49 protein-coding genes (2 of these 49 only partly in view) are annotated in these 57,671 nt (G+C 46.8%); 27 read left to right on the forward strand and 22 right to left on the reverse strand.

All coding sequences use genetic code 11. From position 1 onward, the window contains the following. The 6 genes from AC3WS5_RS04680 to AC3WS5_RS04705 all read right to left on the reverse strand — a co-directional run. Nucleotides 1–481, reverse strand: the 5' portion of a protein-coding gene (locus AC3WS5_RS04680; protein ID WP_492466092.1) for an outer membrane beta-barrel protein. It extends 386 nt beyond the left edge of the window; 481 of the gene's 867 nt are visible here — the first part of the coding sequence; it begins with the start codon at nucleotides 479–481; its stop codon lies off the left edge, out of view. A 168-nt stretch (nucleotides 482–649) separates the two neighbouring features. Beyond that, nucleotides 650–1,993 carry a rod shape-determining protein RodA gene (gene rodA, locus AC3WS5_RS04685; RefSeq protein ID WP_492466093.1) on the reverse strand — a complete coding sequence of 448 codons (1,344 nt, stop codon included), beginning with the start codon at nucleotides 1,991–1,993 and terminating at the stop codon, nucleotides 650–652. After that, nucleotides 1,990–4,140 (reverse strand): penicillin-binding protein 2, encoded by a 2,151-nt coding sequence (gene mrdA, locus AC3WS5_RS04690; RefSeq protein ID WP_492466094.1) that lies wholly within the window; start codon nucleotides 4,138–4,140, stop codon nucleotides 1,990–1,992. Before mrdA ends, rodA begins: the two co-directional genes overlap by 4 nt. 203 nt (nucleotides 4,141–4,343) lie before the next feature. Beyond that, on the reverse strand, nucleotides 4,344–4,877 hold the full coding sequence (locus tag AC3WS5_RS04695; protein ID WP_492466095.1) for a rod shape-determining protein MreD: 534 nt from the start codon (nucleotides 4,875–4,877) through the stop codon (nucleotides 4,344–4,346). Next, nucleotides 4,877–5,749, reverse strand: a complete 873-nt coding sequence (gene mreC, locus AC3WS5_RS04700; RefSeq protein ID WP_492466096.1) for a rod shape-determining protein MreC — start codon at nucleotides 5,747–5,749, stop codon at nucleotides 4,877–4,879. The genes AC3WS5_RS04695 and mreC overlap by 1 nt, the downstream gene beginning before the upstream one ends. A gap of 78 nt (nucleotides 5,750–5,827) precedes the next feature. Continuing rightward, complete coding sequence (locus AC3WS5_RS04705; protein WP_492466097.1) at nucleotides 5,828–6,853, reverse strand: rod shape-determining protein; 1,026 nt, start codon at nucleotides 6,851–6,853, stop codon at nucleotides 5,828–5,830. A gap of 233 nt (nucleotides 6,854–7,086) precedes the next feature. Between AC3WS5_RS04705 and AC3WS5_RS04710 the strand changes: the two genes are divergently transcribed. Continuing rightward, complete coding sequence (locus AC3WS5_RS04710) at nucleotides 7,087–8,046, forward strand: transketolase family protein (protein ID WP_492466098.1); 960 nt, start codon at nucleotides 7,087–7,089, stop codon at nucleotides 8,044–8,046. A 47-nt stretch (nucleotides 8,047–8,093) separates the two neighbouring features. Further along, nucleotides 8,094–8,336 carry a hypothetical protein gene (locus tag AC3WS5_RS04715; RefSeq protein WP_492466099.1) on the forward strand — a complete coding sequence of 81 codons (243 nt, stop codon included), beginning with the start codon at nucleotides 8,094–8,096 and terminating at the stop codon, nucleotides 8,334–8,336. Here the strand turns inward: AC3WS5_RS04715 and AC3WS5_RS04720 are convergent. The 4 genes from AC3WS5_RS04720 to AC3WS5_RS04735 all read right to left on the reverse strand — a co-directional run bounded on the left by AC3WS5_RS04720 (nucleotide 8,285) and on the right by AC3WS5_RS04735 (nucleotide 12,608). Continuing rightward, nucleotides 8,285–9,271 carry an ATP-grasp domain-containing protein gene (locus AC3WS5_RS04720; protein WP_492466100.1) on the reverse strand — a complete coding sequence of 329 codons (987 nt, stop codon included), beginning with the start codon at nucleotides 9,269–9,271 and terminating at the stop codon, nucleotides 8,285–8,287. The two genes, AC3WS5_RS04715 and AC3WS5_RS04720, sit on opposite strands and share 52 nt — an antisense overlap. 60 nt (nucleotides 9,272–9,331) lie before the next feature. Next, nucleotides 9,332–10,084, reverse strand: coding sequence for a hypothetical protein (locus AC3WS5_RS04725; protein WP_492466101.1), 753 nt, complete (start codon nucleotides 10,082–10,084; stop codon nucleotides 9,332–9,334). A 70-nt stretch (nucleotides 10,085–10,154) separates the two neighbouring features. Next, nucleotides 10,155–11,498, reverse strand: coding sequence for a chymotrypsin family serine protease (locus tag AC3WS5_RS04730; protein WP_492466102.1), 1,344 nt, complete (start codon nucleotides 11,496–11,498; stop codon nucleotides 10,155–10,157). A gap of 372 nt (nucleotides 11,499–11,870) precedes the next feature. Beyond that, on the reverse strand, nucleotides 11,871–12,608 hold the full coding sequence (locus tag AC3WS5_RS04735) for an MBL fold metallo-hydrolase (RefSeq protein ID WP_492466103.1): 738 nt from the start codon (nucleotides 12,606–12,608) through the stop codon (nucleotides 11,871–11,873). A 344-nt stretch (nucleotides 12,609–12,952) separates the two neighbouring features. Here AC3WS5_RS04735 and AC3WS5_RS04740 point away from each other — a divergent pair, with 344 nt between their 5' ends. Then, nucleotides 12,953–13,324 carry a thioredoxin family protein gene (locus AC3WS5_RS04740; RefSeq protein WP_492466104.1) on the forward strand — a complete coding sequence of 124 codons (372 nt, stop codon included), beginning with the start codon at nucleotides 12,953–12,955 and terminating at the stop codon, nucleotides 13,322–13,324. On the opposite strand, the gene AC3WS5_RS04745 is transcribed toward AC3WS5_RS04740, so the two are convergent. After that, entirely contained in the window at nucleotides 13,325–15,109 is a 1,785-nt protein-coding gene (locus AC3WS5_RS04745; RefSeq protein ID WP_492466105.1) for an ABC transporter ATP-binding protein, read from the reverse strand. A gap of 687 nt (nucleotides 15,110–15,796) precedes the next feature. Here AC3WS5_RS04745 and AC3WS5_RS04750 point away from each other — a divergent pair. From AC3WS5_RS04750 to AC3WS5_RS04770, 5 genes are all read left to right on the forward strand, one after another. Further along, entirely contained in the window at nucleotides 15,797–16,828 is a 1,032-nt protein-coding gene (locus AC3WS5_RS04750) for a YncE family protein (protein ID WP_492466106.1), read from the forward strand. Nucleotides 16,829–16,881: 53 nt separating this feature from the next. After that, complete coding sequence (locus AC3WS5_RS04755) at nucleotides 16,882–17,556, forward strand: response regulator transcription factor (protein ID WP_492466107.1); 675 nt, start codon at nucleotides 16,882–16,884, stop codon at nucleotides 17,554–17,556. Next, nucleotides 17,553–18,815, forward strand: a complete 1,263-nt coding sequence (locus AC3WS5_RS04760; protein ID WP_492466108.1) for a sensor histidine kinase — start codon at nucleotides 17,553–17,555, stop codon at nucleotides 18,813–18,815. Before AC3WS5_RS04755 ends, AC3WS5_RS04760 begins: the two co-directional genes overlap by 4 nt. An 83-nt stretch (nucleotides 18,816–18,898) precedes the next feature. Next, on the forward strand, nucleotides 18,899–20,770 hold the full coding sequence (locus AC3WS5_RS04765; RefSeq protein WP_492466109.1) for an efflux RND transporter periplasmic adaptor subunit: 1,872 nt from the start codon (nucleotides 18,899–18,901) through the stop codon (nucleotides 20,768–20,770). Nucleotides 20,771–20,784: 14 nt separating this feature from the next. After that, complete coding sequence (locus AC3WS5_RS04770) at nucleotides 20,785–21,753, forward strand: DUF1259 domain-containing protein (RefSeq protein WP_492466110.1); 969 nt, start codon at nucleotides 20,785–20,787, stop codon at nucleotides 21,751–21,753. Between the two features lie 248 nt (nucleotides 21,754–22,001). Here AC3WS5_RS04770 and AC3WS5_RS04775 read toward each other — a convergent pair whose 3' ends face one another. The 6 genes from AC3WS5_RS04775 to AC3WS5_RS04800 all read right to left on the reverse strand — a co-directional run bounded on the left by AC3WS5_RS04775 (nucleotide 22,002) and on the right by AC3WS5_RS04800 (nucleotide 29,256). Continuing rightward, nucleotides 22,002–23,549 carry a YifB family Mg chelatase-like AAA ATPase gene (locus AC3WS5_RS04775; RefSeq protein ID WP_492466111.1) on the reverse strand — a complete coding sequence of 516 codons (1,548 nt, stop codon included), beginning with the start codon at nucleotides 23,547–23,549 and terminating at the stop codon, nucleotides 22,002–22,004. A gap of 165 nt (nucleotides 23,550–23,714) precedes the next feature. Further along, nucleotides 23,715–24,257, reverse strand: coding sequence for a YceI family protein (locus AC3WS5_RS04780; RefSeq protein WP_492466112.1), 543 nt, complete (start codon nucleotides 24,255–24,257; stop codon nucleotides 23,715–23,717). A gap of 77 nt (nucleotides 24,258–24,334) precedes the next feature. Further along, a complete protein-coding gene (locus tag AC3WS5_RS04785; RefSeq protein WP_492466113.1) occupies nucleotides 24,335–24,697 on the reverse strand; it encodes a CoA-binding protein in 363 nt (120 codons plus the stop codon). A 202-nt stretch (nucleotides 24,698–24,899) separates the two neighbouring features. Next, a complete protein-coding gene (locus AC3WS5_RS04790; protein WP_492466114.1) occupies nucleotides 24,900–26,585 on the reverse strand; it encodes a pyruvate dehydrogenase complex dihydrolipoamide acetyltransferase in 1,686 nt (561 codons plus the stop codon). A gap of 114 nt (nucleotides 26,586–26,699) precedes the next feature. Beyond that, a complete protein-coding gene (locus AC3WS5_RS04795; RefSeq protein WP_492466115.1) occupies nucleotides 26,700–28,487 on the reverse strand; it encodes a DNA polymerase III subunit gamma/tau in 1,788 nt (595 codons plus the stop codon). 82 nt (nucleotides 28,488–28,569) lie between these two features. Beyond that, entirely contained in the window at nucleotides 28,570–29,256 is a 687-nt protein-coding gene (locus AC3WS5_RS04800; RefSeq protein ID WP_492466116.1) for a metal-dependent hydrolase, read from the reverse strand. A gap of 287 nt (nucleotides 29,257–29,543) precedes the next feature. Between AC3WS5_RS04800 and AC3WS5_RS04805 the strand changes: the two genes are divergently transcribed. Further along, nucleotides 29,544–30,863 (forward strand): aspartate kinase, encoded by a 1,320-nt coding sequence (locus AC3WS5_RS04805; RefSeq protein WP_492466117.1) that lies wholly within the window; start codon nucleotides 29,544–29,546, stop codon nucleotides 30,861–30,863. A 66-nt stretch (nucleotides 30,864–30,929) separates the two neighbouring features. Next, nucleotides 30,930–31,589 (forward strand): alpha/beta hydrolase, encoded by a 660-nt coding sequence (locus AC3WS5_RS04810; RefSeq protein ID WP_492466118.1) that lies wholly within the window; start codon nucleotides 30,930–30,932, stop codon nucleotides 31,587–31,589. Between the two features lie 26 nt (nucleotides 31,590–31,615). Here AC3WS5_RS04810 and AC3WS5_RS04815 read toward each other — a convergent pair whose 3' ends face one another. Both AC3WS5_RS04815 and mqnE read right to left on the reverse strand, forming a co-directional pair. Continuing rightward, nucleotides 31,616–32,047 carry a CBS domain-containing protein gene (locus AC3WS5_RS04815; RefSeq protein ID WP_492466119.1) on the reverse strand — a complete coding sequence of 144 codons (432 nt, stop codon included), beginning with the start codon at nucleotides 32,045–32,047 and terminating at the stop codon, nucleotides 31,616–31,618. A 93-nt stretch (nucleotides 32,048–32,140) separates the two neighbouring features. After that, entirely contained in the window at nucleotides 32,141–33,286 is a 1,146-nt protein-coding gene (gene mqnE / locus AC3WS5_RS04820) for an aminofutalosine synthase MqnE (protein ID WP_492466120.1), read from the reverse strand. Nucleotides 33,287–33,539: 253 nt separating this feature from the next. On the opposite strand from mqnE, the gene AC3WS5_RS04825 reads away from it, so the two are divergent. Together AC3WS5_RS04825 and trxA are read left to right on the forward strand one after the other, a co-directional pair. Further along, nucleotides 33,540–34,922 carry a nucleoside permease gene (locus AC3WS5_RS04825; protein WP_492466121.1) on the forward strand — a complete coding sequence of 461 codons (1,383 nt, stop codon included), beginning with the start codon at nucleotides 33,540–33,542 and terminating at the stop codon, nucleotides 34,920–34,922. Nucleotides 34,923–35,059: 137 nt separating this feature from the next. Further along, nucleotides 35,060–35,380 carry a thioredoxin gene (gene trxA, locus AC3WS5_RS04830; protein ID WP_492466122.1) on the forward strand — a complete coding sequence of 107 codons (321 nt, stop codon included), beginning with the start codon at nucleotides 35,060–35,062 and terminating at the stop codon, nucleotides 35,378–35,380. A gap of 135 nt (nucleotides 35,381–35,515) precedes the next feature. On the opposite strand, the gene AC3WS5_RS04835 is transcribed toward trxA, so the two are convergent. Then, the gene (locus AC3WS5_RS04835; RefSeq protein ID WP_492466123.1) at nucleotides 35,516–36,538 is read right to left on the reverse strand and encodes a GntR family transcriptional regulator; all 1,023 of its coding nucleotides are present in this window, start codon (nucleotides 36,536–36,538) and stop codon (nucleotides 35,516–35,518) included. A gap of 147 nt (nucleotides 36,539–36,685) precedes the next feature. Here AC3WS5_RS04835 and rhaT point away from each other — a divergent pair, with 147 nt between their 5' ends. The 11 genes from rhaT to AC3WS5_RS04890 all read left to right on the forward strand — a co-directional run bounded on the left by rhaT (nucleotide 36,686) and on the right by AC3WS5_RS04890 (nucleotide 51,604). Then, entirely contained in the window at nucleotides 36,686–37,768 is a 1,083-nt protein-coding gene (rhaT, locus tag AC3WS5_RS04840; protein WP_492466124.1) for an L-rhamnose/proton symporter RhaT, read from the forward strand. A gap of 252 nt (nucleotides 37,769–38,020) precedes the next feature. After that, nucleotides 38,021–38,848, forward strand: coding sequence for a hypothetical protein (locus AC3WS5_RS04845; protein WP_492466125.1), 828 nt, complete (start codon nucleotides 38,021–38,023; stop codon nucleotides 38,846–38,848). Nucleotides 38,849–38,892: 44 nt separating this feature from the next. Beyond that, on the forward strand, nucleotides 38,893–40,167 hold the full coding sequence (locus AC3WS5_RS04850) for a sugar isomerase (protein WP_492466126.1): 1,275 nt from the start codon (nucleotides 38,893–38,895) through the stop codon (nucleotides 40,165–40,167). Nucleotides 40,168–40,352: 185 nt separating this feature from the next. Then, nucleotides 40,353–41,684 (forward strand): FGGY-family carbohydrate kinase, encoded by a 1,332-nt coding sequence (locus AC3WS5_RS04855; RefSeq protein ID WP_492466468.1) that lies wholly within the window; start codon nucleotides 40,353–40,355, stop codon nucleotides 41,682–41,684. 418 nt (nucleotides 41,685–42,102) lie between these two features. Then, nucleotides 42,103–44,556 carry a bifunctional aspartate kinase/homoserine dehydrogenase I gene (gene thrA / locus AC3WS5_RS04860; RefSeq protein WP_492466127.1) on the forward strand — a complete coding sequence of 818 codons (2,454 nt, stop codon included), beginning with the start codon at nucleotides 42,103–42,105 and terminating at the stop codon, nucleotides 44,554–44,556. A 16-nt stretch (nucleotides 44,557–44,572) separates the two neighbouring features. Beyond that, complete coding sequence (locus tag AC3WS5_RS04865) at nucleotides 44,573–45,571, forward strand: homoserine kinase (RefSeq protein ID WP_492466128.1); 999 nt, start codon at nucleotides 44,573–44,575, stop codon at nucleotides 45,569–45,571. An 82-nt stretch (nucleotides 45,572–45,653) separates the two neighbouring features. Then, nucleotides 45,654–46,952, forward strand: a complete 1,299-nt coding sequence (thrC, locus tag AC3WS5_RS04870) for a threonine synthase (RefSeq protein WP_492466129.1) — start codon at nucleotides 45,654–45,656, stop codon at nucleotides 46,950–46,952. A gap of 223 nt (nucleotides 46,953–47,175) precedes the next feature. Continuing rightward, nucleotides 47,176–47,742, forward strand: a complete 567-nt coding sequence (locus AC3WS5_RS04875) for a hypothetical protein (protein WP_492466130.1) — start codon at nucleotides 47,176–47,178, stop codon at nucleotides 47,740–47,742. 192 nt (nucleotides 47,743–47,934) lie between these two features. Beyond that, nucleotides 47,935–48,627, forward strand: a complete 693-nt coding sequence (locus AC3WS5_RS04880) for a succinate dehydrogenase cytochrome b subunit (RefSeq protein WP_492466131.1) — start codon at nucleotides 47,935–47,937, stop codon at nucleotides 48,625–48,627. Nucleotides 48,628–48,690: 63 nt separating this feature from the next. After that, nucleotides 48,691–50,667: a fumarate reductase/succinate dehydrogenase flavoprotein subunit gene (locus AC3WS5_RS04885; protein ID WP_492466132.1), complete on the forward strand. Its 1,977-nt coding sequence runs from the start codon at nucleotides 48,691–48,693 to the stop codon at nucleotides 50,665–50,667. 166 nt (nucleotides 50,668–50,833) lie between these two features. Then, nucleotides 50,834–51,604, forward strand: a complete 771-nt coding sequence (locus tag AC3WS5_RS04890) for a succinate dehydrogenase/fumarate reductase iron-sulfur subunit (protein ID WP_492466133.1) — start codon at nucleotides 50,834–50,836, stop codon at nucleotides 51,602–51,604. Between the two features lie 123 nt (nucleotides 51,605–51,727). Here the strand turns inward: AC3WS5_RS04890 and AC3WS5_RS04895 are convergent, their stop codons facing one another. Continuing rightward, complete coding sequence (locus AC3WS5_RS04895; RefSeq protein WP_492466134.1) at nucleotides 51,728–52,255, reverse strand: gamma carbonic anhydrase family protein; 528 nt, start codon at nucleotides 52,253–52,255, stop codon at nucleotides 51,728–51,730. Between the two features lie 134 nt (nucleotides 52,256–52,389). On the opposite strand from AC3WS5_RS04895, the gene AC3WS5_RS04900 reads away from it, so the two are divergent. The 4 genes from AC3WS5_RS04900 (at nucleotide 52,390) to AC3WS5_RS04915 (ending at nucleotide 57,468) form a co-directional block, all read left to right on the forward strand. Beyond that, nucleotides 52,390–53,868, forward strand: coding sequence for a RapZ C-terminal domain-containing protein (locus AC3WS5_RS04900; protein ID WP_492466135.1), 1,479 nt, complete (start codon nucleotides 52,390–52,392; stop codon nucleotides 53,866–53,868). Nucleotides 53,869–53,937: 69 nt separating this feature from the next. Further along, entirely contained in the window at nucleotides 53,938–54,687 is a 750-nt protein-coding gene (locus tag AC3WS5_RS04905) for a nucleotidyltransferase family protein (protein ID WP_492466136.1), read from the forward strand. A gap of 108 nt (nucleotides 54,688–54,795) precedes the next feature. Continuing rightward, a complete protein-coding gene (locus tag AC3WS5_RS04910; RefSeq protein ID WP_492466137.1) occupies nucleotides 54,796–56,736 on the forward strand; it encodes a M1 family metallopeptidase in 1,941 nt (646 codons plus the stop codon). Between the two features lie 72 nt (nucleotides 56,737–56,808). Then, nucleotides 56,809–57,468 carry a phosphatidylserine decarboxylase family protein gene (locus AC3WS5_RS04915; RefSeq protein ID WP_492466138.1) on the forward strand — a complete coding sequence of 220 codons (660 nt, stop codon included), beginning with the start codon at nucleotides 56,809–56,811 and terminating at the stop codon, nucleotides 57,466–57,468. A gap of 178 nt (nucleotides 57,469–57,646) precedes the next feature. On the opposite strand, the gene AC3WS5_RS04920 is transcribed toward AC3WS5_RS04915, so the two are convergent. Further along, a protein-coding gene (locus tag AC3WS5_RS04920; protein ID WP_492466139.1) for a tyrosine phenol-lyase crosses the window boundary here: on the reverse strand, nucleotides 57,647–57,671 show its 3' portion. 1,352 nt of this gene lie beyond the right edge of the window; 25 of the gene's 1,377 nt are visible here — the last part of the coding sequence; its start codon lies off the right edge, out of view — the gene reads right to left on this strand; the stop codon is at nucleotides 57,647–57,649.

Here is a 57,671-nt window from a genome sequence, read left to right on the forward strand (position 1 = left end):
CCGTAGGCCCGCCCGCTACAGCCGAAGGTTCCGCTTTGTAACGAATGGGTTGGTTGTAAAAATAGTTATTCAGTTCAAGACCTACGCTGTATTGAAAATTTACACTGTACTGAATCAGGTTTAGGGTCTGTCTGAAGAACCAGATATTGACATTTTTAGATTTGAAGGGTCTGATATCAAACCATTCCGCGTTGCTCCCGGGCGCGTATTGCTGAGCGTTTGCGGATGTATATTTGGTCCTGTCTATGAAATTCGAAACGCCAAGATCCAGGATGCCGTATTCGGTGCGGATTGGTTTGGGCGTAATCTGGCTATTCAGTTTCTTAAAAACGCCCTTCCGTTCAGGCCCGGTTGTTTCAACTGGCGTGTTATCGCGGATAATGGTAACGCCATCAATCACCAGGGTGTCCGGATTTTTCTGTGCTGCTGCAGGCAGACTACCCAAACTAAAAATCAGGATCAAAATCCATCCGGTTTTCATATTAAGACTATTGATATTTTATTCTGCCCCGAGATAATCAGTATCAAATTCCGTATCCCAGGATATTACGCTTCATTCTTCGACCTAAAGTTAAGCAAAGTAAGCGAAGATAGCGCTTCCCACGGCTGCCGGATTCGCCCGGAATTCTATCTTTCTGTGAGGTGCGGATCAGCGAAGTATCATCTGCCGGTCTGCGTCAAGCCTAATCAAAATGGCCAGCAGTACAGTAAAGGTCAACAGCGAGGTGCCGCCATAACTGATGAGGGGTAGCGGTATCCCGATTACCGGGGCGAGCCCGATTGTCATACAAATATTAATGGTTATATGAAAGAAAAAGACTGCGGCCACCCCGTATGCATAACACCTGCTGAATGTACTCCTTTGCCTTTCTGCAATTTTAATGATCCTGAACAGCAGAATGGCATACAGACTCAGCAAAATGATGCTACCTATAAATCCAAACGATTCCCCGATCGTATCGAATATAAAATCGGTACGCTGTTCGGGTACAAAACCATAACGCGTCTGGGTGCCGCTTAATAAACCCTTGCCGAAAAGTCCGCCGCTGCCAACAGCAATCTTGGATTGTTTGACGTTATAATCTGCAGTATTATCCTTTTTCCCGGTCTTTGCATTCACTTCAATATTTACTCCTTTCAGATAATCATCGGGGATATCCCTGCCAATGGTGCTGTATATCCTTTCCACCTGGTGATTCCCAAGTATATCCCTGAAAAGAAAAGGAACTCCGAAACGTTGTATGCCCACACACATCAAACCGATCAGCAGAATTTTCACCAATAATCCTTTATCCCTTTTTATTTTTCTTCTGAAATTGAAAATAGTCAGGATGGTTAACAGGGAAATAATGATTGCCAACAGGTTCTTCTCGACCAATAACGTGGCAACGACCAGTGATGCAGTGGCAAACCCGATGAAAATATAAATAGAAGGGAGTCCTTCCCTGTACATGACCAGGAAAAAAGCAAAGAAAACCAGGGCAAGCCCAGTCTCTTTTTGGAGTATCGATAAAACGGCCGGTGTCAGGGTGATGGCAGCAGCTATGATCTGAGACCTTGATTTGCTGAAGTCCAGTTCCGGCTGGGAAAGATATTTCGCCAGCGCTAATGCTACACTGATCTTACAGAACTCCGCGGGCTGAAACTGGAATGCGCCGAGCCTGATGATTGACTCGGTTCCTTTAACAGACGAATGAAAGGGAAAAACCAGCAGCATTAGAAAAATTCCGGCAGCATACCATAAGTTGGCAGTAGCCGGAAAAAACTTACTGTCGGTCAACAAAATAAAAAGGCCAATGATCAGCGCCACCAACGCATAATAAAACTGGCGGCTATAATCTGTTTTAAAACTGAAGAAACTCTGCAGTACCGGGTCGTCCTGCTTGTAAGTGACCCCAAAAATAGCAATGAGCCCGATCGTGACCAGCACAAAGTAAAGAACAATAAGCAGGCTATCCGTGCCTTTGGATATTTCAGACTTTCGTTGGCTCATGCGGTTTCGTCCATGTTTTCAGCAGGTTTACGAAAATATTTCCTCTCGTCTAACAGGGCAATATTTTTTTCCCCTATCGGTGATTTTCTTTTTCCTTCTTTTTTCGTTGCCGGGCTTGGTTCTGGCAATGTCACCTTTGCAACCTTGCGGGTACTGCTGTCTGTTGCAGGTCGCAGAAATTTTCTTAAGTATCTCTTCAAACGGGTGCTGTCGCCGGTCATGTCAGCCCATTGTTCAGCCCTGACAGAATCTGTGAAATACTGGAGCCTCACAAAATAAGAGGGCAGGAGGTTGGCCTTCGAAATTCTTTCAAAATCGGCTTTGCTCTTTGGAGTCAGGCTATCGAGGAGATACTTTTCCATTAGCATCCTGGCTATGGGACCGCCCCATGTTGCACCGAAACCAGCATTCTGTACCGCTACAGCGATCGCGATTTTTGGGTTGTCCTTTGGTGCAAAGCAGACGAACATCGAGTTATCTTTTAGCTTAATCCGACGGCGATCCAGGATCGTATAGTTTTCGGCCGTACCTGTCTTTGCGCAAACATCAATGCCTGGAATCATCGCCACACGCGCGGTGCCGTGGGTGACCACATCGTTCATCCCGTTTATAACCGCTCTGAAAGCGGTATCCGAAATGTGGGTCAGCACATTGTGTTTATTCCGGAACCTCGCCAAAATAGCGGTATCCGCCTGCGTTTCACCATCTATGCTGTCCACAAAATGCGGCGTGTAGTAGTATCCCTTGTTTGCTATGATGCACATCGCGTTGGCAAGTTGTAAGGGAGTGGCGGTCATCTTATCCTGTCCAATACCTAGTGTCAGGTTCGTGCAGGAAGTCCAGGACCCCCGGTATTCTTTATCATAATCTTTTACGGAAGGAATATTGCCCCTGTCTTCACTGGGCAGGTCCACGCCCAGCTTTACGCCCAGGCCAAACTTATGCATGTAATCGGCCCAGGTTTCGAAGCCTTTGCGCATATTCCCGATTTTCGGATTATCCACAGCCATCCGGTAGACATGTACAAAATAAGAGTTGCAGGAATTTGCAATAGCCAGTCTCAGGTTCGCGGCATGTCCCCCTCCCGAATGTGTGCAGGCCACTCTCCTGCCGCAGAGATAATAACCGCCAAAGCAACTTAATCCGAAGGCAGGGGTAATAACGCCTTCGTCAAGTGCAACCAGACCACCCAGCGGTTTGAACGTTGAGCCCGGGGGATATTGACCTTTAATAGCCCGGTTTAGCAGGGGCGCCTTTACATCAAGGGCCAGCTTCCCGAAATTCATGGTCTTTTCCGGACCGGTGAGGTCGTTCGGATTGAAAAGCGGCCCCGATGCCATGGCCAGGATACCACCGGTTTTTGGGTCAATGGCCACGATGGCCCCCAGTTTGTTAGCCATCAGTTTTTCAGCCATTACCTGGAGATCCACATCCAGGTATGTTTTAAGCCCCCTGCCGGCAATGGCGGTCGTGTCAAAAGCTCCATTCCCGTACCTGGCAACAAGCCGGTTCTTATTGTCTTTAATCATATATTGAACCCCACGCTGGCCCATCAATACCTTTTCGTATTCAGCTTCCAAACCACTTTTGCCTATATAATCACCCATCCTGTAAAATCCACCGGAATTTTCTATATCACGCGGGCTAACTTCGTTAATATATCCCAGGAAATGAGCCCCCACATTAAAAGGGTAGGTCCGTACCGGCCGCTCTACCAGGGCAAAGCCCGGAAACCTCCAGCTATTTTCTTCAAAACGGGCCTGTAACTGCGGTGACAGAAGGGACTGAAACGGGGAAGGCCTTACCCGCGAATTCTTCAGGATAGCATTCACCACGCGGGCCCTGAATTCTGCGGTGTCAATTTCCATCAGCCTACAAAAAGCGGCAGTATCAAATCTCTTAATTTCTGCTGGTGTTACCATTAAATCAAACATGATGGTATTATTCAGGATAGCCCGTCCTTTGCGGTCGTAAATAATACCCCTTTCCGGATAAACGATCTTTGGAAAGACCGCGTTATCCTGCGCCAGCTTATCATATTTGTTACTGAAAAGCTGGAGATTCATCAACTGTAGCGTGATCAGGATAAAAACTGAAAGGAAAATGATGCGAATGATATAACTTCTGGACTGATTGAAAACAGACATAGAGCTTAAAGCGAGATTTTCAAATATACGTACTTTGTATTTATTGCCGTTAACTCACTGAATACAGGATTTTCAGTGTTGATTGGGATAAAAACAAATATTAAATTATTGGAATTTTATGAAATTGCCTGAGAATCTGCTGTAAAAGTACAAAGACGCGGGATTCGAGGCAGACAATTCAGAAAAATAATTGTGAATTTTAATCAGGCCACGTTCGTCCTGAATTTCAGTTTACGGGGAACCAGCAGTTCTGCCAGGAAAATCATCAGCATGCTGACGGCGGTTGTTGTCAACACCTTCATCAGGAAATCGATGAAGTGCCCGAAAGAAAGCCATTCCAGAAACAAAAGATAAAAATTATGGATAAAGGTGAGCATCAGGGCATAGAGGCTGTAGGCGCTCCAGCCCATCGCCTTGGGCGACGGTTCGCGGTAGTTGAATTCGGTTGCTTCTTTTGGCGCAAACAAATGAATGATGAATGGCCGTAAATAGGCAACCAGTACACTCGCCGCGGCATGAAGGCCAGGTGTCATGGCAAAATAATCTACCGACAATCCCAATAGAAAACCGAGAACAAGCAGCCATCCCCTTTTAATGTGGAAGGGGAGCCACAGGAGAAACAGAAAATATAAGTAAGGAGTGATAAGGTCGTGGAGCAGTGGCATTACATTTAAGATGTACACCTGTACAAAGACGAAGAAAGCAAATCTTAATATATTTTTTACCAGGTCGCTCATTACTTTACCGCTTTGGTTTCCAGTCTCTTTTGAGTATCTTCATTCAGGGATTTCTGCTCGGTATAATTCAGGTTCTCCACAATGAACACCTGTTGCAGGCTTGCAAAATTTGCGGTTGGCTTCACTTTCAGGATCAGGAAGTTTGTAGACTCTTCTTTCCTGACCGAAGAAACAACACCAACCATTCTTCCAGCGGGAAAACTCAGCGAGTAATTTCCCGTGAGGATGGTGTCGCCCTTGCGAACAGAGTCCGTTTTCGGAATTCCGGCAATGGTCAGTTGATTGGGATCTGCGCCATCCCACGACAGGATACCCGCGTTACCCGTACGTTTCAATTGTACACTGAGTTTATTCAGCACGTGGAGCAGGGTCATAGCTTCGCTGAAATGATCTCCTGTGTTGATCACTTTTCCGACGAGGCCGCCATTGGAACTGAACACGCCCATATCTTCAGTGATTCCTTCCAGTTTTCCACGATTAATCTGAAGATAATTTTTGTCGCTGTTGACCGTTGTATATAGTACCTGAGCCGAAGTCCAACGGTATAGCCTTTTTGCTGAGGTTGAATCGGCCGGCAAATCTTCCGTAATTTTTGCCTTTGCCGTGTCGGTCACTGCAAAATTGCTTTGGAGTAGGTTCATTAGGGAATCATTCATGGCGTGCACCCGCTTGTTTTCTTCCCTCAACCGGAAAAAATCCTCAATATTATTATATTTTGAATTGAAGAAACGAGTGAAAGTGCCCGCAAATTCCAACCCCCGGATTCGGTGAAACCTGTTGAAACTGAATAGCAAATACAGACTGATGCCTTGTAGGATCAGAAAGGCGATAAACACCCAAAACCGCCTTATGAAATAGAAAATATTTTGCACTGTCCTCTGGTATTTTGGTTAGGACCCCTGGACTGGTAGGGAATTATTCGCGCCGGTATCCGTATAAATAATATTCGCTCAGCGCATTACAAATGGATACTTGTCGAGATTTTTTAACGCTATACCGGTGCCTCTTACCACACTTTTTAAAGGATCGTCGGCTATGTGCACCGGAAGTTTGATTTTCTGACCTAGTCTTTTATCCAAACCACGCAACAGGGCGCCGCCTCCCGTCAGGTACAACCCACGACGGTAAATATCACTGGCTAGTTCCGGTGGTGTTTGTTCCAGGGCCTTTAATATAGCTTCTTCAATCTTGAAAATACTTTTATCCAGCGCTTCAGCCACTTCCTGGTAGCTCACCATGATCTGCTTGGGAATACCGGTTACCAGATCACGCCCGTTTACGGGAATATCGTCCGGGGGATTTTCAAGATCCTTCAGGGCAGCGCCAATCTGAATCTTAATTTGTTCGGCTGTACGCTCCCCGATCAACAAACTGTGGTACCTTCTGAGTGCTTCCATGATATCTGCCGTGAATTCATCGCCGGCAATACGGATACTCTGGTCGCAGACAATTCCGGCCAGCGCGATCACCGTGATGCCGGTTGTTCCACCCCCGATATCGATGATCATGTTGCCCACGGGTTCTTCCACATCTATGCCGATACCCAGTGCCGATGCCATCGGTTCGTGGATCAGATAAACTTCTTTGGCACCTGCCTGCTCCGCGCTGTCACGAACAGCACGTTTTTCCACTTCGGTGATCGAAGAAGGAATACAGATCATCATTCGCCAGCTGGGAGGGAAAAGTGGTTTCTTGGGGTAGACGAGTTTAATAAGTTCCCGGATCATTAGCTCTGCGGCATTAAAATCGGCAATTACACCGTCTTTAAGCGGCCTTACAGTCCGGATACTCTCATGCGTCTTTTCGTGCATCATCAGCGCACGTTTTCCCACAGCGAGCACTTCTTTTGGATTGTTCCGGTTGAGCGCCACAATACTCGGCTCATTTACCGTCACTTCGTCATTATGTATAATTAGGGTGTTTGCCGTACCCAGATCCATCGCAATTTCCTGCGTAAACCAGTTGAAAAGTCCCATTCTTTAGAAGGATAAATAAATAGTATTAAATAATGTGAAGGCAAAGGTGCTGCAATTTGTCCAAATTAACAAAGCAAATAAGCCCCGTTTGGCAGGTTTTTTAGGCTTATTAATTTGTTAACAAAATCTTGGCGGGGATGGTTGTGTGAATCGGACCAGCCAGTTAAAAAACTACCTCCAAAAGCAGATATAAGCGCTTAAAAGCGTTACTTTTGCCTCCTAACTTTATACAAATGGCATTAAAGGACATTCAATCTACCGGAACTAAAGATACCCGCAGTGGATTTGGTGATGGAATTGTGGAAGCCGCGAGGGCAAACGACAAGATTGTCGCGCTTACCGCGGATCTGGCGGGATCCATGAAGTTAAATCAGTTTATAAAAGAATTTCCCGAACGTTTCGTTCAGTGCGGAATTGGTGAAGCCAATATGATGGGCGTCGGATCCGGTCTGGCTATCGGCGGGATGATTCCTTATACAACAACTTTTGCTAATTTCAGTACCGGAAGGGTTTATGACCAGATCAGACAGTCCATTGCCTATAGCGGCAAAAATGTAAAGATTTGTGCCTCCCACGCCGGCGTTACCCTAGGCGAAGACGGCGCCACACACCAGATCCTGGAAGACATCGGACTGATGAAGATGCTGCCGGGCATGACTGTCGTAGTTCCCTGCGATTACACGCAAACTAAAGCCGCTACCAAAGCCATTGCGAATTTTCAAGGCCCCGTTTACCTGAGATTCGGCCGTCCGGCATGGCCTATTTTTACCAAAGAAGAAGATTTCCAGATTGGTAAGGCCCAGTTCTTTTCTGAAGGAACAGACGTGTCCATTTTCGCTTGCGGACACCTGGTGTGGAACGCGATCCAGGCAGGTGTTATCCTCGAAGAAAAGGGAATTAGTGTGGAACTGATCAACATTCATACGGTCAAACCGTTGGATGAAGAAGCGGTTATCAATTCGCTGAAAAAGACAAAATGCGCTGTTACTGCAGAAGAACATAATATTTATGGAGGAATGGGAGATGTTATTGCGCAGTGTGCCGCTAAACATTTTCCGGTTCCCATCGAATATGTTGGAACCAAGGATACTTTCGGGGAAAGTGGCAAACCGCTGGAACTGTTGAAGAAATATGGCATGGATGTGCCGGATATTGTAGCCGCCGCGGAAAAAGTCATTGCCCGGAAAGCCTAGACCCCCGAAGGAGCTTTGATGGATTTGTTAACTTTCAATTCTGATATATGGAAAATAATCAACCGGAAGTAGACAAAGCTTTAAAAATCCAGGGAGAGCTTGAAAAAAAGATCCTTGAGAAAAAGGACGTTCAGGGACTTGCTGTATCCACGATGCCTCACGAACATTCTAAAATCTGCATCAAGATCATCACCGATAACAAGCAGCTGACCCTCCGTGATCTTGGTGTTCAGGAAAGCTATGAAGGGATACCGATCGTAATTTCTTTTGAAGAAGTCAAACCCCTGTAATTGCTTTCCCGGGTCTTAAGTTCACAAGCCAGGGTGTAGGCAATAGGTTGTGATGTGCTTTCTTCATAGTAACTATAACCCGGCATTGGGTTGGCTTCAAAACAAACCAGTGAGCCGTCATCCCGCCTCCTGAAATCAAGGCCACTGAAATATAAACCTATGGAGCGGCTGAACCGGATACAACTGTTTTGCTCCTGCGCCGGCAGTTCCGTATGCTTCAACACCGCCGACTGCTTTTTTTCCCGCGCCGCATACCTGTAATCAATCGCATCTGCCAGAATTTCTGTGGCGATGACCCTTCGGTCAATGACATGTACCCTCAGATTATTACCTGCCACAAATTCCTGAAACTGGGTAGGGCAGAAGTGCAGCTTATCCAGGTTGCTGAGCTCTTCTTCCTTCATTTTTTGTACCACGGAACGGACTCCGCTGATCGACTTATAAATCACATGCTGCCGATGGATCCTGTAAAAATCTCTGGCAGCCCCGGGGTCAGTGGTGACCAGGGTATCAGGTATCTTCAGCCCGTTGTCCCTGGCCAGGAATAGTTGATAGGGTTTGCTGCCATTACTCGCCATCGCATCTGAAGGATTGATCACGAGCGCTTCCGTATTGTCTATGAATAACTGCATCAGAAAGTGAATCCGCTCGCACCTGGCCCTCAACGCCTTGTTATCCGGCTCCTGTTCAATTTCTGGTAGTGTTGTCCAGTCGGTCATACGCGAGTAAATGCTGGAAAAGACACGAAGGTCATAGCTTGTTTCTTCGTAGAAGAGAGTGCCTCCGAATTTTCCTTGCGCGTCTAATTCAGTGCTGATACGGGTCTTCGCAAATTTTCGCGGATTCCATAACAGATAAGAGGTACCGGTAATTTCGAGTTCATTAACCAGCAACTCAATCGGAGGTTCAGTGGGTATGCCACATACCAATACCATAGTAACAAGTTTAAAAAAAATTAAAATATTCAGGAGTTCGGAGATAAAGGCTGAATAAATTCACGTGAGACAAGCCTCTCCGGTAACTCCCATGAGATCCATTTTGAAAGACTCAACGAATTTGTAGCTGTGCCGGCTGAAAGCAGGCATGGGACTGGCAGTTACAAAAAGTAGCTGTCGATCCGTCGTTCTCTCAAAAACCACTTCCAGCAATGGGCAGCCCACTGTTTTCGACAGCCGCAGGCAGGCTTCTGCAAACCGCCCAAGTTCAGCAGGGGCATAGAGCTTGTTTTTGTAAACGAGTGCAGAAACCAACGAGTCTTTATTTTCAGATTGTGAAAGCAGTGACACCAGGTCCGTTTCGCTGTCCAGATGCATAGGCTTAACTGCCAGTCCCGCTTTGGCGGCCAGCACCCGCCATCTGAGCGGCCAGGCATCATATCCCGCGAGCATCCCCGGAGCTACCGGGTTGACCAGGGCGGGCTCAAAGGCTTTTAGCCATCCAGTTAAAAAGGAATTCCATTCCTGGTGAAAATATTCTTTTTCAATCTTATCCAACCGGTTCCAAAAGGGATGTGTAAGGCTTTGTACACGGTTCAGGAACAATTTTACCTGGCTATTATCAATATGGGTGCCATCGGGCAGGGTCACTGATGCGTGACATTGATTGTCGTTCAAACGCAAGGTCCAGTCGCTGGTATCGTACAGATCTTCGCTGAAAAGAATACTGGCAGGGATTCGGTTCCCTGAAATTACCTGGTTATGCAGCCAGATCGCCTCCTGATCATATTTTGAACAAAAAAGGAAAAACATTTTTGTAGAAATAAGGGTCTTGCAGTATTAGTGTCTGCAAGACCTTAGGATGAAATAAATCTGTATGCGGCTATTCTTCTCCGGTATAAGCGCCATGTGAAAGATCGGGGCGGAGTTGTTGGGAGATAAACGCGCTCATTTGTCCGAATGCCTGTTCAAGCGCGGCAATTCTTTGTTCCAGATCCGTAGCGGGACCCGTTTCTTCAAACTGAATACCTTGGCCAGGACCTGGGTTGGTAACTTCGGCAATTCCTTTGGGGTCATATTCCCGGATGGGTTTGCCCTCCAGCCGTTCATTCTTTTCCAGTTTGAATTCTTTGAAATCCTTGTGTTCCTTATGCTCAATTTTTTCAAGCTTATGCTCCTTCAACTCATTTTTCTCCAGCTTTACTTCTTTGATTTCCTTTCTTTCAATCTTCTCGATTTTCTCCAGCTTTACTTCCTTCACTTCCTTAATCGTGGATTTTGAACTGCAGAGTTTAATATTCAGCTCACTGAATACAAAATTGATCGGGTTGATGTAGGTGTATCCTGTGTTGTTACCGGCAAACAACAAACCAACAATCTTGTTATTCGCGTCGACAACCACACTGCCACTATCTCCATGATCACTGAATTTGGGGTTATGAGTCACATCCGGCCGGATACCGATCTGGTTGCTCAAAGTTTTTACACCAATGCCGTTCCCATAATCCACATTCAACGTGGCATTGATGGCATCTACGAATCCGTAGGTTAACAGGGTGGTACGCCCTCTCTTCCTGACAGGTGCGTTGAGTACGGCTGTAGCTGTCCCATTGATTGTTCCGATGTCCACGATTTCGCACTTCGTGGTTTTCCCCGCATCCAGTGCGCTGACGGCTCCATCTACGTGGCTGCTCAGTACGCCCCGGCTGAGCGTTGCTACACGGTTTGCGATGCTTCCGCCATCCACCCTTCCGGGTTGATCCATCACATCGCCGGCGTGCCATCCGTTATCAACACACATGACATGGAAATTACTCAGGAGCGCTGTTTTGTTGGTGGTCAGATCAACAACCGGTGCACCCAGCGTGCCTACAAATACATAGCCTCCTATAACCCGGTCGGGACCGATGCTGATACCACCAACAAGCGGGGAGTATGAAGCTACATCGGCATAGGCCATGACTTCGTCTACCGGGACCCGCAACCATTGGGGTTCAAAAACTCCCTGAATCACATCCGTGCTTATCCCTTCAATTTCCGAAGGGATTGCTTCGCCCTTGGGTATCGTTTTCAGTTTTTTTGCAACGTGAACCCGAATGGCTATTTCAGGGGTTCGCTTGCCTTTGACGTATTTGAAACCCACGTCAACGCCCGTCACGCCTTTCTGACCAAGTAATTTTTTTTCAACAGATTGTTTAATCTCAACAATCTCTTCCAGTGTTTTCATTTTGTTTTTTTTAGAGGTTAAAAAAGTTAGTCATACAAAATTATAACGGTAAACCGCCGAAAAAATTTCAGAGCCATCACTAATATGTGTTAACCGGGAAAAATACCCTCACCGGGCAAGTAGTATTATCGTGTTATGATAGTGCGAAAATCACGTGAAAAATTGAGGCAAAAGACCGTGCAAATTCAATAAAACAGGCCTGATTACTGGCAAAAAATGACTTTTATCAGGTTTTCAAATTTGGGGAAAAAAAAATTTGTTTTAATTGAAAAAATAGTACATTTGCCTTGGTGTTTTTCATAGGTTAGCAACGGCCAGCTCTTTTTAGGGCAGGCCTTTTGTTTTTAATGGGACCACTAACGTCTCCAATACTCAGGAAACTTTGAGAACGGGCGTTTCGGTATCGTGATAAAACAGGAAAGTCCAATGCCCGGTTTTACCCTCCTTTCTCCATTGTTCTCTTAGTGACATCGCTTTCTGTCCATCAAAATCATATTTGGCCACAAAACGTCTTTTCATCTGATCTTTTTTGGGAGCGTCATCCGCGCCAAAGAAGACGGTTTCGTTTTCTGAGGTGATCCAGAAGACCTGGTGGAATTTTGAATGGGCTGCGGTGACCTGGTAGTGGATATAACCGTCAATGTCGCCCTCATCTTCGTCCAGCAAAACCAGGTTGGCCGTGGATTCAATGTTTTCAAAATCCTGTGGGTTGTAGGAGGGAGCGCCTTTTTCAAGGGCGTACATTAACTCTCTTCTTTGCAGGTAATAGACGGCATTTTCGAATTGCGGGGTATGTGTATATGGATTGACCATGCCTCCGCTATGGTCTTTATGAAGATGGCTCATCAGCACTTTAGTCACAGCTTCAGGTTCGATGCCGGTATCGCGCAGGTTTTTGATGAGTGGAATTTGCCCGGCGCCTCCGTTCAGACCCAGTCCTGAATCCAATAGGATAATATCCCTGCCCGTGATCAAAACAAAGGGTTGGATCTGCACGATCATGCCACCTCTGACTCTTGGCTCCGGGTCATTTGAACCTGGGTGATAGGGTACAAAACGTTTCGTGCCATCTACGATAAAACTTCCTTCCGAGAGGGGAATTATTTTCATAATACTTGATTTTGAGTCCGCAGCGCGCAACTGCCTGAGGGGCAATTTAAGCAAATCCACAGCAACGCCATCAAACGGTAGCGAGAGATCGGAAAATCTTCAAATTTCTCCCTGGTTGGCAACGCTAAGACGTCTATGAAGAGAAACCGGTTTTCAAAAGGCTGCAAATCATTCTTAAATAGCTGCCTGGGACCAAAGCCCGAAGGGCGGAACTCGTACCGGAAGCCAATTAAGGAAAATTTCGTATCTTTATGTATTGGAGCTTTTCGTTAAAAACCATGTAACATTTATCACGAAACGAACCCGTTAAAATAGGGAACTTTGCACCTCAAAAAATAGTGAATATGGCGACAATTAAATTAACGACCCAGGGTTTTAAAGAGCATATTTTTGATTATGACAACGAAACGGAGTGGAAGTACCGCGGGACTTTGCCGGCGATTATTGATTTTTATGCCGACTGGTGCGGTCCCTGTAAAATGGTAGCCCCCGCCCTGGAGGAGCTGTCGAATGAGTATGAAGGAAAATTGCTGATCTATAAAATTGATACGGAGGTGGAAAGGGATCTGTCTGGTGCGTTTGGTATTCAAAGCATCCCGACCTTCCTGTTTATTCCCGCAGATGGAGATCCTTCTCTGCAGCCGGGAGCGTTGGCCAAGCATGTTTTCAAACAAATTATTGACGAGCACCTGTTGCCAAAGGCAGCAGTAGAATAATCAATTTTCTTCTGTCAGCGGAATCCGCTGCCTTCTTTCACCAATTTGCTGACGCCACATCGCGTAGTAAAGCCCTTTGCGTTCCAGCAATTCCTCATGGTCGCCGGTCTCCACCACATCGCCCTGCTCAAGAACATAGATGCGGTCGGCATGCATCACCGTGCTCAGCCGGTGAGCAATCAAAATGGTGATTTGGTTCTGCTGTGAGGAAACATACCGGATGGTCTTGGTTATCTCTTCTTCCGTCAGTGAATCCAGTGCGGACGTAGCTTCGTCAAAGATCAGAACCCTTGGGTTCCGGATCAGAGCGCGGGCAATGGAAAGCCTTTGACGCTCACCACCCGAAAGTTTTAACCCTCCTTCGCCAATGGGTGTGTCCAGTCCTTTTTCAGCCCTGGCCAGCAGATGAGTTACCGATGCCTTTTGAATCACGCTGTTTAATTCCTCTTCGGTGGCATGGGGATTGACAAATAATAAATTTTCCCGAATCGTTCCGGAAAATAGTTGGGTATCCTGGGTCACAAAACCGATTTGCTTACGGAGATCGTCAAAATTGATTTCTTTTTCGTCCAGGCCGTTGTAAAGGATGGCGCCATGCCTGGGCCGGTAAAGGCCCACCAGCAGTTTCATCAGGGTAGTTTTTCCGCTACCTGAGGGTCCCACAAATGCAATGGTATCGCCTTTTTTGACGCTGAAGCTGATCCCCTGGATTGCATTACGAGATGCCGTCTGGTGCCTGAATTCCACGTCTTTGAATTCCAAAGACCTGATGTCGCCTAAATGTTTGACATGCTCCGGAGGGCGTTCAGGTTTTTTCTGCATCAGGTTTTCAAAATTGTTCAGGGATGCTTCCGCTTCGCGATAGGACAGGATGATATTTCCGATCTCCTGCAGGGGGCCAAATATGAAAAAAGAAAATATTTGCATCGTCGTCAGTTGCCCCGCGTCCATTTCATGCCGATAGACGGAATACATGAGGATAAATAAGATCACCTGCCGCAGGGTATTGACAAAAGTGCCCTGTACAAAACTGATACTCCGGATCCTCTTTACTTTGTTCAGTTCCAGCCCGAGGATCTTGTAGGTGTTTTTGTTAAGACGATCCACCTCCTGGCCGGTTAGCCCGAGGCTTTTTACCAGTTCGATATTGCGGAGCGATTCAGTGGTGGCGCCTGCCAGCGCTGCGGTCTGGGTTACGATTTGCTTTTGTACTTCTTTTATTTTTTTACTCAGCAGGTTACTCATGAGGATCAGCAGGATGATGCCGCCGAAATATATGATCGGCAGACTCCAATGGATCCTGAAAGCATATACACTGACGAAGATGATCCCTATCACGATGGGAAACAATACGTTGATGAATGCATTGATGAATTTCTCTGTATCTGTTCTCACTTTTTGGAGGATGCCAAGGGTTTCACCGCTGCGCTGGTCCTCAAATTCCTGGTAGGGCAGTTTCATCGCATGTTTCAGCCCTTTGGTAAAAAGCCCGGCACCGAATTTCTGAACGATGGTATTCAGAAAATAATCCTGGAAGGCTTTGGCGATACGACTGACCATCGCCACACCTATCGACAAGAGTAGAAGGTTGATCACCGGGCCGGCAAATTTCCAGAGAAAAGGACTGTACGGAGCCGGGTTATGGGTGTAACCGGCCGCCAGGTTGATCAGCTTCCCCAGGATGATGGGGTCAATGAGCGAAAACCCGATATTGATACCCGCCAGGACCAGCGTGACGACTACCAGCCATTTCAGAGGTCTGAGGTAATGGACCAATATTTTCATGTGTTCTTTTTCGTGTTTTTGATCGTCACCTGCCGACCGGTTTACCTGCCGCAGGCAGGCAGGCAGGCATGGAATACGCCAAATAATCTTTACGGGATTGTAAGCAATTTCTTGCTCATGGCTATCTCATGTGTCCTTGTTGCTTTCTTCCCTGCCACATTTCTTTCAATTATTCTAAGTTAAAGTGCTTTTCCGGGTTTTGTACGTTTTTGAATAGAGAGTAAGTATTAAATAACCCTGATTTGAGGGAAAAGGTTCAAATGGAATGGGAATATTCTCCGTCTTTCATGCTGAGATCGGTGTTTCTTTCTGGAAGTTAGGCCTTTGTTTTACCAGATTGAACGCCATAAAGTGACAACCCCTGGACAGAATAAATTGTTGGTCTGAGACGTGGTGACAATTTTTAATCCACCGCTGCTCCCGAACCAGGTATAGGGGAATTTCGCGGAACGATCTTCTCGTCAAAACAGTGGGTTTTACGAATCACAAGATCGGAAAGGGACTCCCCGGAAATTCTAGGCGGAAGATTTGCCGGAATTTCCTGGGAAGTCGTTATCTCTATTCTAGTGCAAGCAATTATCGGGCCCGACTGAAACGTTTTTGCCAACCAGTAGGTCACAAAATTTCTCCAGATTTTGCCAATAGCTTTGCAGTAATGATAGCCGCTAGTAATAAAAAACTACGTGTATGAATAAACTATACACTAATTTTCTGGTCATGCTGATCATTTGCGGCAGCTTAGTCTCAAGCTGCAATGGTCAGCGATCTTTTGGCGCCGACGCGCTGAAACTGGAAAAAACGATCCCTTTGCCGGGAGTGAAGGGCCGGATCGATCACATGGATATCAATCCCAAGGACCAGGTGATCTACGTCGCTGCCCTGGGTAATAATACGCTGGAAGTGGTTGACTTAAAGAATGGCAAGATTATCCATAGCATCATGGGCCTGAATGAGCCCCAGGGGGTGGCGTACATTCCACAAAACGAGGAGATATTTGTGGCCAATGGGGGTAATGGCGACTGTTATTTCTTTAACGCCCGGAGCTTTGAAAAAACAAGGACGGTCCACCTTTCCTCTGATGCAGATGATGTCCGGTATGATTCAATAGAAAAGAAGATCTATGTCGGTTATGGAGCCGGCGGCATCGCTATCATTGACGCCAATAGTCATGAGCAGACCGGGGATGTTAAGTTGCCTGCCCACCCCGAGTCCTTCCAGATAGACAAAAAGCTGGATCGGCTATTTGTAAATATACCTGATTCCAGGATGGTCGGGGCTATCAGTCTCTCCCGGATGAAGCTTGTGAACAAGTGGTCCAGAGATGCACCCACTGCGAATTTTCCTATGACGATAGATCCTGCTACCTGTCGGGTGTTTGTCGGTTACCGAAATCCTGCAAGGCTATTGGTCCTGGATGGCCGAACAGGTAAAGAGATAAGTTTAAATCCAATGACAGGTGACGCAGATGATCTTTACTATGATAGCCAGACGGGGAATATTATCGTCAGCGGCGGGGCGGGTGCCATTAGCATATTCCGGGATCATGGACAAGACGGGTATAAGCAGGTAGCGAATATTCCCACCCGTAGCGGCGCCAGGACATCTCTGCTGATCCCCGAACTGCGTTTATTTATAGTGGCAGCCCGGGAAGGATCGGGTAAAAGCGCAGCGCTGCTGATATATAGCATGGCCGGAGAACGAAAAGACAACCTAAAATGAGCCGACAAAATTTCTCCAAATTTTGAGGGTAGCTTTGCGCTAAATATAGGCGTATGAAACTGTTGATAGTGGAAGACGAGCCTGACTTGCTGCAAAGTATCCTGGAATATTTTACCGACGAAGACTTTCTTTGTGAGGGTGCGGCTACCTATCATGAGGCGATTACAAAAATGGAGGATTTTGATTACGACTGTATTGTGCTGGACATCAACCTGCCAGGCGGAAGCGGCCTCCAGTTGCTGAAATACCTGCGGCAAGATCAGAAACGGGATGGCGTGATCATTATTTCTGCCCGTAATTCAATTGATGATAAAATTGAAGGGTTGAACCTGGGCGCCGATGACTATGTAACCAAACCCTTCCATCTTTCCGAACTGAACGCGCGGGTGAAAGCATTAATTCGCAGAAAATACAGCCAGGGCGCCAATTTGCTGGAGTCCGGGAATCTCCGGCTCAACCTTTCCTCCAGGTCCGCGACTTGTAATCAAGAGCCACTTGTGCTAACCCGGAATGAATTTGATTTGCTGGCCTTCCTGTTAAACAATCAAAACAGGGTAGTGAGCAGGCAGGCAATTGCTGAACACATATACGGCGACCGGACCGATAAAATGCCTTCTTTTGATTTTGTCTATTCCCAAATGAAAAACCTGAAACGCAAGCTGAAGGAATGCGGCTGCGATGATCTCATTCAGACCATTTACGGATTAGGGTATAAAGTTACAATATGAGCAGGCCGCTTCTACAACGAAATACAAGAACATTGTTAATCTGGCTACCGGTTGTTTTGCTGATCAGCTCGGGATTATTCTATGCCATGCTTAATAAGCATGCCCGCCACGCACAGGAAAAACTTCTGCTGTTAAAACAACAAAATACCTGGAATGCTTTTGTATCAACTTCCGGCGCCTTGGAGAAGCATATCACCGGGGAGTATAACATTATGGAGGCTGATGCTATACCATCTGCCAATTTAGGTGAGCCGAGGGATACGGCCATTTATTATCCGGACAAGAAGAAGGCGCTTCCGTTCCAGGTACTTACCAGCCGCTTTCAATGGAACGGGCATAGTTATTATGTTTCAACCTTTATTTCCTCCACGGAGATCAAACATTTGATCATCAAGGTATTTGCCACAGAAGCGGTTATCCTGCTTTTGTTACTGTTGGCTATAATCCTATTAAACCGGAAGAGTTCTGGTAGATTGTGGCGGCCATTTTTTTCAACCATTCATGCTGCGGAAGATTTTGATTTAACAGGAAGCAACCACTTACAACTACCAGAGGAAACAGGCACTACCGAATTTGACCGGTTGAATGCGATGCTTACCGGACTTACTCGTCGGGTAAATACAGCTTACCTGAACCAGAAACAATTTGTGGAGAATGCCTCTCACGAGATACAAACACCACTTGCTGTTATCCGCGCCAAGCTGGAGTTGCTGATAAATCAACCCGATATCACGGAGAAAGAAGCGTTGCTATTGGGCGATATTACCAATGCAACCAATCGTCTCAGCGAACTGAACAAAACATTGCTATTACTGGCCAAGATTGAAAACAACCAGTTCCCTGATGTGGAGCTTGTAAATGTAAGTGAGGTGGTCCGGGACGTGTTAGATGACTGTAGGAATTATACGGATGATTGCCCTGATATCACCAACAAGATCGAAAATGATATTATGGTAACAGCTAATCGGTCATTAATCGAAATTTTGGTTTCCAACCTGGTCAATAACGCTATCGTCCATAATAACGGAGATAGAAAAATAAAGGTTTCGATCAGTGATCGCCGGTTAATCATTGAGAATACCGGGGATGCACTTAAGATACCGCCGGAAGAACTATTTGAGCGCTTTAAAAAAGCATCGCACAACAGAAAGACTACCGGCCTTGGCCTCTCGCTGGTAAAGCAAATTGGCCAGCTTTATCGTTACAAGATTGATTACGTATATAAAGAAGGCTGGCATATCATTGACGTAACCTTTTGACAATAGTACCGCCAAAATTTCTCCAAAATCGGCTTTTAGTTTTGCCCTGATAATGATCTTAAAAACGGATCAATCAGGATAATATGATAAAATGGTTCCAGGTTCTAGGTATCGCTTTAACAGGCGCTTGCACCGCTACACAAGCCCAAAACTCTTTGGATACCGTGATCGGGTTAAAAGACGCGGTTACATTAGCCCAACAACAATATCATCTGTTGAAGGCCCGAAAATATGAATCAGATGCTGCGGCAAAAAATGTGGATGTTGTCAAATACAGCAGGCTACCGAGTATAGATGCTACCTACCAGGCTGGTCTTGCTACGGCTAATAATCTAACGGGCATGTTTTATCCCAATGGCATTTTGCCTATCACAGGACCTCCATCTGTTACTAATTCCTATGCCCCGGCGAGCGGAAGCGCTGCGAGCCTTTTGTTAAACTGGCAGGCATCTACTTTTGGCGAACGTCAAGCGCGAATCAACCAGGCAGTGGCAGCAGCCAGTTCGCAAAAATCATATTATCAGAATGAATTATTTATTCATTCCGTCAAAGTTATCAGTAGCTACCTGGATGTGCTGCTGACTTATGACCTGGTAAACATTCACCGGCACAATGTAGAAAGGGTGCAGACTAATTTGAGGCAAAGCCGGGTACTTGCCCGCACTGGTATAAAGGCGGGTGTAGATACAGCTTTGTTTTTGTCCGAACTTTCAAAAGCAAAAGTTGAACTGCTGAACACACAAGAAAAATTGGAAATAGATCAATGGCAACTGGCCCATCTGGTTGTGGTGGATGCTTTGCCGGTGCCTGCCGATACCTCGTTCTTAGACAGGCTGCCTGCAATTGCAGAAAACACGGATACTTCCTTTTCAAAGCATCCATTTGTATTGTATCAGCAAAGCAGAGTGGATGAAAGCAAGTCCAAAGAACTGGTGCTGAGGAAATCATTTTTACCAAAACTAAACGCGTGGGGGACTACGTTTGCACGCGGGTCTGGTTTTGAAGCCAGTGGCGCACGTAATACCTGGGATGGGCTTGCATTAAAACGTTTCAATTATGGGGCAGGTTTACAACTGGTTTTCCCGATCATGAAATATGGTGAAGTAAAACGCCAATTGCAGCAACAAAGTCTATTGTCAAAGGGAGCCGAAGAAAATACAGCGGATAGTAGGGCAGCCCTTACCACGCAGCAACGGATCGCCAATGCGACATTTAAGAATAGCGTAACGGTGGCTAAGGAAACACAACAACAATTAAAATCCGGCAACTATGCTTTCAGTGCGATGCAGGACAGATATAAAACCGGACTGGTGAACCTGGCGGACCTGATCCAGGCACAGTCTGCTGTTTTATCTTACAAACAAATCGGAAACTATCTGGCGGTCATAGCTCCTTACAGCGGCATTATTACGAAAAGAAATATCAATGTTGGTTCCCTGGTTGGCAATAACAGTGATAAGCCTCTGTTTGAAATTGAAGACAATAGAGTATTACGACTGAGGGTCGCCGTTCCTGAAGTATTTACAAACGCTGAACTGATCGGGAATAGCGGAGAGCTAACCACCCGCTCGCTTCCAGATAAAAAGTTTATGGCCACGCTGGCCCGCAAAACTGGGAGCATCGATAATGAAACCCGGAGCGAAATGTGGGAATTTGAAATACCTAATCTATCCGGTGAGCTAAAAGCAGGAAGTTATGCCGATGTAAAGCTCCGGTTCTTCAGGAAAGGGCAATCGCTTGTAGTGCCCGTGTCAGCGGTGGTTACAACGCTCGAGAAACGATTTGTGATAAAAGTATCAAATGGCAGCACCAAATGGGTTGATGTAAGGCCAGGTTTTAATATGGGGGATAAGCAGGAGATATTCGGAGACCTTGAAAACGGAGACACCCTTGTCCAGAAAGGAAATGAAGAATTAAAACCTGATACACACGTAAAAGTATCATTCGCTAAATAGTAAAATTATAAAACATGAAAGGTTATATTGATCTGTTATTGATGGCAGCACTTCCGGTTGCCGTTAGTATTGCCGGTTGTAATAGCCGGGCACAATCCAATAAAGAAATTAGAACGGTTAAAAACACCCGGGTAATCCGCTGCGCCCCGGGCAGTAAGCTGGATATTGCTAAAATAGAATCCATTACCGGAATGAAAGGTGTGGAGAAAAATGGCGAATACAAAATCACGGTGCCGCAGAATGATCTTAAAGTAGTGGTAGACGGTTTCAAAATCATCCCCGCTATGGGGCTGAGTAGCTGGGCCGCATTTACACCCTGCGGAGACAGCGCTATGGTAATGGGTGATATTATCCTCAGTGAAGCAGATGTGAAGCCTGTGCAACAGGAAGTTATCCGGCAAGGGTTCTCCATTTCAGCTATCCATAACCATTTTGTACGGAACCATCCTAATGTTGTGTTTATGCATATCGACAGGTCTGCCGATCTTGCAACTTTGGCAAAAGGTGTAAAAGCTATTTTTGGAAAAGTAGCTGAAGTACGCGGGGCAGACCCGAAAGCCGCAAATACCGATAGCGTGATTAACACGTTGGATATTTCAGCGCTGGATGCTGTCGTTGGATATAAAGGCGAGCTGAGCAAAGGTGTGTATAAGTACACTATTGGTCGAAATGATGTACAGCTTACAGAGCACGGCATTCCGGTAAGCAGTTTTATGGGATTTAATACCTGGGCTGCATGGCAGGGAACACCGGGTAAAGCTGCCGTTGCCGGAGATTTTGCTATGTTAGAAAATGAAGTAGCCCCGGTTATTAAAGCGTTGGTAGAAAATGGAATTGAAGTAGTAGCAGTGCATAATCATATGGTTCACGAGACGCCGAAAGTGTTCTTTCTTCACTATTGGGGTATCGGAAATGCTTTACATCTGGCAAAGGGGTTGAGAGCAGCTTTGGATCAAACCGGTAGTAGGATGGTGAAGCGATGAATCTCTTAGGTATGGATTTTTCTTACTATGATTACAGATGGCGGTGGAAAAATTGACAGAAGAAGAGTATGGCAGTATGATAATTTGTTGTGAAAGATTTTAGACTTGTAACATAGAAGAAAAAAGACCAGATGACGGGGATGCCTTTGAAAAAAATAAAAAATTCTATTACACTATCGCTTTATTGTTACGAATATTTGGTTGAAAAAAGGATGTGTTCAGTGTCAGCAAAGTTCTTGAATGCCGCCTCACCCCGACCAGTTTTCCCGGTCCAGGTTACGGTAGTGAATGGCTTCGGCCAGGAATTCGGGCAGGATGGCGTCGCTGCCTTCAAGATCAGCAATGGTGCGGCTGACTTTCAGAATCCGGTCGTAGGCGCGGGCAGAGAGGTTTATTTTTTCCATAGCTGTTTTCAGCAGGTTCCGGCCTACCGTGTCGATCTCACAGATCTCTTTCAGCTTGCTGCTGCTCATTTGGGCATTGCAATAGATTTGCTGGTCTTTAAACCTTTCCAGCTGACGATTCCGGGCGCTGATTACCCGGTCCCGGATGCTTGCCGAGTTCTCGCCCTGGCGTTGGTGGGCCAGTTCGGCAAAAGGAACCGGCGTTACTTCCACGTGCAGGTCGATACGATCCAGCAATGGCCCGGAGATTTTGTTGAGGTATTTCTGCACCGCCCCCGGAGGGCAAGTACATTCCTTTTCGGGATGGTTGTGAAACCCGCATGGGCAGGGGTTCATAGACGCTATCAGCATAAAGCTTGCCGGGAAATCCATCACTTGTTTAGCACGGGAAATGGTTACCCTCCGCTCTTCCATCGGCTGGCGCATCACTTCCAGGACGCTGCGTTTGAATTCGGGTAGCTCATCGAGGAACAGGACTCCGTGGTGCGCCAGGGAGATCTCTCCCGGTTGGGGGATGCCACCGCCTCCCACCAGGGCTATATCGGAAATAGTATGATGTGGAGATCTGAAGGGTCTGCGGGAGATGAGCGTTGCATTCTCGGGAAGCTTTCCCGCCACCGAATGGATTTGGGTGGTCTCCAGCGCTTCCTGGAGTGTAAGGGGAGGCAGGATAGATGGGAGCCTTCTGGCGAGCATGGTCTTGCCCGCACCGGGCGGCCCGATCAGGATGGCGTTGTGTCCGCCGGCCGCGGTGATCTCTAATGCCCTTTTGATGTTTTCCTGTCCCTTGACATCCGAAAAATCCATTTCATATTCATACTGCGAGTAAAAAAATTCATCTCTTGTGTTGACTTTCACCTGGTTGAGTCCGGTTTCGCCCTTCTCGAAAAAATCGATCACCTCCCGGATATTCGAGGCGCCATAAACCCGCAGGTTATTGACCATTGCAGCCTCGCGGGCATTGACCTTCGGAACAATCAATCCCTTGAAGCCTTGTTTGCGCGCCTGTATCGCGATGGGTAGGGAACCTTTGATGGGCCTCAACTCCCCATCGAGACTGAGTTCACCCATGATCACGTATTCGGGGAGCGACTGAATCTTCCTGACCTGTACCGATGCGGCCAATATGCCTAGTGCAATAGGAAGATCGAAGGCGGTGCCGCTTTTCTTAATGTCTGCCGGGGCGAGATTCACCAAAACCTTGGTACGCGGCATTTCAAAATGGTTGGTTTTAAACGTGCTTTCAATGCGCTGCATACTCTCTTTGACAGCATTGTCGGCAAGGCCCACAATCGACGAACCTTTACCGGATGAGGATATCCAGTTGACTTCAATGGTTATAGGGAGCGCGTCAACGCCATAAACGGCGCTGCCATTTATTTTTACAAGCATCTATGAAGATAACAATTTGATTTCGGGAGGACAAGCTTATGCAAATAGCGCATAAATGAGGTCTGCATCTCTATGCTTGCAGATTACCTGATGTCGGGTGCAGGCTCGGTTGGAGACAGTGAACGGAGATTAAGCATTAAATAATAAATATATTAGATGGGATTTTTATTGATTCCTGGCAACGACATGCAGATTGACATTTACATTATCTCCCATGACCATGCTGCTGCCCCCAATGCCGTAGTCTTTGCGGTTAAGGGAAAAGCTTCCGCTGAACAGGTACCCCGTCGGTTTGGGTTCAGCCAAAAAATTCAAGTCAATGGCCCTGCTGGTGCCCTTCATCGTCAGCATGGCTTTAGCCTGATACCGGTTATTCCCCAGAAATTGTAACCGGATGGTTTTAATTTGGATAACGGGGTATTTGCTAACGTTGAAGAAAGTTTCAGACTTCAGGTGGCTGTCCCTGTTTCCGATGCCGGTGTTTATAGTGTTTACATCTACGGTCATATCAAACCCGCTGCCAGACAGATTCTTAGAGTCGAAATACATTTGACCTTTTAATCCTGAAAGCGCCCCGTTTACGTCCATCCCGATATTTTTAATCACAAAAGAGATCTTACTCTCAGCTTCGATGGCAGATAGTTTTTGCGCAAAGATGGTATTGTGATTGAATAAGAAAATCAGAAAGAAGAGTGATAGAAACTTCATATTGCAGGATTAATGATAAATATAATGATCATTTTGCATAAGAAATATAGATATCGCTCCAATTGCTTTTGCGGGAGCTAGTACATTCCAATGGTCAGCATGACAAGCGTACAGGCCTCCATGGTTTCGATATTGTTTGCGGCCGCTTTTTTTGCCAGATCGGGATTTTCAGCCCCCGGATTAAAAATGATCCTTCGCGGTTTCAGTCCCAGGATATAAGATTCGAATTCTGGTTGGTTGACGGGATTTAAATAGATAGTAACCGTGTCGAGATCTTGGATTTGGGGTCTGTCCGTTCTGATCTTCACATCTTCCACCTGGCCGTTCGTCCTGCCGATGGCTATCACATCATGACCCTTGTCTCGCAGCCGTTTTATAGCCATGTTGCTATACCTTGCGGGATTTTCTGATGCCCCCAGTAAAAGTGTTTTTTTGTTCACTAATTAAGCTTTAAAGGTTAATCTATTACTTATAAAAACCAGTTCACTTTACAAATTGGCGTTCAGTTTTTCAGTTCCGGGACTTATTTCGATGGCTCAATGTCAACACTGTTTTGTCTGAGCACCGGAAACAGAAAACAAAACAAGCCACAACGTTGAATGTTGCAGCCTGCTTTGGTTATCTGAATGAATTATTGTTTTATTAAACCAGCATCCTTAAAGGTTCTTCCAGCAATTCCTTCAGAGTTTGCAGGAAGGCCGACCCTTTTGCGCCGTCCACCACGCGGTGGTCGCAGCTCAGGGTCACTTTCATGACATTACCAGGCACGATCTGTCCGTTTTTCACGACCGGGACCTTTGCGATGCCGCCAATAGCCAGAATACAGGCATCGGGCGGGTTGATGATCGCGGTGAACTCATCGATGCCAAACATGCCCAGGTTTGAAATAGTGAAGGTGCTACCCTCCCAGTCCTGGGGTTGAAGTTTTTTATCTCTGGCCTTTTGAGCAAAAGTTTTTACTTCGGTGGCGATCTGCGACAGGGATTTATTGTCGGCAAAACGTACCACGGGTACGAGAAGTCCCTCTTCTACTGCAACAGCTACACCAATATTAATATGATGATTAATTCTAATTTTATCACCCAGCCAACTGCTGTTCACCGCGGGGTGCTGCCTCAATGCGATAGCGCAGGCTTTCAGCACAAAATCATTGAAGGAAATTTTCACCGGACTGGTTTCGTTGATCCTTGCCCTACTGGCCACTGCCGCATCCATATCAATAGCCATGGTGAGGTAGAAATGAGGCGCTGAAAATTTGCTTTCTGCCAGTCGTTTTGCGATGACTTTCCGCATTTGGGAAACATTCACCTCGTCATAACTTACTTCACCCACCGGCGCCTGAGGTACCCAACCCGGAGCTTGCGGCGGTGCAAGTGCAGGCGTCTGCGCCGGAGCAGGTGCTTCTGCGGCCGGTCTGGCTGCTGATGGAACGAAGCTATCCACATCGGCTTTCACAATCCTGCCTCCATCGCCGCTACCCTGAACCTGTGACAGGTCGATCCCTTTATCGGCGGCGAGTCTCTTAGCCAGCGGTGAGGCTTTGATGCGGCCGTCCGCGGTGGTGGAGCTTGCCCCGGTTGCTGGGGTTGTAGTTGCCTGCGCTGGCTGACCAGCGGATTCGGCTTGTGCTGCGGAGGATAAAACGGTGCCGCCTTTAGAGGCTGCGACGATAGCATCAACATCCACTTTTCCCTTTTCGCCGATGATGGCCAGCAGGTCATTTACCTGGATTGGTTCGCCTTTTTTGGCGCCCTGATAGAGAAGTGTACCATTTTTATAGCTTTCAAGCTCCATCGTGGCTTTGTCGGTTTCGATTTCAGCCAGGAGATCACCTTTTTTCACTTCGCTTCCCACTTCCTTGGCCCAGGAGGCGATCACACCTTCAGTCATGGTATCGCTGAGACGAGGCATTAGTACTACTTCGTCAAGGGTACTGATATCCAGTGGTGCGCCTTGCGCAGTAGCCGGAGCAGCCGCAGGAGCGCTGGCCGGGGGTTCCGGTTTGGCAGGAGCAGGCGAAGGCGCAGCGGGGGCAGGTGTTGTAGCCGGGGTTGAGGACTTCCCGCCAATCAGGCCGGAAATATCTTCGCCGGGTTCACCAACGATCACCATCAGGTCATCTACTTGTAATGTGCCTCCTTTCTCCGCTCCCAGATATAATATTGTGCCATCCTTATAACTTTCCAGTTCCATGGTGGCCTTATCGGTTTCGATTTCAGCCAGCAAATCACCCTTTTTAACCGGGTCGCCGACTTTTTTATGCCATGCGGCAATCACCCCTTCAGTCATCGTGTCACTTAAGCGGGGCATGAGGATCTTTTCAGCCATTAATCAATTATTTTGGCCGAAATTAAGGTAAATTGATGAAAACTGAGAGGATCTGGTGCACACCGAAGTATTAATTTGTGCACTGGGCTATGATTGGAGGCTGTATCTCTCACTTTATCTGTCTACATCAAGCTTCAGCTTTTCTTTTAGCTCTTTCAACAGGGGGTATTTTTCAATCATTCGCTGGTATTGCTGAAGGGCGGAGAGTGGCTGCTGTCCGGGCTCTTCTTCTTCTTTATTCTCCATCTTTATAATGAAGAATTGCAACTGATAATTTTTCAGTTCCTGCTGCAAAAACTCCGAAGCCTGCGTCTTGCAGCTTTCTACGAACATGTACTCCACGGAATTGGAGGCATACACATAAAAAGTATTATCGTCAATAATTTTCAGTGTGGCCAGCTCATAGCTTTGTGCGGCCGAGTTCTTAGCCTCCCGCAACTGATTGGAAAACGCATCCCATCCTTTTTTGAGGTTTTCAACAGTCAGTGGTAAATCTTTTTCCCTGGGGGTATGTCCCTTGAATTTTTCACGGATCTTTTCAATTCCGCTGATTTTTGTGGTCCGGGTGATTGGTGCTGTCGAAACAGGGGCTTGTGTCCCGTTAGCCGCAGGAACTTTTGCGGGCTTTTCGTGCTGAACCGTCAGCCTGGCTTCAGGCCGTGATTCGGCAGAAGGGGTCGCAGGCTTCGGTAAGGCTGTTTTTTTCCTTGATGCAACTACCGGCTGAATTTGCCTGAACGCAAGCGCGCCGGTTGATTCAATCAATTTTTTTTTTACAGTGGTATTCCCTTCTTCGCTCAGCGTAATCGCTTGTTTCAGGTAGCAAAGCCGGATCAGGGTCAGCTCCACATGCAGCCGTTTATTGCGCGCCATCCGGAAATTTATTTCAGCCTCATTCAGGATATTCAGGGCGCTGATGAGGAGGGGAGTAGGGATCTCTTTAGCAGTCTCTGCATATTTTGCTCTAAAATCTTCCACGACATCCAGCAGCACCGCCGCTTTTTCATCTTTGCTGACCAGCAGATTACGGATAAAGGAGGCAAATCCGTTCAGTACCAGGTCACCTTCAAATCCTTTGCGGTTAATATCGTCATACAGCAGCATGGCGCCTGTCAGGTCCTGGTTGAGCATCTGCCCCATCAGTTTGAAATAATAATCTTCATCCAGGATATTCAGGTGCTCCAGCGTATTTGCATAGGTGAGTTCACCATTGGTAAAACTTACGATCTTATCCATCAGGCTGAGTGCATCCCGCAGGCAACCCTCGCTTTTTTGCGCAATCATCTGCAGAGCCGGCATTTCTGCTTTTATCGCTTCTTTTTCACAGATGCCGGAAAGGTGCCGGGCTGTGTCGGCTGTGCTGATCCGCTTAAAGTCGAAGATCTGGCATCGGCTTAAGATGGTGGGGATAATCTTGTGCTTCTCGGTGGTCGCCAGGATAAAAATCGCGTAATGCGGCGGCTCCTCCAGTGTTTTCAGAAAAGCATTAAATGCCTGGGCGCTCAACATATGCACCTCATCAATAATATAAACCTTATAACGGCCTGCCTGTGGGGCGAATCGGACTTTTTCAGTCAGCGCTCGGATATCATCCACAGAATTATTGCTGGCAGCATCCAGTTCATGGATGTTGAGGGAAGTGCCCTGGTTAAAGGAAACGCAGGAATTACAGGTATTGCAGGCCTCGCCTTCGGGTGTAAGATTCTCGCAATTGATGGTCTTGGCCAGGATCCGGGCGCAGGTTGTTTTGCCAACCCCGCGCGGTCCACAAAACAGGAAGGCGTGCGCCAATTGATTCTGCTGGATAGCATTTTTAAGGGTCGTGGTAATGTGCGCCTGCCCCACTACCGTGTCGAAGGTCTGGGGTCGGTATTTTCTTGCCGAGACAATAAATTTTTCCATGCGAGAGGCCCTTGTTTTGGAACAAATGTAACGGAAAATGGGTCAGCAATTAAGCAGGATAATGGAAAGGCATAGATCCGGGTCAGGCTCCTGTCAGATCGTAGGTCTTTCCGATCTCGGGAAGCAGCAGTTTTTTTCCCGCATCTGCAAAGAGTTTCAGCGATTTCTCGTGATCGATCTTAATATAGCCGAAAGTGTCGAAGTGAACGCCAACCACGTTGTCGCAACCGATGAATTCAGTCGCTTTTAGGGCGTCCTGCACATTCATCGTGAAATTGCCGCCAACCGGCAGAATCGCTACATCAGGTTTGGCATAGTAAGGAACCAGTTGCATGTCCAGCATCAGGCTGGTATCGCCGCTGTAATAAAAGTTTCCATGGGGTGATTTCAAGATAAATCCACCCGGGTTCCCACCGCAGGTTCCGTCGGGCAGACAACTACTGTGTTGCGCCTGAAAATAGGTCAGGGTACCGAACTCAAAATCGCGGCTGCCAAAATTCATTGGATGTACATTGCTGATTCCCTGCTTTTGCACCCAGGTAATGATCTCAAAATTACTGATCACCAAAGCGCCGGTCCTTTTAGCAATCTGAATCACATCACCAACGTGGTCGCCGTGCCCGTGACTCACCAGGATGTAGTCGGCTTGAATGCTGCTGATATTGATATGCTTTGCCAGTTCATTTCCGGTAATAAACGGGTCTGCCAGAAAAGTCTTTCCGCCCAGCTCAAGTGCGAAGCATGATTGTCCGTAATACGTAAATTTCATATAAGGAGGTTTCCTACAAATTTATTCAATTTTTGACTTGAACATTCGGCCCCCTGGGTTTTTAAGAGAAAGGATTCGGGGTGTATTTCGGCGTTTTTGTTTCAAGCGATCTAAAATAAATTGAAAAGCTGAGAAAAATCAGTGCTTCCGACAGCAGGACAAATAAAGGAAAATGCTTTTGGATTATCTTTGTCCGCCTGGACTGGTAGAGTCAAAGTCCGGCAGAGCCAGATCCCTGAACCCGGGGACGGCCGATTTAGCGCAATGGGGTTGTAAAACGAATCATAATGAAAGTAATGAAATTTGGAGGTACCAGTGTTGGCAAGCCCGAGAGGATGCAGCATATTGCCTCATTATTGCAAGAACAGAAAGAGCCTGCCATCGTAGTGCTGTCGGCGTTGTCCGGAACAACGAACGCTTTAGTGGAAATCGGAAATAATATTGCCAAAGCTGACCGCCACACGGCGTTACAGGTCATCAACAGCCTGCAAACTCATTATGACCAGTTTATCAGGGAGCTTTTTAAAAAGGACGAAACATACAATAAGGCCAGGAATATTCTGGAAGAGCATTTTGATTTTCTGCATGTAATCCTGAAGATCTCATTCAGTGAGGCTTTGAGCAAGGATATACTTGCTCAGGGGGAGCTCTTATCCACCAAATTATTTTCAACTTACCTGGAAGAGATCGGTGCGTCCTACGCGTTATTGCCCGCGCTTGAATTTATGAGCATCGATGAGAATGAGGAACCCCAGATAGGAAGTATCCGCACCAGGCTATCACACCTGCTGGACAGTGTCCGGGATAAGAAGATCCTCGTCACACAGGGATATATTTGCCGCAATGCGAAAGGCGAGGTAGATAACCTGAAGCGTGGGGGTAGCGATTATTCAGCCTCACTGATCGCTGCTGCCGTCAATGCAACAGTTTGTGAAATATGGACCGATATTGATGGTATGCACAACAATGATCCGCGAATCGTGGATAAGACGGTGCCCGTTGAACAACTGAGTTTTGAAGAAGCTGCAGAGTTGGCTTACTTTGGCGCCAAGATACTTCATCCGGCTTCCATCTGGCCCGCGCAGCAGTATAAGATCCCCGTGCGATTGCTGAATACCATGCAGCCTGACGCGAAGGGTACGCTCATCACCCAGGAAGCCTCCGGTTCCGGCGTAAAAGCTGTAGCTGCGAAAGATAATATCATCGCTATAAAAATCAAGAGTGGCAGGATGTTACTGGCTTACGGTTTCCTGAGGAAGCTTTTTGAAGTTTTTGAAAAATACAAAACGCCGATCGATATGATTACAACATCAGAGGTGGCGGTTTCACTGACGATCGACAGCCACGATCATTTGGATCAGATCATAAAGGAACTTGGGGTGTTGGGAAAGGTGGAAGTTGACGAAGGCCAGACGATCATTTGCGTAGTAGGTCATAAAATCAACGAAACGGAGGAAATTGTAAAGAAACTTTTCGGTTCTATCCGGAACGTTCCAATTAGAATGGTATCTTACGGCGGCAGTAGCGATAATATTTCATTGCTGGTGGCAGCAGAAAATAAGAATCAGTTGCTGAAACAATTAAACAGAGGTATGTTCGGGTTATAAATGTTTCAACCGGGTGATTCACCTGGTGACGTTATGGTCCGGCCTCCTTCAAAATTTTATCCTCGTATGAATGTCTATTGTATTCCCGGTTTTGGGATAGATGGTAAGATATTCTCTAATCTGAAGATAAGCGGCGTTGATTTGCAACCGATCAACTGGCTGGACCCGGCGCCCCACGAGCCTCTTTCATCCTATGCACAGAGAATGGCCGAACCAATTAACGATCCCAGTCCGGTAATTATCGGTTTGTCGTTCGGCGGGATGATTGCTATCGAATTGGCAAAGATCAGGGATGTAAAAAAAACGATCCTGATCTCCAGTGTAAAAACCAGATCAGAACTGCCGTTGAGCGTAAGGCTTGCAGGATTTCTAAAATTAAACCGGCTGTTTCCCGTCAGAAAGATCCCGCAATGGGATACCTTGTATGCGTTAGCAAACCGCCGCCTGGGCGCCCACACCAGCGATGAAAAACAGTTTGTGAATGGCTACCGCAGAACGGCTAAACTGAATTATATCAATTGGTCATTTGATCAGATTGTGAACTGGCAGAACACCGAATATCCCGCGGATATTGTACATATTCACGGCGACAAAGACCGGATCTTCCCCATAAGGTATGTGAAGCCTACCCATCGTATCCATGGAGGGACACATATGATGATCTGGAACAGGGCAGATGAAATCAGCGGCCTGATCAGTGGAGTGCTGGCCGGCCTTGAAAGGTAAAGTCTTGTAATGTAGCCACGGTCAGGTCATTGCCCGTACATGTAACTTTTCAGATGGGTGATCGTTTCTTTTTGTTGCAGAATAGTTTCTGTAACAACATCGCTCATGGAAATGATACCTGCAAGCTGATCGTTATCAAATACCGGAAGGTAGCGGATATTCTTGTCACTCATAATGGCCATACACTGCTCAACCGTTTCGTTAGGCGTAATACTCGGCAGGTCGGTGGACATAATTTCATCAACCGTGGTATCGCTGGAATGTTTGCCCTTCAGGATTACTTTTCTTGAATAATCCCGTTCCGTCATAATACCCACATATTTTCCGCCGTCAAGTATGACCAGCGATCCAATATTATTTTCTGCCATAAGCTCAAGCGCTCTGTACACAGTGGTACCAATGGGGATACTGAAAGTTCTGGACCCTTTCCTGGCCAGGATGGAGGAAACTTTACTCATAGTAGATCTGATTAGAGGAAGCTAATTTATCAAAAAAAATCTTAAAATAAAAATAATTCTCCTCTTTGGCGTCTGGTGTAAAACCGCTCCCGGTTACGCAGATATTTCGGTGTCGCTGTAGTCTCTGATAACGTTATATAATGTACCTCTCTCCACTGGTCTGCGTTTAGCCTGTCTGATCAGTGCCACCAGTTCTTCCGTAGTCATAGACGGAGATTGCTCCTCGGCGCCGGCCATTGAATATATTTTAGTCGTGTCGTCAATGGTTCCGTCGATATCGTTAACACCAAATGACATCGATAACTGGGCATTATTGCGGCCAAGCATGGGCCAGTAGGCTTTCAGGTGCGGGAAATTATCCATATAGATCCTGGCAATGGCATACATGCGCATGTCTTCGGTCAGGCTGCTTTCCGGCACATGGCTCATATCATTGTTTTCGTTCCTGAATTTGAGGGGAATGAAAGTGTTGAAGCCGCCTGTGTTGTCCTGAAGCTCGCGCAGACGCCGCATATGATCAATCCGGTGTTCAAATTTTTCAACATGGCCGTACAGCATGGTGGCGTTGGTCTGCATACCCAGCCGGTGGGCAGTTTCATGAATTTTAAGCCAGCCTTCGGCACCCACTTTGTCCGCACAGATCTGCTGCCTGATCTCATGGTCAAAGATCTCGGCTCCTCCGCCAGGGAGACTTTCCAGACCAGCATCCTTCATGTACTGTAGTCCTTCCTCCACTGATTTTCCTGCCTTGCGGAACATGTAGTCCAGTTCCACCGCGGTAAAACCTTTGATATGCAGGTCGGGACGGTGCGCTTTGATCTTCCTCAGAAAATCAGCAAAATATTCCAGGTTCATTTTGGGATGCACGCCGCCTACGATATGCACTTCAGTCACCGGTTGGTTGTCGTAGCTCCTAACGATATCCATCATTTGATCCACTGAAAGTTCCCAGGCTTCCTCGCGATGAGCATAGAGCCTGCTGTAGCTGCAGAAATTACAACTGAAAACGCATGCATTCGTGGGTTCAATATGGAAATTCCTGTTGAAATAGGTAATATCGCCATGCAATTTTTCCCGGATGTAATTGGCAAGCGTACCTGTAAATCCGAGACTTCCTTTTTCAAATAAAACCAATCCATCTTCATCACTAATCCTTTGACCCTCATATACTTTGGAGGCAATTTCCTGTAGTCTGCTATCCTGGGACCTGAAAATGCCGTTCGTTAAAACATCAGCCATCTTTATAGAAATTTCTGCAAATATAACCTGATTTCGGCGTTTTGTGCGAGGGTTCCGGCAATAGGAGGATAGCTGTGCGCGTCATGGAAAATAATTGTATTCCGGAAAAATAATTCAGTGTACCTTCAACGCTTGTATATTATTTAGATGAATAGGGGGTATAAAGCCTGCTGCTGCGGCGTTTTTTGGGAGGGGGCTTTGGAGGCCACAGTTTTTCCCTTGTTTTTGTCATCTAAAAACCGAAAAGTGCTTTATGAATTTTAAATTCCGATTGACTATCCTGAGTTTTTTCCAGTTTTTTGTCTGGGGAGCCTGGCTAATTACGCTGGGAAACTATTGGTTTGGCAACAAGCACTGGGATGGAACCCAGTTTGGCGCGGTTTTCAGCACGATGGGTTTCGCTTCTATTGTGATGCCAACCCTTACAGGAATTATTGCGGACAAGTGGATGCGTGCAGAACGATTGTACGGCCTGCTTCAGATTTTTTATGGGTTGGTATTGATTTACATTCCGCAGGTCAATAACCCTGGCATTTTTTTTTGGGTGATGCTGGCAGCGATGGCATTTTACATGCCGACGATCGCGCTGGCCAACTCGATATCCTATGCGATATTGAAACGGGAGGGAAGGGACGTGATCAGAGAGTTCCCGCCAATCCGCGTCTGGGGTACTATTGGATTTATAGCAGCTATGTGGGTTACAAACCTGAGCGGGAGCAAAGGCAATGCTAATCAGTTTTATATTGCCGGCACGGTTGCTCTTCTGTTGGGCCTTTACGCGTTTACTTTGCCAAAATGCCCGCCTGAAAAGCGTTTGGAGAAAAATCCCGGTTTGGTTCGTCTTTTGGGTCTGGATGCGTTCAAACTTTTTGCGAATTATAAGATTGCAGTATTCTTTATTTTTTCTATGTTCCTGGGGGGTGCTTTGCAGTTGACAAATGCCTACGGCGATGTGTTCCTGGATGAGTTCAAACATTTTCCGCGCTATTTGAATTCTTTCGTGATCAGGTATTCCACCCTGATCATGTCTATTTCGCAGATCTCAGAGACTTTGTTTATCCTGGTGATTCCTTTTTTTCTAAAGCGGTTTGGCATTAAAAAAGTGATGCTGATATCGATGTTTGCCTGGGTACTCCGTTTTGGGTTTTTTGGCCTGGGAGATCCGGGGGCGGGACTGTGGATGATCCTGTTGTCCTGCGTCGTGTATGGGATGGCTTTTGATTTTTTCAATATTTCGGGATCGCTGTTTATCGAAACCAATACCGTGCCCGGCACGAGGTCATCGGCGCAGGGTCTGTTTATGATGATGACCAATGGCTTTGGTGCGATTTTTGGCAGCCTGGTCTCGGGGTGGATGATCGACCGGTTTTTTACAAGATCGTTCACCGGCGCTTCCGGGCTGGCCGGATATCTGGGTACGGAAGCCGGAGATCCGGTTTTTCTTTCGATTCTGAGGGATCAGTTTAATACCTCTGTTATGACTGATGGCAGTCTTTCCAGCCCGGTTTTCATTAAAGACTGGCCAGGTATCTGGTTTGTTTTCGCCGGTTATGCTCTGGTAGTGGCAATCCTTTTTGCCATATTGTTCCGGCACAAGCACACGATGGGGTCAGTGGCCATGGAATTCTCACACTAACGCTAGTAAGCGGTATCCTGGCAGGGGTATTGACAATTTCTACACAACATTCTGACAGTATTGCGTGTTATTAGTTTGGGCTTTAATTTTGCAGGTTTCCCGCAGAATCTGGATTAAATAAATATAAAAACAAACAAATGGCAAAAGAATTTAATGATGCAAACTTTCAGACGGAAGTAATCAATTCCGATAAGCTGACTGTGATTGATTTTTGGGCAGAGTGGTGTGGTCCGTGCCGCGCCATTGGGCCGGTTATCGAAGAGCTTTCCAAAGAGTATGAGGGCAAAGTGAATATTGGTAAGGTAAACGTAGATGTGAATCCCCAGGTTTCTATGAATTACGGGATTACTTCTATTCCTTCTGTTCTTTTCATTAAGAATGGGCAGGTTGTGGATAAGCTGGTCGGCGCACAGCCAAAGGGAAATTTCGTCAAGAAGATCGAATCGCACCTGAACTAAAGAGGTCCCGATATGTATTTGTGAGCTCCCTGCCCTAAAAGGCGGGGAGTTTTGTTTTCTGTGGTTCCCTGGGTGTTTTTCCTGATCATCGGGAGTTTTGCAGACTCAATGATTGCCCGAAGAAAAGGTCTCCGGCTAAAGTGAGTTCCTGACAAACAACTGAAATGGGATCCTGATCCGATCATGTCTGCGGTGCAGGATCATTTCAGCAGTTTCTTTTCCCATCAGTGAAAAATCAGTTGAAATGGTCGTAATACCATTCAGAACAACCTTCTTGAGTGGGTTTTCATTGTATGAAATGATACCGATATCCTTGCCTACTTTCAGCCGCGTACATAATATTTTTTCAACCAGTTGTACCAGGTCTTCATCTGTAACGACCACATAAACCTGGCCCCCGGTGATAGGTTCGTCCAGGATAGAATTAATGACTTTGTGGCGGAAGTTGTACTGTTTGCAGAAGAGTTGAAATCCTTCTGTAATGCTCTCTGGGTAGTAGTTATAACGCGGAATAATGAGTTTAAGGAACGAATATTTGGATAGTAGATTCAGCGCCTTTTCCATTGAATGGAAAATATCTTTTTCAAAATCTTCATAGACCGCCCCGAAATTCCCTTCGATGTCTTCAACCAGGTGATCCATCATGATCAGTTTGTCCTTCGGGATTCCGTCAATCAACTGGTATGCCTTCTCGCGGTTTGTTTTGAAATGAGGCAGGATGACATAATGGGTGTAATGCGTACCCGCGTTCTGAAGGATTTTTTTAAACAGGTGAAAGTCATTGTTGTAAATATACAGATCTACCGATCCTGCATTTCCCAGCGCCGTGACAAATGCATCGTAGATCGTTTTCTTATGCGGGCTGAGTTTGTTGAATAGTAGCAGTATTTGATATTCCTGCTCCAGACTCGTCTGTTTTATGTAGTAACCTTTCCCGGGTACCGAACCCAGGATACCCTTGTTTTTCAAATATTTGTATCCTTTTTCTGCGGTATCCCTGGAAATCTCAAACTGAAAACTCAGTTCATTGATGGATGGCAATATGATATTCTCTGTCAAAACCTTTTCCTGGATGGCCCGGGTAATGCTGTTGGCCAGTTGCAGGTATTTGGGAGTGGCAGAATAGGGATCAAAGGATATGTAGTGTAGGGGGTCCAATATGCGCCGTTTGTACAGCAAACTTAAATATTAATTCACAAACGGGTCTGTCGGATCTGAGTCATGACAGTACATGACAGTTTACTCGGGACTTTCTGCTACTTTCGGGAACGGATTGAATTGCTTGATCGGTTTTAATACTTGGCTATGAATGCGATTTTTGGTGTCATTTTTCACTTTATCGGTGGGTTTGCTTCGGGGAGTTTTTATATTCCTTTCAAAAGAGTAAAGGGGTGGGCCTGGGAATCCTATTGGCTGGTAGGCGGTCTGTTTTCCTGGCTTATAGTGCCTCCGCTGGCGGCTTGGCTGACGATCCCGAATTTTGGAGCAATCATCAGCCAGGCAAGCGCTTCCACCCTTGGGTTCTCTTATCTTTTTGGCGTGCTTTGGGGCGCAGGCGGCCTTACTTACGGCTTGGGTGTGAGATATTTGGGGGTTTCACTTGGAAGCAGCATTATCCTGGGCCTTTGTATGGTTTTTGGGGCGCTGATTCCAGCTATTTATTACCAGTTCGACGTCACGGCCGGCAAGGATACAATCGGCATGCTTACCGGGACCTTGTGGGGGAGAATTGTGCTTCTTGGCCTGTTGGTCTGCATTGTGGGCATCATTATTTCCGGGAGGGCCGGGATGAGGAAAGAAAAGGAGCTGGCGAACAAGCAACATGATCATCTGTCCGGTACCGACGAATATAAATTCGGATTGGGATTACTGGTGGCCATTATTTCAGGTGTTCTCAGTGCCTGTTTTAATTTTGGTATTGAAGCGGCCAAACCCATGGCAGAGGTGGCCAATGAATTGTGGAAAGCCGCTAATCCGGGCAAGGGAGAATTTCTGTTTCAGAACAATGTTTCTTATATTATTATTTTATGGGGTGGACTCACCACCAACCTGATCTGGTGTTTAATTCTTAATTACCGCAACAAGACCTTTGGGGATTATGTGAATAGGAAAACCCCCATTTTATCAAATATTATATTTTCTGCCCTTGCAGGGACCACCTGGTTTTTGCAGTTTTTCTTTTATGGGATGGGTGAAAGCCGCCTGGGAAACGGTCCCAGTTCCTGGATCCTGCATATGGCCTTCATTATCCTGGTTGCCAATCTTTGGGGACTGGTACTCCGGGAATGGAAGGGTGTAAGCCGCCGAACAATGGTAACTGTGGTGCTGGGGATCATTGTGATACTGGTCTCCGTTCTGCTGGTTGGATGGGGCAACTCATTGAAATAGGGCCGGAAAATAATATAAGAAGGTCATCATTTGGTGATAATTAGTTCTTTGATGGGTTTGAGATTTGTGATGTGCCTGTTAACCGGGAAGTTCGGTCCGGCGTTCTCTATTCGGATACCTTAAAGGAGTATATAAGTTATTTTCTTTATAGCAAGCAACAAGTGGGTTGATGATTGTCTAATCGGTCAACCCCATTTTTTGCATAAACGCCAATGCTTGAAATCACTATCTTTAGGATTAAAATATTAAGATATGGGCGAATATGGAAATCTTAAAGGTAATGAGAAGCTAAGAGCTGAGAACCAGTTTCTTAAAATGAAACTCGCGCTGGAACGGGGAATGGTAACTTTTAATGTTGAACAAGCAGATCTGTCGCCCAATATTGAGAATATGTTCCTGAAAAAAATTATCGAATTTGAAAAGCAGTTTGACCAGCGGAAAACGATACGGCTTTATGATAAGATCGGGCGCCCGCAGCAATTTCCAGAAGCGGCGCTGATGAGCGATGACAGCATTGGAGATGCTTATTTTAAACTACAGGAATACCTGGCAGCCAACGGCGTTCATTTTTCTGTCTACAATCCCAGGATCACGATCCGTGAACTTTATCGTTTTGTAACGGAAGAACTCTTCGAACTTGAAACGGAGGATATTAATATTCCCGGAATGATCGTCGGGTATGTTTATGATGATTTTTACCCCGATCCGGTTTTCGAAAATGGAACGATCGCAAGGGATGAGATCCTGGCAGAAATATTCAGTAAAGACGAAATATCAGAGGGGTGGAATATCAGCAGCATGTACTTTAGATTCAACGGGGTGAATATGACCCCGGAGATTCTAACGAAAAAGATCCACCATTTTAAATCCCGGTTTACTACCATCACGCTGAAGAACTGCGAAATAGAAGAAGGCGCCATCAACGGAGATGAATGTATGATCAGTGGCAGGTTCCAGGCGGTGGCGCGTGCCGATCAGCAGATTTTCAGGTACAATAACATTTTTAGGGTACAGTTCACACTGGAAGAATCGGGCTTCTGGATGATTACAGGCCTGTGGCTGGAAGGTTTGGATCTTTAGGTGGATGGATGAGATAACTACGTAACAATAATAACAAAATACTGATGCGATTAACTAAAACACAAATTGAAGAACATAACGGGAAGTACCTGGCTGCTCATAAGAAGCAGATAGATTTTATTACCGGAAGCATTGACCGGACCGGAGAGATTATCCGGAAGCTGACAGACTTCCAGATCGCTATCCCGTCCTGGGCGCTGGGCAGCGGAGGTACCCGTTTTGGAAGATTCAGTGGCGGTGGCGAACCCGGGACCCTGGAAGAAAAAATGGAGGACATCGGTCTTTTGCATCAACTCAACCGGAGCAGCGGGGCCATTTCCCTTCATATTCCCTGGGATATTCCTTCAGATCCGAAAGCCACCCGGGAGTTAGCCAGGCAATATGACATCACATTCGACGCCATGAACTCGAATACCTTTCAGGATCAGAAAGGACAGCCCCTCAGTTACAAGTTTGGTTCGATGCAGCATACGGATAAAGCAGTCCGGCAGCAGGCTATCGACCATAACCTCGAGGTGATCAGGTATGGCGAGGAGCTGGGATCCACGTCGTTGACCGTATGGCTGGCAGATGGCAGTTGCTTCCCGGGCCAATTGAACTTCAGAAATGCATTCAACAACACCCTCGAAAGCCTGCAAGCGGTATATGCCGGCCTCCCTGACAATTGGAAAATGTTTGTGGAGTACAAAGCTTTTGAACCTAATTTCTACTCGATGGCAGTGGGTGACTGGGGACAATCGCTCCTCTACGCAAACAAATTGGGTGATAAGGCCTATACACTGGTCGATCTTGGGCATCATCTGCCCAATGCAAATATCGAGCAGATTGTAGCATTACTGCTGAACGAAAAAAAGCTGGGCGGATTTCATTTTAACGACAGCAAATATGGCGACGACGACCTCACCGTAGGAAGTGTGAAGCCATACCAGTTATTTCTGATCTTCAAAGAACTGGTAGAAGGAATGGATGCCCGGGGAATGAACCATGCCACCGGCCTGGGCTGGATGATCGATGCCAGTCACAATGTCAAGGACCCGCTGGAGGACCTGCTGCAAAGCGTGGAAGCCATCAAACTGGCCTATGCGCAGGCCCTGCTGGTCGATGAAAAGGCACTGTCAGAAGCACAGGTGCAAAACGATGTGGCGGCAGCCCAGGAAATCATGCAGCATGCGTTCCGTACGGACCTTCGCCCACTCCTGGCGGAAGCCAGGTTGAGGGCAGGAGCAGCGCTGCATCCATTGACGCTGTACCGCGAAGCTGGCGTTCGAAAACAATTGATCAGTGAAAGGGGAGAAAAGTCAGTCGCTACCGGCCTGTAAATAAAAATTTACGTTCTTTGCCAATCAGTCATCTTGTCGTTTCAGGATGCAAGGGCCAATCCAGGCGTCAGGCTACGGTACCTTTGTAGCTGCCCGCTTATAGGTTAGGCACCGTGCCTCAATCCTCACTTGATAAATTAATGAATATTTTAATGTATTAAAACTAACAGAAACTGATTCCTGTAATAGCTATATTCGATGTGGGTAAGACCAACAAAAAATTCTTCCTGTTTGATGAAGATTACCGGATCGTGATGGAGTCCTCCCAAAAACCTGAAGAAATTTCTGATAATGAAGGTTTCCAATGCGATGATCTGGATGGTTTGACCCAATGGGTGCGACAAACCCTGGACGACGCGCTGCACGATGAAAGGTACGATATACGTGCACTTAATTTCTCTACGTATGGTGCAAGTTTTGTGCATTTGAACGAAAGCGGGGAGCCGGTTGCTCCACTGTACAATTATCTCAAACCCTTTCCCGAACCGGTAGAAAAAAGTTTCTACAGCCATTTCGGGAGCAAGGAAACCGTAGCATTGGAAACGGCATCGCCTGCTTTGGGCATGCTGAATTCCGGCCTTCAGTTGTATTGGTTGAAAAAAGAGTATCCTGCTGTTTTCGAAAAAACAAAAACCAGCCTGCATCTTCCCCAATACCTGGCGTTTTTGTTTCATGGGCAGTATTTTTCAGATATTACTAGTATTGGCTGTCACACCGCTTTGTGGGACTTTCAAAAGAATGGCTATCATCACTGGGTGTCTGCAGAGTCGATCAACCAGAAACTGGCGCCAATCCTTGGGTCTGATAAATATGTGGAAACTGAGTATCATGGGAAAGTTCTGAAGATCGGAGTGGGGCTGCATGATAGCTCTGCCGCGTTTATCCCGTATATAAAAAGTATACCGGAATCTTTTGTGCTGATCTCTACCGGGACCTGGTGTATATCCATGAATCCGTTTAATACCAGTCCGCTCACGGAGGATGAACTAAAGCAGGACTGTCTCTGCTATATGAGCTACAAGGGCACGCCTGTAAAGGCTTCCCGCCTTTTCGCCGGTTATGAACACGAGCAGGCGATTAGACACCTTGCAGTAACTTTTGAAAAACCCCTGGATTATTATAGGACTGTTCGTTTCAATGCCGACCTGCTGCCTGAACTGAATTTTGAATGGCCCGAATACGCCCATCCGGCGCCGGATGAGCTTCCGGATTATGAAACGGCTTATCATCACCTGGTTTATAAATTGGTCCGTGATCAGGTGAGGTCCACAAAGTTGGTTCTCCAGGGCAACCCTGAGCGACAGGTTGTAAGGCAGATTTATGTCGATGGCGGATTTGCGAGGAACGAGATCTATATGAATCTCATGGCACTTGCATTTGCAGATTTCGAAGTCTTTGCATCATCGGTTTCTCAGGCTTCTGCGCTTGGAGCTGCCTTGTCTATCCACGGGTCCTGGAACAGAAAGCCGATCCCGAACAGCTTGCTGACGCTGAAAAGGTATTTGCCGGGAATTTAAAGCTAATTTTCTCTATTGGCACCTGGCTGAGAAGGTTCACTGGACGGAGGGTTTTATAGTGATTTTGGACGAACCATTGAAGTTTTGAAAAGTAGTGAATCGCCTGATACTTTCTCTTGTTGATCGCGACCCAATTGTGTTGCCACCAGTAGCAGGTTTTGGATTCAGTAAAAATTATTTTACAGTTTTCAAAAAAACTGCCTTACTTTGCAAACATATCTACCTGAATGGCGTGTAATTTTCAAAATATCAATTCTTCCGTTTTAGTCACCGGAGTTACTGCTACCACGACCACCACGACCCGTTAAGGGTTGTACTTTTGCATATCATCCAATTGGGCCACGCCCCTGTATTCAGCAGTAAGCCTACGCTACGCTGACGTTCCAATCAACATTCATTCATTTTCAAGAATTTTTTCATGCAGATCTTAAAATTTGGCGGAAGCTCCATTGCAAATGCCAATCTGATTATTCATGTCTCTGGTATCATCGCCAAAGCAAAAGAAAACGACAGAACGGTGGTGGTGGTATCTGCCCTGGAAGGCATCACTGACCAATTGCTGCAGTGTGCAGAAGAGGCTGCTGCCGGCGATGAAACTTATAAAGCCAGCCTGAAAGAGATCGAGTTGCGCCACTTTGAGGTGGTCAGGCTGCTTATGCCTGTTGCGCAGCAAAGCCAGCTTTTGAGCCTGGTAAAAAAGACCGTCAATGATATGGAAGATATTTGCAACGGTATATTCCTGTTGCGCGAAGTAACACCCCGCAACCTGGACCGGATGGCTGGTTTTGGGGAATGGCTTTCATCCCATATTCTCGAAGCCCGCCTGGCGATAGACGGTCTGGAACCGGTTTGGAAAGACGCGAGAGAGCTCATCATCACGGACAGTCATTATACGCAGGCCGCAGTGGATTATGAGACCACCAACGGGAGGATCCGGGATTATTTCAAAAACGATCCGGGCAATCTGTATGTGATACCCGGTTATATTGCGTCGAATGCATCAGGTGTAACGACCACCCTGGGCAGGGGTGGGTCAGATTATACGGCTTCAATCATTGCCGCGGCAACCAATGCCAGTCTGCTGGAAATTTGGAAAGATGTCAGCGGATTGATGACAGCGGATCCCAGGCTCATTCCCCATGCAAGGGTCATCCATCATATATCATATGGCGAGGCTATGGAGCTTTCACATTTTGGGGCTAAGGTCATCTATCCTCCAACGCTCCAGCCCGTCATGAAAAAAGGAATTCCAGTATGGATCAGGAACACTTATGCGCCCGACGAATATGGTACGCTAATAACAGCCAATCCCAGGAAAGTGGCAGCGGGAGATGCCGACATGGTTCGGGGTATTTCAAGTATCAACAATATCACTTTACTCAGCCTCGAAGGCGGTGGAATGGTGGGGATCCCCGGGTTTTCAAAACGACTCTTCGAAGCGCTTAGCCAGGAGCGGATCAACGTAATTCTCATTACCCAAAGTTCATCTGAACATTCGATCTGCGTAGCAGTGGACAGCAAGTTTGCTGAAGTGGCCAAAAGCAGCGTGGACAAGGCATTTGAAAGTGAAATTCTCACAGGAAAACTGGATCCGCTGAAAGTGGAGCCCGGGCATTCCATTATTGCCCTGGTGGGTGAAAGCATGAAGAGTCACTCAGGAGTAAGCGGCAGAATGTTTGGGGCCCTTGGCCGGAATGGCATCAATGTGCGTGCGATAGCACAGGGGTCTTCCGAGAAAAATATCAGCGCCGTCATTTCTACCAAAGACGTCCAAAAAGCGGTGAATGTATTGCATGAAGAATTTTTCGAAACAACCTACCGCCAGATCAATCTGTTTATCATAGGTACCGGGAATGTGGGTTCCAAACTGCTGGATCAGCTTCATAAGCAGGTTGCGATTCTTCATGAACACCTGAGACTGAACATTAACCTGATCGGGTTGAGTAATTCCAGGAAAATGATCTTTAATTCCAGCGGAGTGAAGTTGGGGGACTGGAAAGAAGAACTGGCCAAGGGGCAGGACGCAGCATTAACGGGTTTTGTAAACGAAGCCATCGCAAGTAATCTCCGGAATACAATTTTTGTAGATGTGACGGCCAACAAGCAGGTCGCAGACCTCTACGAGCGGCTGCTGCAAAAAAGTATTTCTGTGGTGGCCTGTAATAAAATAGCCGCTTCATCCGCGTTTGAAAACTATAAACACCTGAAAGAAACAGCCCGTGAATTCAACTGCAGGTTTCTTTATGAGACGAATGTAGGTGCGGCTTTGCCAGTCATCGGTACGCTGAACGACCTGATCCGCAGCGGTGATGAAGTCACAAAAATAGAAGCCGTCTTATCCGGCACGCTAAATTTTGTCTTCAATCATTATGACGGGAACCGGAAATTTGCTGATGTTGTCCGTCAGGCACAGGAGGAGGGTTATACCGAACCCGATCCAAGGTTGGATCTGGGCGGTACGGATGTGATGAGAAAGATTTTGATTCTTGCCCGTGAAGCAGGAAACATGCTGGAAATGGAGGATATTTCAAATAAATCATTTATGCCGGAAGCCTGCATGCAAGGCACCGTAGCGGAATTTTATGACTGTATGGCCGAACACGAATCACATTTCCGGAAACTACTGGACGATGCAAAGGCGAATAATGCTAAGCTTAAATTTGTGGCTACATTTAACAATGGCAAAGCAACAGTGGGTCTGCAGCATATTCCGCCTGAGCACAATTTTTATCATTTGTACGGGAAAGACAATATCGTGCTGTTTTATACCAAGCGTTATGCCGACAATCCACTGGTCATCAAAGGCGCGGGTGCGGGTGCGGATGTGACCGCGGGAGGTGTGTTTGCTGATATTGTGCGGGCAGCTTCCTGAAATTCAAAAAGATCATATGGATATAAAGATTAATAAGCTTTCATCAGGGGCATCTGCTTCAAATCGGGCGGAGGCACGTGAGTTTGGAAAGAGTCCGGAGACGGTCAGGTTGCGTTGTCCGGGGACTATTGCCAACCTGGTTTGTGGTTTTGACATCCTGGGCCTTGCCCTGAATGAACCCTTCGATATCATGGAGTTCAGGCTGACCAGCAGGCCGGGTGTCAGCATCCGGAGTCTTGACAGTTATAACCTGCCTGCAGAACCGGAAAAGAACGTGGCTGGCGTTGTTTTATTAGCTGCGCTTGAAAAAGCAGGGGTCAGCCAGGGGATCGAGCTGATTATGGAAAAGAGAATTAAGCCCGGCAGTGGCCTGGGTTCCAGTGCCGCCAGTGCCGCAGGGGCTGCTATGGGCGCTAACAAGTTATTAGGCAATATTTTTTCAAACGATGAGGTCATTCAATTGGCGATGCTGGGAGAAAAACTCGCATCTGGTGTCAAACATGCTGATAATATCACCCCCTGCATTCTGGGTGGTGTGACCCTGATCCGGTCGATCCGTCCCCTGGATATTATTCCGATTCCGGCACCCGATTTGTTCGTAACCGTTGTCCACCCACAGATCGAAGTCCGCACCTCGGATGCGCGGCAGATATTGCGCCAGCAGGTCTACCTGAAAGACGCGATCCGTCAATGGGGAAATATCGCGGGGTTAGTGGCCGGGTTCATGAGTGGCGATACGGCGTTGATAGGCCGTTCGCTGGAAGACGTGATCATTGAACCGGTCCGGAGTATATTGATCCCCGGTTTTGACGAAATAAAGAAAAAGTGTAAAGAAGCCGGCGCATTGGGTGGGGGTATTTCAGGTTCCGGCCCTTCGATTTTTATGCTCAGTACCAACCGGGAGACCGCCGCTGCCATTGGGGACATCATGCAGCGTATTTATAGCAGGATCGGCGTTGAACATTATATCTACCTCACCACGATCAGCAAGCATGGTGTGGAAAGCATAGCATAATTATATATTTCAATAATATTAATATTAAAAACCTCCTGATCCTGAAAGACATTCAGAGTGGTGCTAATACGAAAATGTTATCATGAATTTTTATTCAATCCAGAACAAATCTCACCGTGTAAATTTCGAAACGGCAACCCTTCGGGGTCAGGCGCCGGATAAGGGGTTGTATTTTCCCCAGAGTCTTCCTGTGGTCTCAAAGGAATTGATAGCTGATTTGAAAAACCTGAGTGAAGCTGAAATCGCGTTCAGGGTAATGGCGCCTTATACAGGCGCCAGCCTGCCGGATGAAAAGTTATTTGAAATTGTTAGTGATACCGTGAATTTTCCGATTCCCCTGGTTCCTGTTACAGAGAGCATTTCGTCGCTGGAACTGTATCACGGACCCACATTGGCATTTAAAGATGTGGGTGCCAGGTTTATGAGTCGTTGCCTGGGTTATTTTTTACGGAATGAAGACAGACATGTGACGGTCCTGGTAGCAACTTCAGGCGATACAGGCGGTGCGGTGGCCAACGGTTTCTATGGCGTACCCGGCGTGGATGTCGTGATCCTGTACCCAAAAGACCGCGTAAGCCCCGTGCAGGAAAAACAGTTGACAACGCTGGGCCGGAATATCACTGCACTCGAAATAAAAGGCAGTTTTGACGATTGCCAGCGAATGGTGAAACAGGCATTTATCGACCCGGAGATCAACCGTAAAAGGTTTCTGACTTCAGCGAATTCGATCAATGTGGCCAGATGGCTGCCTCAGCAGATCTACTATTTCCTGGCCTACCGCCAATGGCTGGGAGAGCAGGAGTCGCCAGTTGTTTGCGTTCCCAGCGGTAATTTTGGGAATATTTGCGCGGGTATTCTGGCGAAGATCACAGGGTTGCCCCTTGGCCATTTCATCGCAGCCTGCAATATTAACGATATAGTCAGTAGTTACCTGCAGGATCAGAAATGGGAGCCCAGAGATGCGGTCGCTACATTGTCGAATGCGATGGACGTAGGTAATCCGAGTAATTTCATCAGGATTATTGAACTTTTTCATCATGAATTTCCCGCCCTGAAAAACAATCTGTCGGCTTACACGGTTACAGATAAGGAAACCGTTGAAACCATCCGTAATGTATTCGGAACTCATCAATACCTGCTGGATCCACACGGGGCGGTGGCTTATTTTGCTATGGAAAAGTACCTTCAGACCAACCCCGGGAAGAAGGGATTTATATTAGAGACCGCACATCCAGTAAAGTTTCCCGAGGCAGTGGAAAAGGCCATCAACCGGAAAGTTCGGGTTCCGGACGAATTAGCGGGGATGATGAAGAAAGAAAAAAGCACCCTGGAAATGGAACCCGTTTTTTCGGATCTCAAAGATTTCCTGCTGGCTGTGTAGAGTGCCTGAAATTTGTAAAGGATAGAGGCTCCATCCCGCCCCCGATTTCCGGGATGTTCCGCATACGCTTGACCCCGGGGCGTTTCGGAGAACTCTCTGAGCGCGGGGGTGAACAATCATATTTCAGCGTATATTGCAAGCACGTGAGGAAAACAGGGATTGAGTCGGCCTCGCTGGCATTTAAAAACTTGTTACCATTCCTCTAAAATTTTGAGGAGCTTTTATGCATAACCTGGAACCATATTACAACTGGCAACATATTTATGTGAGTGAGGAAGATGAGCGGTCTCCGTTTTATGGAATCGAGCATTCTCAATTCGAATATAAGGATGCTGTCTACGATCATTATATACATCCGCAATGGGATAATTTTGGAAGTCGCACGCTCTACGCCAAGGCGCTGATGGCAGAGTACGAAGACGGATTCGCGATCATCGAATTTATTGGAGAATGGAATGATGCGGTGGAAGATGATATTATGACGCTTAAGCGGAATGTATTGGAGGCCTTTATGGATGAAGGGATTAATAAGTTTATCCTGATCGTTGAAAATGTACTCAATTTTCACAGTGGAGATAAGGACTACTATGAAGAATTACATGAAGAATTGATGGACGCAAATGGATGGATAGTCTGCCTGAATATGCCCGAGCACGCTTGTTATGAATTCCGGAAGGCCCGGCTGAACCAGTACATCGAACCGATGAATATTGAGAACTGGCGGGGCTACAAACCTTACCACTTGTTCCGCAAAATCGATGCTGAATTATCAGCGAGGCTTCCGCAATAATTGTTTTTTCAAATTTTATCATACCTTGTGACCCGGTAAGAACGGCGTTGCTTCTCACATGATGGACTGAAATAGCCATAAGATCAACTTTGTAGCAGAAGCATATGATATATATCAGCGCTTTTTTTACCGGTGTTTCGGAATTCGGTATTACATTTGTCTTCATTCAATCACCTTAGTTTTTTAGCAAATATGAAATGGTCTCAATTTTTTACTTCGTCGGTTGGAAAGAAAATCACCATGTCGCTATCCGGCCTTTTCCTGATTGCATTTCTATTGGTGCACGCCGGTCTTAATGCCTGTATATGGGCTAACGATGGTGGTCAGATGTTCAATAAAGCAGCCCGCTGGATGGGGTCCAATGTAGTCCCCCGGGTTTTGGAAATTGGCCTGTTCCTGTTCTTCCTGATCCATATTATCCAGGGACTGACGCTGGAAGTTCAGAACCGCCAAAAGAGGGGCAAGGGATATGCTGTAAGACTGGGCAACCGTGGCAGCCGGTGGTACAGCCGGGCAATGGGAATCCTGGGCGCGCTGATTCTGATTTTTTTGGTTTCGCACTTAATCGACTTCTGGATACCTTCCAGGTTCGGAGGCCTTTCAGAGATTCAATACCCTGGTGATCCGACTGTTTATCATAATTTATATGGAGAGATGCAGTATAAGTTTACCACGTTCCCGGTCATACCCTTTGTTTATATCGCGGGTGTGATCGCCTTATTTTGGCACCTGATGCACGGTTTCCAGAGCAGTTTCAGGACCCTGGGTCTTTCCAATCACCGGTATATCTTTATTATTCAGGCGCTGGGCGTGGCATTTTCAGTGATTGTTTGTGCGGCTTTTATAATGATGCCCCTCAGCTTTATGTTGGGATGGCTTGAATAAGGAGCAGAGGAGCAAAAGCCCTACCGGTCAATTTTTAATCATAAACGAGAAACGTTTTGTAATATGTTAGACGCTAAAATACCTGACGGAAAATTAGAGGAAAAATGGTACAATTACAAAGGCCATTGTAAACTGGTAAACCCCGCCAACAAACGGAAACTTGAAGTCATTGTTGTGGGAACAGGTCTGGCCGGGGCTTCGGCCGCAGCGTCCCTGGGGGAGCTGGGCTATAAAGTCAAAGCATTCTGTTTTCAGGACTCGCCACGACGCGCGCACTCGATCGCAGCGCAGGGAGGTATCAACGCCGCAAAAAATTACCAGAACGACGGCGATTCTGTGTTCCGTTTGTTTTATGACACCATTAAAGGCGGGGATTACAGGTCACGCGAGTCTAACGTGCACCGCCTGGCTGAAGTAAGCGTAAATATTATCGACCAATGCGTAGCTCAGGGCGTACCATTTGCCCGGGAATACGGCGGATTATTGAATAACCGCTCATTCGGCGGGACCCAGGTTAAACGAACTTTCTATGCTGCCGGGCAAACAGGGCAGCAATTGCTGATTGGCGCCTACCAGGCGCTGGAAAGGCAGGTAGCCCAGGGGAGTGTGGAGATGTACAGCAGACATGAAATGCTGGATATTGTAATGATCGATGGAAAAGCCAGGGGCATCATCGCCCGTAACCTGGTAACCGGGCAACTTGAACGCTATTTTGGGCATGCGGTAGTATTGTGCTCAGGTGGGTATGGAAACGTGTTTTATCTGTCCACCAATGCAATGGGCAGCAATGCCACTGCCATCTGGAAGGCCCATAAAAAAGGAGCTTTTTTTGGAAACCCTTGTATGACGCAGATCCACCCGACCTGTATCCCGGTTTCCGGAGATCATCAGAGCAAACTGACCCTGATGTCCGAATCGCTGAGAAACGACGGCAGAATCTGGGTTCCGAAAAAGAAAGACGAGACCCGGAAAGCTAACGACATACCTGAAGAAGATCGTGATTACTACCTGGAAAGAAGATATCCCGCTTATGGAAACCTCGTACCCCGCGACGTTGCTTCCCGCGCTGCGAAAGAAAGATGCGACGCCGGCTATGGCGTAGGGACAACCAAACAGGCTGTGTACCTGGATTTCAAGTATAACCTCATAAACAAATACGGCAGGGCGGAAGCCAATAAACACGGAATTCATAACCCCAGTACTGAAACCCTGATCAAACTGGGAAAAGAAGTGGTGAAAGAGGAATACGGGAACCTGTTTGACATGTACGAAAAAATCACAGGCGAGAATCCATACGAAGTGCCCATGCGAATTTATCCCGCGGTTCACTATACCATGGGGGGGCTTTGGGTAGATTATGAGCTGATGACAACCGTCAAAGGCCTGTATTGCCTGGGTGAGGCTAATTTCAGCGATCACGGGGCAAACCGGCTGGGCGCATCAGCCCTGATGCAGGGGCTTGCAGATGGATATTTCGTAGTTCCCTATACCATTGGAAATTACCTGGCAGATGAGATCAGCGTTAGACCGATTCCTGTCACCGATCCTGCTTTTGTTGAAGCTGAGTCAAAGGTGAATGAGAGAATTCAGAAGCTGATGAATGTCAAAGGCACACAATCTGTGGAAAGTTTCCATAAGAAGCTTGGTAAGATCATGTGGGAAAAATGCGGGATGTCGCGCAATGAACAGGGCCTGAAAGAAGCTGTAGAAGAGATCAGAAAATTACGTGCGGACTTTTGGAAGAACGTCAGGGTTCCGGGAGGTATATACGAAATTAACCCCGAGTTGGACAAGGCCAGCCGCGTTGCCGATTTCTTGGAGCTTGGCGAACTGATGTGCCTGGATGCGCTGGAGCGGAAAGAGAGCTGCGGCGGTCACTTCAGGGAAGAAAGCCAGACCGAAGAAGGTGAAGCGCTTAGGCATGATGACGAATTCATGTTTGTTTCTGCCTGGGAATTCAAGGGACCCGAGAACTGGGAACTGCATAAAGAGGAACTGAAATATGAGGTGATTCATCCCAGTCAGAGAAATTATAAATAAACCCGGAGTCGCGTGCGGCAGGCATTTCAATAACTAATGGCCGTCGGGGCCGGGTCGAAATATCGGTCCGTAAGGGGAGGAAAAATGACAAAAAAATATTTTCATCAAACAAAAAGTGATCAATTGGCAAATTCTAAAAATTGGCTGATTATCTGATTTTATCCGTATGGAACATTACAATATGAACCTCACACTGAAAGTGTGGAAGCAAAAGGACGCAAAGAGTAAAGGCAGTTTCGAAACCTTCAACGTAAGGGATATTTCTTCGGAAATGTCGTTCCTGGAAATGTTTGACGTGCTGAATGAACAATTGATCAGGGAAGGCAAAGAACCCATCGCATTTGATCATGATTGCCGGGAAGGTATCTGCGGTACCTGCTCTATGTATATCAACGGCCGGCCTCACGGACCATGGCACGCTACCACTACCTGCCAATTGCACATGCGCGCATTCAAGGACGGTGACACGATCGTAGTGGAACCCTGGAGGGCAAAGGCTTTCCCGGTTATCAAAGACCTGATGGTTGACAGAAGCGCATTTGACAGGATCATTCAGGCAGGAGGATACGTTTCTGTGAATACAGGTGTCACTATTGACGGCAATACGATCCCGATAAACCGGGAAGATTCAGAAAAAGCTTTTGCTGCAGCAGCCTGTATCGGCTGCGGAGCCTGCGTCGCTGCCTGCAAGAACTCTTCGGCTATGCTGTTTCTTTCGGCAAAAATTTCGCACCTCGCACTATTACCGCAGGGTGGGCCCGAAAGACACAACCGGGCGCTGGCGATGGTAGCCCAGATGGACAAAGAGGGATTTGGTTCCTGCACCAACACCGGCGCTTGCGAAGCCGTTTGCCCCAAAGAAATCGGCATCACCAATATTGCGAGGGCAAACCTTGAATTTACGAACGCGGGACTTGTCGCAGATCAAAAAGCCTGATACATCAACCCAAATAGATTTGATGCCCGGAAAGCCTGGGAGCAGGAAGGTCCCTGCCAGTGTTTTCCTCACCCGGGTGATCAGCGGACCGGTGCTGGCTTCCGGATAGGCGAATGAGTCCGCCTAGTCGCCTGCGCGGTGTTTGTACCAGCCCGAATACTTCACGTAGTTGTTGGCAATACGATCAATTTCCCCATGGATCAATTCCTGGGAGATATCTTTCACCTTTTTTGCCGGAACCCCGGCGTAAATACTCCCTGCCTCACATATAGTATTTTCTAACACCACAGCGCCGGCCGCAATGATCGTGTTGCTGTGGACTACACAATTATCCATAACGATGGCTCCCATGCCAACGAGTACATTATCATGCAATGTGCAGCCATGAACAATAGCATTATGTCCTATGGATACATTATTTCCGATATGTGTCGGGTATTTCAGGTAGGTGCAGTGAATACACACGCCGTCCTGAACATTCACTTTGTTACCCATCCGGATAGTATTCACATCACCACGGATCACGGTGTTGAACCAAATGCTGCATTGGTTACCCATCACCACATCCCCCACAACCGTTGCATTGGGCGCCACAAAACAATCCTCCCCAAACTGAGGCAATTTCCCTTCTACCGGTAAGATAACAGGCATACCAGACATATTTAATGAACGGCTAAGTTAAGAAAATGGCAGCTATGTAATAAATAGGATTTCGCTTTGAGCAGCGATGATTTTAGCCAGCATATAGACCCAGGCACCTCCACCCAAAACTTTATCTTTGCGGGATGCAGGATAAAATAGATAAGATCAGGAAGCTATACCAAACATGGAGTGGCAGGGAGCCCACCTCAGTCGATGTGTTGCAGCAAGCCGGAAGCGAACGCAGATATTTCCGTATCTGGGATAAGGACAAAACCGTCATTGGTACTTATGGAGCAAATGTTAAGGAGAATGAATCTTTTTTTTATTTTTCGGAGCATTTTATTGAGAAACACCTGCCTGTCGCTAATATCTACATTGTAAGTGATGACCGGATGTATTACCTGCAAGAGGATTATGGCAATGTTTCTCTAATGAACCGGCTGGAATCAGAAGGGTATACTGAAGAAATTTATGCTCTTTTCAAACTGAGCCTGGATTCGCTTGCCCGATTGCAGGTAATGGGGGATATGGAGCTGGATTATACCAAATGCCTTACCAATATGGAATTCGGTAAGCAGGCGATACTGGCAGACCTGCTCTATTTCAAGTACTATTTTCTGGATGCATTGCGCCGACCCTATGACAAACAAAAACTAATTGACGATTTTGAAGCACTCAGTAATTATCTGACACATGTAGATCATAAGTTTTTTATGTTCCGGGATTTTCAGAGCCGGAACATCCAGGTGTGTGACAACAAGAGCCTGCATTTTATCGACTACCAGGGTGGCATGAAAGGAGCACCACAGTACGATGTAGCTTCCCTGCTCTGGCAGGCCAGGGCTAAGCTTCCGGAAGACTGGAAGCAAGGGCTTTTGGAAGATTATATGAATAGTCTGGAGCCCCTGTTGGATAAACCGTTGAACCGGCTGAGCTTTATTGGTCAATATAACGGCTATGTCCTCATCCGCCTGCTTCAGGTACTTGGCGCCTATGGTTTCCGCGGGCTATTTGAACGCAAGGCACATTTTCTTACCAGCATCCCGATGGCGTTGCAAAACCTGAAGGCATTTCTGTCCAGGAACTCGATGGGCATAGCGCTTCCTGAATTTGAGAAAGTCCTTCAAATATGTGTCGACGAAAATGTCATCAGGGAGTTCACGCCTATTCAGGCAACAGAAGATACACCGCTGGTGGTAAGAATCTCAAGTTTTTCTTATAAAAAGGGTTTGCCGCAACTGGACGACGAGTCGGCTGTGAGGGATGGTGGCGGTTTTGTCTTTGATTGCAGGGGGATCCTTAACCCGGGAAGGCTGGACAATTTCAAAACCAGGACGGGCAGGGACAAGGATGTAATTGATTTCCTGGAGCAACAGACTAAGATGCCTCAGTTTCTATATGGTGTTTATGATGTCGTAGGGATTACGGTAGAAGATTTTCTGCAGCGCGGGTTCAACAGCCTGCAGGTTAGCTTTGGATGCACCGGCGGTCAGCATCGGAGCGTTTATGCTGCGGATGCATTGGCCCGGCATCTCAAAAATAAATACAAGGTTAAGGTGGAATTGAATCACTGGGTTCAGGACGCCATCAACTGGAAACCATCACCTGCCATCAATTCCTGATTCAAGCAGGAAGGATAAAATTTTATTTTCAGGAACAATGATTTATTTTTTCCGTAACCGATAATCAAAGTGGAATCTCAAACAGCAACGCTCAGCGATCTAGACGGGATGATTTTTTGCGCAGGTCTGGGTACCCGCTTCAAACCCTGGACAGACCACCATCCTAAGGCGCTGGCACAGGTGAACGGCAAGAGCCTGCTGCAAAGAAACCTGGAGTATTTACAACAGTATGGTATATCTGATGTCGTAATCAATGTACATCATTTCGCCGGCCAGGTTGTGGAAGCGATTAAAGAAAATAAAGGTTGGGGTAGTCAGGTCAGGATCAGCGATGAAACAGGCGAACTGCTGGAAACAGGTGGTGGGTTGCTGAAAGCAAAACCACTGTTCAAACCTGGTAAAACATTCATTACCTGTAATGCCGATATTCTAACCGATATCAATCTGGCTAAAATGTACCGCTATCACCAGCAAAATAATGCCCTCATCACTTTGGCAGTGAGCAACAGAAAGACAAGCCGGAATCTGCTGTTTGACCTATCGGGCAGGTTATGCGGATGGGTTAACCGGAAGACAGGTGAGGAGAAGATATCCGTACTGTTGCCAAATTACCAGGCCAACGCCTATGATGGGATAGCTATTTTTAATTATGAAGTTTTCGATCTGATACCATTTACGAGTAAATTTTCGCTGATTGATCTTTACCTGGCACTTTGTTCTTCTCATCCAGTTCTCGCATATCATCATGAGGGCAGCAAATGGCTGGATGTTGGGAAACCAGAAAGCCTGGAGGCTGCGCTGAAAATGTTCCCTGACTGAGTCGGGTGTTATAACGACCGAGGATTAACTTCAGCTAAATGAAACATTATTTGTAACTTCAATCTGTCCTTTAGGACCTATTAATAACTTATCTAAAACGATCACTACATGCTACGGCAGTTTTTTCTCACGCTGATAACAGTAACTTCACTTCTGCAGATTTCGGCCCAATCCGTTTACAATCACCTCGAAGCTTTTGCCCCTCAGTTTTATCCGTACCCCGGAAATGAATTCCGGAGTGCGGGAGGAAGTCCCGGTCCTAGATATTGGCAGAACCACGCGGGGTACAAGATCGCATGTACACTGGATACCGTTGCCAAAACTGTGACAGGCAGGTCCGAAATGACCTATACGAACAACAGTCCGGATAACCTCAAATTCCTGTGGCTTCAGATGGACCAGAATATTTACCGGCAGGACTCAAGGGCTTCGGCCACCACGACGGCCAGCGGAGGGCGGTGGGCAAACACCAAGTTTACAGAAGGATTTATTATTAAATCGATTGCAGTTGAAGCGGGTGGGAAAAAATATGTACCTGAATACCTGGTGAATGACACGAGGATGCAGGTTATGCTTCAAAATGTTTTGAAAGCGGCGGGGGGGAAGCTCCGGCTTATTATTGAATATTCTTTTAGCATCCCCGAATATGGGACCGACAGAATGGGTAGGATGAACACAAAGAATGGCTGGTTGTATGAAATTGCACAATGGTACCCGAGAGCTTGCGTCTATGATGATCTGCAAGGATGGAATGTATTGCCTTATCTTGGCCAGGGGGAGTTTTATCTTGAATACGGCGACCTGGAATATTCGATCACAGCACCCAGGGGCATGATGATCGTGGGATCGGGAGAGTTATTGAACCCTTCTGAATGCCTCACCGCAACGGAACTCCAGCGCTACAACCGGGCAAAAGGAAGCGATGCCACGGTGATGATCAGAACGGTGGATGAAGTAAATGCAGATACCCGGAAAGGGGGTCATCTCACCTGGAAGTTCCGGATACATAATGCGCGGGATGCCGCCTGGGCAGCTTCGAAAGCTTTCGTATTGGATGGTGCAAGGATCAATCTTCCGGGGGGAAAGAAAAGCCTGGCACTCAGCGCATATCCCGTTGAGAGTATAGCAAATAACGGTTGGCAGCGAAGTACGGAAATGGTAAAAGGCTCGATTGAATTTTATTCGAAGAACTATTATCCGTACCCATACCCAGTGGCTACGAACGTGGGCGGACCGGTAGGAGGCATGGAATACCCCGGTATAGTTTTCTGTCATTTCAGTTCAACGGGACGAGGCCTTTGGGGTGTTACCGACCATGAGTTTGGGCATACCTGGTTTCCAATGATCGTTGGTAGCAATGAAAGGAAGTTTGCCTGGATGGATGAGGGATTCAATACATTTATCAACAGTATGGCTACCCCGGCTTTTAACAAGGGCGAGTTTTATCAGAAAATGTCTGCAGGAGACACGTTGCTGGCAAGGTATATGTTCGGCGATCGGTCGGATGCGCTGAATACGGTACCTGAAGTTATTCAGCAACAGAACCTTGGGAATGCCGCCTACGGGAAGCCTTCGATTATGTTACATGCGCTTCGTGAACTGGTCTTGGGGCCCAAACGGTTTGATGAAGCTTTCAAAGAGTATATACGTCGCTGGGCTTTCAAGCATCCATCGCCATGGGACTTTTTCCGTACGATGGAGAATGTAGGCGGCGAAGATCTGGACTGGTTCTGGAGGGGATGGGTGTTCAACGACTGGCGTATTGATCAGCGTGTGAAAGATGTGAAGCCCCGAAGCAGTAACCCGGGTGACGGAACGCTGATAACGCTTGAGAACATGGAGAAAATGCCTATGCCGGCAACTGTGTTGGTGCGGGAATCTAATGGGAAGGAGCACCGGTATCAGTTTCCGGTCGAAATTTGGCAACGAGGTTCACAGTATGTATTCGCGGTTCCGACGACCAGCGAAGTGACCGAAGTGACAGTAGACCCGGACCAAAAATTGCCGGATTGGAACAGGGCTGATAATACCTGGCGGAGAAAACCTTAAGGGGGGCATATAGCCGAGAAGGGGCACCATTAATCCCCGGATGAATCCAGTATATTCGCAGAAATTTAGTGTATGACTTTACACCGGGAAGGCAACAGTACGATTGGATGGAGCGTGTTAAGTTTTCTGGTCGTCAATTTTGTTGCCTGGAAATTTCTTTATATGAATTTTCCATGGGCTTTCTGGCTGATCCTCTTATCAACCCTGGTCGTGCTGGCCGTGATTATCTCTTTTTTCAGGGTTCCAGTAAGGCAGTTCATGGCGGACGAACATGCTATTCTGGCGCCTTGCGATGGTAAGGTCGTGGTGATTGAAGAAGTTCAGCCCGACGAGTATTTTAAGGACAGGAGGATACAGGTTTCCGTTTTTATGAGCCCGCTAAATGTGCACATCAACTTCAATCCGGTTAGCGGATCAATTATCTATAATCAATACCATTCGGGAAAATACCTGGTGGCCTGGCATCCAAAATCTTCTACGGAAAATGAACGGCATACCAATGTTTACAAAACGCAGGATGGCCGGGAACTGCTGACCAAACAGATCGCAGGTGCGCTGGCTAAGCGGATCGTCAATTATAATGAGGTTGGCAAGACTGTCAGCCAGTCTGGCGAGATGGGGTTTATCAAATTCGGTTCCAGGGTCGATCTGCTGCTTCCGTTGGATGCAGATATCAAAGTAAAAATCGGCGACCGCACCGTTGGTGGCAAAACGGTGATCGCCCGATGGTAATGCAAATATAGATGTTAGTACTTAGCCATTAGATATTAGACCAGGCGCTGGATGTTTAAATAAGTTGCAATGCATAAGAATTATATATATATTCAATAAAACAAAGTTAAGATTGGTTTTTGGTTAATTGTGTCCCATTTACATGTAACATATTCGTAATTCGTAATCCGTAATTCTTTCAAAGTTGCTCAAACTGCGCCTGG

The sequence above is a fragment of the Niabella sp. CPT15-335-S11 genome (genome assembly GCF_058792415.1).

What these genes read in the sequence shown, in the direction of transcription:
- AC3WS5_RS04775 (WP_492466111.1), bottom strand. Translation starts at nt 23,549, where the DNA reads ATGCTTGTAAAAATAAATGGCAGCGCCGTTTATGGCGTTGACGCGCTC.
- AC3WS5_RS04910 (WP_492466137.1), top strand. Translation starts at nt 54,796, where the DNA reads ATGCTACGGCAGTTTTTTCTCACGCTGATAACAGTAACTTCACTTCTG.
- AC3WS5_RS04695 (WP_492466095.1), bottom strand. Translation starts at nt 4,877, where the DNA reads ATGAGCGACCTGGTAAAAAATATATTAAGATTTGCTTTCTTCGTCTTT.
- rodA (WP_492466093.1), bottom strand. Translation starts at nt 1,993, where the DNA reads ATGAGCCAACGAAAGTCTGAAATATCCAAAGGCACGGATAGCCTGCTT.
- AC3WS5_RS04845 (WP_492466125.1), top strand. Translation starts at nt 38,021, where the DNA reads ATGGGCGAATATGGAAATCTTAAAGGTAATGAGAAGCTAAGAGCTGAG.
- AC3WS5_RS04745 (WP_492466105.1), bottom strand. Translation starts at nt 15,109, where the DNA reads ATGAAAATATTGGTCCATTACCTCAGACCTCTGAAATGGCTGGTAGTC.
- AC3WS5_RS04810 (WP_492466118.1), top strand. Translation starts at nt 30,930, where the DNA reads ATGAATGTCTATTGTATTCCCGGTTTTGGGATAGATGGTAAGATATTC.
- AC3WS5_RS04715 (WP_492466099.1), top strand. Translation starts at nt 8,094, where the DNA reads ATGGAAAATAATCAACCGGAAGTAGACAAAGCTTTAAAAATCCAGGGA.
- AC3WS5_RS04915 (WP_492466138.1), top strand. Translation starts at nt 56,809, where the DNA reads ATGACTTTACACCGGGAAGGCAACAGTACGATTGGATGGAGCGTGTTA.
- AC3WS5_RS04800 (WP_492466116.1), bottom strand. Translation starts at nt 29,256, where the DNA reads ATGAAATTTACGTATTACGGACAATCATGCTTCGCACTTGAGCTGGGC.
- thrA (WP_492466127.1), top strand. Translation starts at nt 42,103, where the DNA reads ATGCAGATCTTAAAATTTGGCGGAAGCTCCATTGCAAATGCCAATCTG.
- AC3WS5_RS04880 (WP_492466131.1), top strand. Translation starts at nt 47,935, where the DNA reads ATGAAATGGTCTCAATTTTTTACTTCGTCGGTTGGAAAGAAAATCACC.
- AC3WS5_RS04885 (WP_492466132.1), top strand. Translation starts at nt 48,691, where the DNA reads ATGTTAGACGCTAAAATACCTGACGGAAAATTAGAGGAAAAATGGTAC.
- AC3WS5_RS04900 (WP_492466135.1), top strand. Translation starts at nt 52,390, where the DNA reads ATGCAGGATAAAATAGATAAGATCAGGAAGCTATACCAAACATGGAGT.
- AC3WS5_RS04875 (WP_492466130.1), top strand. Translation starts at nt 47,176, where the DNA reads ATGCATAACCTGGAACCATATTACAACTGGCAACATATTTATGTGAGT.
- AC3WS5_RS04825 (WP_492466121.1), top strand. Translation starts at nt 33,540, where the DNA reads ATGAATTTTAAATTCCGATTGACTATCCTGAGTTTTTTCCAGTTTTTT.
- AC3WS5_RS04865 (WP_492466128.1), top strand. Translation starts at nt 44,573, where the DNA reads ATGGATATAAAGATTAATAAGCTTTCATCAGGGGCATCTGCTTCAAAT.
- AC3WS5_RS04765 (WP_492466109.1), top strand. Translation starts at nt 18,899, where the DNA reads ATGATAAAATGGTTCCAGGTTCTAGGTATCGCTTTAACAGGCGCTTGC.
- trxA (WP_492466122.1), top strand. Translation starts at nt 35,060, where the DNA reads ATGGCAAAAGAATTTAATGATGCAAACTTTCAGACGGAAGTAATCAAT.
- AC3WS5_RS04815 (WP_492466119.1), bottom strand. Translation starts at nt 32,047, where the DNA reads ATGAGTAAAGTTTCCTCCATCCTGGCCAGGAAAGGGTCCAGAACTTTC.
- thrC (WP_492466129.1), top strand. Translation starts at nt 45,654, where the DNA reads ATGAATTTTTATTCAATCCAGAACAAATCTCACCGTGTAAATTTCGAA.
- AC3WS5_RS04805 (WP_492466117.1), top strand. Translation starts at nt 29,544, where the DNA reads ATGAAAGTAATGAAATTTGGAGGTACCAGTGTTGGCAAGCCCGAGAGG.
- mqnE (WP_492466120.1), bottom strand. Translation starts at nt 33,286, where the DNA reads ATGGCTGATGTTTTAACGAACGGCATTTTCAGGTCCCAGGATAGCAGA.
- AC3WS5_RS04735 (WP_492466103.1), bottom strand. Translation starts at nt 12,608, where the DNA reads ATGAAAATAATTCCCCTCTCGGAAGGAAGTTTTATCGTAGATGGCACG.
- AC3WS5_RS04760 (WP_492466108.1), top strand. Translation starts at nt 17,553, where the DNA reads ATGAGCAGGCCGCTTCTACAACGAAATACAAGAACATTGTTAATCTGG.
- AC3WS5_RS04740 (WP_492466104.1), top strand. Translation starts at nt 12,953, where the DNA reads ATGGCGACAATTAAATTAACGACCCAGGGTTTTAAAGAGCATATTTTT.
- AC3WS5_RS04750 (WP_492466106.1), top strand. Translation starts at nt 15,797, where the DNA reads ATGAATAAACTATACACTAATTTTCTGGTCATGCTGATCATTTGCGGC.
- AC3WS5_RS04895 (WP_492466134.1), bottom strand. Translation starts at nt 52,255, where the DNA reads ATGCCTGTTATCTTACCGGTAGAAGGGAAATTGCCTCAGTTTGGGGAG.
- AC3WS5_RS04770 (WP_492466110.1), top strand. Translation starts at nt 20,785, where the DNA reads ATGAAAGGTTATATTGATCTGTTATTGATGGCAGCACTTCCGGTTGCC.
- AC3WS5_RS04725 (WP_492466101.1), bottom strand. Translation starts at nt 10,084, where the DNA reads ATGTTTTTCCTTTTTTGTTCAAAATATGATCAGGAGGCGATCTGGCTG.
- rhaT (WP_492466124.1), top strand. Translation starts at nt 36,686, where the DNA reads ATGAATGCGATTTTTGGTGTCATTTTTCACTTTATCGGTGGGTTTGCT.
- AC3WS5_RS04790 (WP_492466114.1), bottom strand. Translation starts at nt 26,585, where the DNA reads ATGGCTGAAAAGATCCTCATGCCCCGCTTAAGTGACACGATGACTGAA.
- AC3WS5_RS04795 (WP_492466115.1), bottom strand. Translation starts at nt 28,487, where the DNA reads ATGGAAAAATTTATTGTCTCGGCAAGAAAATACCGACCCCAGACCTTC.
- mrdA (WP_492466094.1), bottom strand. Translation starts at nt 4,140, where the DNA reads ATGTCTGTTTTCAATCAGTCCAGAAGTTATATCATTCGCATCATTTTC.
- AC3WS5_RS04710 (WP_492466098.1), top strand. Translation starts at nt 7,087, where the DNA reads ATGGCATTAAAGGACATTCAATCTACCGGAACTAAAGATACCCGCAGT.
- AC3WS5_RS04705 (WP_492466097.1), bottom strand. Translation starts at nt 6,853, where the DNA reads ATGGGACTTTTCAACTGGTTTACGCAGGAAATTGCGATGGATCTGGGT.
- AC3WS5_RS04720 (WP_492466100.1), bottom strand. Translation starts at nt 9,271, where the DNA reads ATGGTATTGGTATGTGGCATACCCACTGAACCTCCGATTGAGTTGCTG.
- AC3WS5_RS04730 (WP_492466102.1), bottom strand. Translation starts at nt 11,498, where the DNA reads ATGAAAACACTGGAAGAGATTGTTGAGATTAAACAATCTGTTGAAAAA.
- AC3WS5_RS04780 (WP_492466112.1), bottom strand. Translation starts at nt 24,257, where the DNA reads ATGAAGTTTCTATCACTCTTCTTTCTGATTTTCTTATTCAATCACAAT.
- AC3WS5_RS04755 (WP_492466107.1), top strand. Translation starts at nt 16,882, where the DNA reads ATGAAACTGTTGATAGTGGAAGACGAGCCTGACTTGCTGCAAAGTATC.
- AC3WS5_RS04890 (WP_492466133.1), top strand. Translation starts at nt 50,834, where the DNA reads ATGGAACATTACAATATGAACCTCACACTGAAAGTGTGGAAGCAAAAG.
- AC3WS5_RS04850 (WP_492466126.1), top strand. Translation starts at nt 38,893, where the DNA reads ATGCGATTAACTAAAACACAAATTGAAGAACATAACGGGAAGTACCTG.